The 57,671-nt window shown below is 53.7% G+C and carries 50 protein-coding genes and 1 tRNA gene (1 of these 51 cut by a window edge); 12 read left to right on the top strand and 39 right to left on the bottom strand.

Going from position 1 to position 57,671, the window contains the following annotated elements; all coding sequences use genetic code 11:
* Nucleotides 1–33 precede the first annotated feature (33 nt).
* From BBD41_RS21380 to BBD41_RS21355, 6 genes are all read right to left on the bottom strand, one after another.
* A complete protein-coding gene (locus tag BBD41_RS21380) occupies nt 34–1,737 on the bottom strand; it encodes an ABC transporter substrate-binding protein (RefSeq protein WP_099478664.1) in 1,704 nt (567 codons plus the stop codon).
* A gap of 83 nt (nt 1,738–1,820) precedes the next feature.
* Nucleotides 1,821–2,759, bottom strand: coding sequence for a carbohydrate ABC transporter permease (locus BBD41_RS21375; RefSeq protein ID WP_099478663.1), 939 nt, complete (start codon nt 2,757–2,759; stop codon nt 1,821–1,823).
* 10 nt (nt 2,760–2,769) lie between these two features.
* On the bottom strand, nt 2,770–3,735 hold the full coding sequence (locus BBD41_RS21370) for an ABC transporter permease (protein WP_099478662.1): 966 nt from the start codon (nt 3,733–3,735) through the stop codon (nt 2,770–2,772).
* An 85-nt stretch (nt 3,736–3,820) separates the two neighbouring features.
* A complete protein-coding gene (locus BBD41_RS21365; RefSeq protein ID WP_099478661.1) occupies nt 3,821–5,371 on the bottom strand; it encodes a response regulator transcription factor in 1,551 nt (516 codons plus the stop codon).
* On the bottom strand, nt 5,368–7,149 hold the full coding sequence (locus tag BBD41_RS21360) for a cache domain-containing sensor histidine kinase (protein ID WP_099478660.1): 1,782 nt from the start codon (nt 7,147–7,149) through the stop codon (nt 5,368–5,370). The genes BBD41_RS21365 and BBD41_RS21360 overlap by 4 nt, the downstream gene beginning before the upstream one ends.
* A 105-nt stretch (nt 7,150–7,254) precedes the next feature.
* Complete coding sequence (locus tag BBD41_RS21355) at nt 7,255–9,438, bottom strand: alpha-galactosidase (protein WP_099478659.1); 2,184 nt, start codon at nt 9,436–9,438, stop codon at nt 7,255–7,257.
* A gap of 236 nt (nt 9,439–9,674) precedes the next feature.
* Here BBD41_RS21355 and BBD41_RS21350 point away from each other — a divergent pair, with 236 nt between their 5' ends.
* A complete protein-coding gene (locus tag BBD41_RS21350; RefSeq protein WP_099478658.1) occupies nt 9,675–10,502 on the top strand; it encodes an AraC family transcriptional regulator in 828 nt (275 codons plus the stop codon).
* Nucleotides 10,503–10,669: 167 nt separating this feature from the next.
* Here BBD41_RS21350 and BBD41_RS21345 read toward each other — a convergent pair.
* Nucleotides 10,670–10,742 (bottom strand) — tRNA-Ala (locus BBD41_RS21345).
* A gap of 172 nt (nt 10,743–10,914) precedes the next feature.
* A complete protein-coding gene (gene nrdR / locus BBD41_RS21340; protein ID WP_077567724.1) occupies nt 10,915–11,388 on the bottom strand; it encodes a transcriptional regulator NrdR in 474 nt (157 codons plus the stop codon).
* 138 nt (nt 11,389–11,526) lie between these two features.
* Between nrdR and BBD41_RS21335 the strand changes: the two genes are divergently transcribed.
* Entirely contained in the window at nt 11,527–11,754 is a 228-nt protein-coding gene (locus tag BBD41_RS21335; RefSeq protein WP_007127426.1) for an alpha/beta-type small acid-soluble spore protein, read from the top strand.
* A gap of 77 nt (nt 11,755–11,831) precedes the next feature.
* Here the strand turns inward: BBD41_RS21335 and BBD41_RS21330 are convergent, their stop codons facing one another.
* The 19 genes from BBD41_RS21330 to citZ form a co-directional block, all read right to left on the bottom strand.
* On the bottom strand, nt 11,832–12,398 hold the full coding sequence (locus BBD41_RS21330) for a lytic transglycosylase domain-containing protein (RefSeq protein ID WP_077567725.1): 567 nt from the start codon (nt 12,396–12,398) through the stop codon (nt 11,832–11,834).
* Complete coding sequence (coaE, locus tag BBD41_RS21325; protein ID WP_099478657.1) at nt 12,395–12,994, bottom strand: dephospho-CoA kinase; 600 nt, start codon at nt 12,992–12,994, stop codon at nt 12,395–12,397. The genes BBD41_RS21330 and coaE overlap by 4 nt, the downstream gene beginning before the upstream one ends.
* A gap of 12 nt (nt 12,995–13,006) precedes the next feature.
* Complete coding sequence (locus BBD41_RS21320; RefSeq protein WP_099478656.1) at nt 13,007–13,747, bottom strand: MntP/YtaF family protein; 741 nt, start codon at nt 13,745–13,747, stop codon at nt 13,007–13,009.
* A 133-nt stretch (nt 13,748–13,880) separates the two neighbouring features.
* Entirely contained in the window at nt 13,881–14,714 is an 834-nt protein-coding gene (gene mutM, locus BBD41_RS21315; RefSeq protein WP_099478655.1) for a DNA-formamidopyrimidine glycosylase, read from the bottom strand.
* 327 nt (nt 14,715–15,041) lie between these two features.
* Nucleotides 15,042–17,699, bottom strand: a complete 2,658-nt coding sequence (gene polA / locus BBD41_RS21310; RefSeq protein WP_099478654.1) for a DNA polymerase I — start codon at nt 17,697–17,699, stop codon at nt 15,042–15,044.
* A 223-nt stretch (nt 17,700–17,922) separates the two neighbouring features.
* The gene (gene phoU, locus BBD41_RS21305) at nt 17,923–18,582 is read right to left on the bottom strand and encodes a phosphate signaling complex protein PhoU (protein WP_077567730.1); all 660 of its coding nucleotides are present in this window, start codon (nt 18,580–18,582) and stop codon (nt 17,923–17,925) included.
* Between the two features lie 45 nt (nt 18,583–18,627).
* Nucleotides 18,628–19,383 carry a phosphate ABC transporter ATP-binding protein PstB gene (pstB, locus tag BBD41_RS21300; protein ID WP_077567731.1) on the bottom strand — a complete coding sequence of 252 codons (756 nt, stop codon included), beginning with the start codon at nt 19,381–19,383 and terminating at the stop codon, nt 18,628–18,630.
* Between the two features lie 57 nt (nt 19,384–19,440).
* A complete protein-coding gene (pstA, locus tag BBD41_RS21295) occupies nt 19,441–20,316 on the bottom strand; it encodes a phosphate ABC transporter permease PstA (RefSeq protein ID WP_077567732.1) in 876 nt (291 codons plus the stop codon).
* The gene (gene pstC, locus BBD41_RS21290; protein WP_077567733.1) at nt 20,317–21,249 is read right to left on the bottom strand and encodes a phosphate ABC transporter permease subunit PstC; all 933 of its coding nucleotides are present in this window, start codon (nt 21,247–21,249) and stop codon (nt 20,317–20,319) included.
* Nucleotides 21,250–21,289: 40 nt separating this feature from the next.
* Nucleotides 21,290–22,300, bottom strand: coding sequence for a PstS family phosphate ABC transporter substrate-binding protein (locus BBD41_RS21285; protein WP_099478653.1), 1,011 nt, complete (start codon nt 22,298–22,300; stop codon nt 21,290–21,292).
* 125 nt (nt 22,301–22,425) lie between these two features.
* Nucleotides 22,426–23,793 (bottom strand): methyl-accepting chemotaxis protein, encoded by a 1,368-nt coding sequence (locus BBD41_RS21280; protein WP_099478652.1) that lies wholly within the window; start codon nt 23,791–23,793, stop codon nt 22,426–22,428.
* A gap of 245 nt (nt 23,794–24,038) precedes the next feature.
* Nucleotides 24,039–24,770, bottom strand: coding sequence for a response regulator transcription factor (locus BBD41_RS21275; protein WP_077567736.1), 732 nt, complete (start codon nt 24,768–24,770; stop codon nt 24,039–24,041).
* Between the two features lie 69 nt (nt 24,771–24,839).
* Nucleotides 24,840–26,648 carry a two-component system histidine kinase PnpS gene (gene pnpS / locus BBD41_RS21270; protein ID WP_077567737.1) on the bottom strand — a complete coding sequence of 603 codons (1,809 nt, stop codon included), beginning with the start codon at nt 26,646–26,648 and terminating at the stop codon, nt 24,840–24,842.
* Nucleotides 26,649–26,831: 183 nt separating this feature from the next.
* On the bottom strand, nt 26,832–28,385 hold the full coding sequence (locus tag BBD41_RS21265) for a fumarate hydratase (protein WP_099478651.1): 1,554 nt from the start codon (nt 28,383–28,385) through the stop codon (nt 26,832–26,834).
* A gap of 503 nt (nt 28,386–28,888) precedes the next feature.
* Nucleotides 28,889–29,755, bottom strand: a complete 867-nt coding sequence (locus BBD41_RS21260) for an SDR family oxidoreductase (protein WP_077567740.1) — start codon at nt 29,753–29,755, stop codon at nt 28,889–28,891.
* Between the two features lie 554 nt (nt 29,756–30,309).
* Complete coding sequence (locus BBD41_RS21255; RefSeq protein ID WP_077567741.1) at nt 30,310–30,735, bottom strand: hypothetical protein; 426 nt, start codon at nt 30,733–30,735, stop codon at nt 30,310–30,312.
* A gap of 153 nt (nt 30,736–30,888) precedes the next feature.
* The gene (gene mdh / locus BBD41_RS21250) at nt 30,889–31,830 is read right to left on the bottom strand and encodes a malate dehydrogenase (RefSeq protein WP_077567742.1); all 942 of its coding nucleotides are present in this window, start codon (nt 31,828–31,830) and stop codon (nt 30,889–30,891) included.
* Nucleotides 31,831–31,844: 14 nt separating this feature from the next.
* A complete protein-coding gene (gene icd, locus BBD41_RS21245; protein ID WP_099478650.1) occupies nt 31,845–33,137 on the bottom strand; it encodes an NADP-dependent isocitrate dehydrogenase in 1,293 nt (430 codons plus the stop codon).
* Nucleotides 33,138–33,290: 153 nt separating this feature from the next.
* Nucleotides 33,291–34,403, bottom strand: coding sequence for a citrate synthase (citZ, locus tag BBD41_RS21240; protein ID WP_077567744.1), 1,113 nt, complete (start codon nt 34,401–34,403; stop codon nt 33,291–33,293).
* 416 nt (nt 34,404–34,819) lie between these two features.
* Here citZ and ytvI point away from each other — a divergent pair, with 416 nt between their 5' ends.
* Complete coding sequence (ytvI, locus tag BBD41_RS21230; protein WP_077567746.1) at nt 34,820–35,938, top strand: sporulation integral membrane protein YtvI; 1,119 nt, start codon at nt 34,820–34,822, stop codon at nt 35,936–35,938.
* 216 nt (nt 35,939–36,154) lie between these two features.
* Here ytvI and BBD41_RS21225 read toward each other — a convergent pair whose 3' ends face one another.
* The 8 genes from BBD41_RS21225 to BBD41_RS21190 form a co-directional block, all read right to left on the bottom strand.
* A complete protein-coding gene (locus tag BBD41_RS21225; protein WP_077567747.1) occupies nt 36,155–36,547 on the bottom strand; it encodes an FxsA family protein in 393 nt (130 codons plus the stop codon).
* 4 nt (nt 36,548–36,551) lie between these two features.
* Nucleotides 36,552–37,019 carry an acyl-CoA thioesterase gene (locus BBD41_RS21220; RefSeq protein WP_418304256.1) on the bottom strand — a complete coding sequence of 156 codons (468 nt, stop codon included), beginning with the start codon at nt 37,017–37,019 and terminating at the stop codon, nt 36,552–36,554.
* 196 nt (nt 37,020–37,215) lie between these two features.
* Complete coding sequence (pyk, locus tag BBD41_RS21215) at nt 37,216–38,643, bottom strand: pyruvate kinase (RefSeq protein WP_077567749.1); 1,428 nt, start codon at nt 38,641–38,643, stop codon at nt 37,216–37,218.
* A gap of 114 nt (nt 38,644–38,757) precedes the next feature.
* A complete protein-coding gene (locus BBD41_RS21210) occupies nt 38,758–39,741 on the bottom strand; it encodes an acetyl-CoA carboxylase carboxyltransferase subunit alpha (protein ID WP_099478648.1) in 984 nt (327 codons plus the stop codon).
* Entirely contained in the window at nt 39,741–40,634 is an 894-nt protein-coding gene (gene accD, locus BBD41_RS21205) for an acetyl-CoA carboxylase, carboxyltransferase subunit beta (RefSeq protein WP_099478647.1), read from the bottom strand. The genes BBD41_RS21210 and accD overlap by 1 nt, the downstream gene beginning before the upstream one ends.
* A gap of 88 nt (nt 40,635–40,722) precedes the next feature.
* Nucleotides 40,723–40,911, bottom strand: a complete 189-nt coding sequence (locus BBD41_RS21200; protein WP_007127400.1) for a hypothetical protein — start codon at nt 40,909–40,911, stop codon at nt 40,723–40,725.
* Nucleotides 40,912–41,065: 154 nt separating this feature from the next.
* Nucleotides 41,066–41,563: a phosphatidylglycerophosphatase A family protein gene (locus BBD41_RS21195; RefSeq protein WP_077567752.1), complete on the bottom strand. Its 498-nt coding sequence runs from the start codon at nt 41,561–41,563 to the stop codon at nt 41,066–41,068.
* Between the two features lie 152 nt (nt 41,564–41,715).
* A complete protein-coding gene (locus BBD41_RS21190) occupies nt 41,716–45,453 on the bottom strand; it encodes a DNA polymerase III subunit alpha (RefSeq protein WP_099478646.1) in 3,738 nt (1,245 codons plus the stop codon).
* A gap of 185 nt (nt 45,454–45,638) precedes the next feature.
* Between BBD41_RS21190 and BBD41_RS21185 the strand changes: the two genes are divergently transcribed.
* The 3 genes from BBD41_RS21185 to BBD41_RS21175 all read left to right on the top strand — a co-directional run bounded on the left by BBD41_RS21185 (nt 45,639) and on the right by BBD41_RS21175 (nt 46,863).
* A complete protein-coding gene (locus BBD41_RS21185; protein ID WP_007127397.1) occupies nt 45,639–45,965 on the top strand; it encodes a YtrH family sporulation protein in 327 nt (108 codons plus the stop codon).
* A 3-nt stretch (nt 45,966–45,968) separates the two neighbouring features.
* Entirely contained in the window at nt 45,969–46,472 is a 504-nt protein-coding gene (locus BBD41_RS21180) for a sporulation membrane protein YtrI (protein ID WP_077567754.1), read from the top strand.
* A gap of 79 nt (nt 46,473–46,551) precedes the next feature.
* Entirely contained in the window at nt 46,552–46,863 is a 312-nt protein-coding gene (locus BBD41_RS21175; protein ID WP_077567755.1) for a YtpI family protein, read from the top strand.
* Nucleotides 46,864–47,095: 232 nt separating this feature from the next.
* Here the strand turns inward: BBD41_RS21175 and BBD41_RS21170 are convergent, their stop codons facing one another.
* From BBD41_RS21170 to BBD41_RS21155, 4 genes are all read right to left on the bottom strand, one after another.
* Entirely contained in the window at nt 47,096–48,430 is a 1,335-nt protein-coding gene (locus BBD41_RS21170) for a DRTGG domain-containing protein (RefSeq protein WP_099478645.1), read from the bottom strand.
* A gap of 442 nt (nt 48,431–48,872) precedes the next feature.
* Nucleotides 48,873–49,160 (bottom strand): hypothetical protein, encoded by a 288-nt coding sequence (locus BBD41_RS21165; RefSeq protein WP_007127393.1) that lies wholly within the window; start codon nt 49,158–49,160, stop codon nt 48,873–48,875.
* Nucleotides 49,161–49,275: 115 nt separating this feature from the next.
* On the bottom strand, nt 49,276–49,623 hold the full coding sequence (locus tag BBD41_RS21160) for a YlbF/YmcA family competence regulator (RefSeq protein ID WP_077567757.1): 348 nt from the start codon (nt 49,621–49,623) through the stop codon (nt 49,276–49,278).
* Nucleotides 49,624–49,696: 73 nt separating this feature from the next.
* Nucleotides 49,697–50,863: a DUF445 domain-containing protein gene (locus BBD41_RS21155; protein ID WP_099478644.1), complete on the bottom strand. Its 1,167-nt coding sequence runs from the start codon at nt 50,861–50,863 to the stop codon at nt 49,697–49,699.
* A 137-nt stretch (nt 50,864–51,000) separates the two neighbouring features.
* Between BBD41_RS21155 and BBD41_RS21150 the strand changes: the two genes are divergently transcribed.
* The 6 genes in view from BBD41_RS21150 to BBD41_RS21125 are tightly spaced (at most 47 nt apart) and all read left to right on the top strand, a layout consistent with a single transcriptional unit that may run on beyond the window.
* On the top strand, nt 51,001–52,389 hold the full coding sequence (locus BBD41_RS21150) for a YheC/YheD family endospore coat-associated protein (protein ID WP_099478643.1): 1,389 nt from the start codon (nt 51,001–51,003) through the stop codon (nt 52,387–52,389).
* A gap of 12 nt (nt 52,390–52,401) precedes the next feature.
* Nucleotides 52,402–53,538 carry a YheC/YheD family endospore coat-associated protein gene (locus BBD41_RS21145; protein ID WP_099478642.1) on the top strand — a complete coding sequence of 379 codons (1,137 nt, stop codon included), beginning with the start codon at nt 52,402–52,404 and terminating at the stop codon, nt 53,536–53,538.
* Nucleotides 53,535–54,908 carry a YheC/YheD family endospore coat-associated protein gene (locus BBD41_RS21140; RefSeq protein WP_077567761.1) on the top strand — a complete coding sequence of 458 codons (1,374 nt, stop codon included), beginning with the start codon at nt 53,535–53,537 and terminating at the stop codon, nt 54,906–54,908. The genes BBD41_RS21145 and BBD41_RS21140 overlap by 4 nt, the downstream gene beginning before the upstream one ends.
* A complete protein-coding gene (locus tag BBD41_RS21135; protein WP_077567762.1) occupies nt 54,905–56,017 on the top strand; it encodes a YheC/YheD family endospore coat-associated protein in 1,113 nt (370 codons plus the stop codon). The genes BBD41_RS21140 and BBD41_RS21135 overlap by 4 nt, the downstream gene beginning before the upstream one ends.
* A 47-nt stretch (nt 56,018–56,064) precedes the next feature.
* Complete coding sequence (locus BBD41_RS21130; protein ID WP_099478641.1) at nt 56,065–56,556, top strand: GNAT family N-acetyltransferase; 492 nt, start codon at nt 56,065–56,067, stop codon at nt 56,554–56,556.
* 24 nt (nt 56,557–56,580) lie between these two features.
* Nucleotides 56,581–57,671 carry the 5' portion of a YheC/YheD family endospore coat-associated protein gene (locus tag BBD41_RS21125; RefSeq protein ID WP_099478640.1) on the top strand. Its footprint extends 25 nt past the window's final position, so only the first 1,091 of its 1,116 coding nucleotides appear in the window; it begins with the start codon at nt 56,581–56,583; its stop codon lies off the right edge, out of view.

Here is a 57,671-nt window from a genome sequence, read left to right as displayed (position 1 = left end):
GTTACTCGAATACCGGACAAGCCGCTATTCTAATTATTGGGTAGACCACAGTGCGACCCGATTTTTGATATGCTTGGTATACGCCTCTTCCATTTCTTTAACTCCGGCCTTCTCCAGCTCTGCCATATAGGCATCCCAAATCTTGTCGAAGTCTTCCGGCTTGGACATCACGGCCTCGGGAATTCGTTTCCATGTTATATCCTTCATTTTGGCAGCCAGGATTACAGCAGGATCATCGTTTGGCAGCGACATCGTGTATGCTGCTCCGTATGCTCTCGGTTGGAATTCGTCTTCTTTAGGGAACAGGTCTTTCCAATGCTCGGCCTTATAGGCCTTCAGCGTTTCCTTTTCCGCTTCATTATAATTCGCGGTCAGCAGCTCCGGATAGTTCCGCGTAAAGTAGTTGCCGGTAGAATCCTTGATGCCGTCGCCGTAATGGACCATCAAGTTCCAGTATAGTCCGAGTCCGGACTCTTTTTGGAACGCCGCGGCATCATTGATCGCCCGCTCCTGCACCTCCGGAATAAGCGTCCGCTTCCCGTTTTCAATCGTGTAATGCTTTCCTTCGATACCCCAGTTATTCAGGATTTGTCCTTCCTCCGATGCCAAAAAGTCGAGGAACTTAATGGCTCGTACCGGATCCTTGCATGTGCTGGAGATTGAGATTCCATACCCTCCGTCAAAACCGGCAGACCAGAAGCTCGTGTCCTTGTACTCCTTGCTCATCGTGACCGGATAATGACCGTAAGTCTGGTCGAATTTGCCCGCTGCCTTCAGCGCGTTTTCCCCGTCTCCATATTCCCATTCCGGTGCGGCAAGACCAAGAACCCGTCCCGAAGCCACTTTCGCCTTAAACTGATCGGTCTTCTGCACGAAGCTCTCCGGATCCAGCAGTCCAATGGCGTTCATATGATTCAACCAGCGGAAGAACTCCTTTTCTTCCGGACGGCGGAAATGATACGTCGCTTGGTGCGTTTTCTGGTCAATGTAATATTCGCCGTCATCCGGTCCTCCGGTCGTCTTGAACCCCAAGTTAGTCACTTGGTACATATGCCAATCGTCGGCGTTCAAGGACAGGCCAATATTTTTGTTGCCGTTTTCGTCTGTCGGATGCTTGGCAATATAATCCTGTATCGCTTTTTCAAAGTCCTTTACTGTGCGAATTTCCGGATACCCGGCTTCCTTGACGACACGGTGCTGAAGCTCAAACCCTCCGTCGGCTTTAATTTTCACCTCATCGACGGCCGACCAGGTCGGGATCGCGTAGATCGCTTGGTCGTCCAAACTGTACTTCGTCCGAACAAGCTTGTCTCCAAGCATTTTCTTGATGTTCGGTGCATGCTTGTCGATCAAATCAGTCAGATCGATGATCGCGCCGGCGTCGACAAGCTTACCGACATCAGCCTTGGCTGCGATCAAATCGGGGTAATTGCCGGTTGCCGCAATGAGCGAAATCTTTTGAACCGGATCGCCGACAGCAAACTCCGCGTCCAATGTCACGCCGGTTTTTTCCGTGATTACCTTGCCGACTTCGTCCTTCATGTTATTCCAGTTGGTGCTGGAGTCCTCCGAAAAATAAGTAAATGTGATGGGCTTCAGGTCATTACTATTCGCCCCGGATGAATCGTTATCTGAATGAGCTGCAGACGAGCCATCATTTCCGCCGCATGCCGCGAGCGTTGCAACTAATGTCAGCGACAGCAATGACGCCGCCACCCTTTTGAATTTCGATCTCATGAAGCTTAACCCCCAATGAATAATAAGTATCGACAATAAAGTAAAAGACGGGCGATAGGTCTGGACATACCGGTATCTTCGTTTTAACTCTTTACGGCTCCGAGCGTCATGCCCTTCACAAAATATTTTTGCAGGAAAGGATAGACGACCAGAATCGGCACCGTAACGATAATCGTGATGGCCATTTTAACAGATTCCGGAGAAACCTGCGCCATGCGCTGGGCCATATTGGCAGCATCCTGGGAATTGGTCGCACTTGTTGTTGTGCTTTGCAAAATTTTCATCAGCTCATATTGCAGCGTTGTTAACGATTCGTTTGACCCGTTGAATAGATAGGTATCAAACCAAGAGTTCCATTGCCCTACCGCCAAGAAGAGCGCTACAGTCGCTAACGCCGGCTTGCAAAGAGGCAGGATGACGCGCCAGTAAATCGTAAAATCGTTGGCACCGTCCAGTTTGGCCGATTCTTGCAGCGCATAAGGCAGACCGTCAATGAAGGAACGGATAACGAAAACGTTAAACGCGCTTACGAGGCCCGGCAAAATGTATACGGCAAACGTATTGATGAGATGCAGATCCTTCATCAGGATAAACCCCGGAATCAGGCCGCCCGAAACATACATGGTTATAGCCAGAAAGGTTGAAATAAATTTTCTTGCTTGGAATTCCCTGCGCGCAAGCGTGTAAGCCAGCATGGAACCGCTAATCAAGCCCGCTACGGTGCCAATGACCGTCCGCAGTACGGAAATTTTAAATCCGGTAATCAAGCCGCTGAAAGAAAAAATCATTTCGTAATTTCTCAACGTGAATTGCCTTGGCCAGATCGTAATGCCCCCTCTGACGGTGTCCACCGAATCGTTAAAGGAGATCGCCAGCACGTTTAAAAACGGATAAATCGTCAAAACGGTAACCACGATCATGGATAGATAAACGAACACTTCCAGCATTCGGTCCAGCGGTGATTTTGATTTCAGCTTGCTTTTCATTCGACCGGCCGATGCAGTACTCTTGACAGTCCCCATGTCTTCCTCCTTACATAATGCTTTCGTTGGTAAAGCGCTTAAATATTCCATTAGCCGCAAACAACAGGATCAGGCTTATGACCGAATTGAAAATATTGATCGCCGTCCCGAACGAGTAGCGTCCCATGGCCAATCCATAATTAAGCGCATACAAGTCAAGCACTTCGGAGTAATCGATGACCAGGTGATTGCCTAACAGAAACTGTTTCTCGAAGCCTGTACCGAGTAAATGGCCAATGGACATGATCAGGAGCACGATGATTGTCGGCCGAATCCCTGGCAGCGTGATATGCCACATTTGCCGCAGCCGGCTCGCGCCGTCGACCCGTGCCGCTTCGTACAACTCAGGGCCGATTCCGGAAATAGCCGCCAAGTAGATAATGGCGTTCCATCCGGTTTCCTTCCAAATGTCCGCTCCCGTTACAATCCCCCAGAACCATTGCCCCTGTGCCATAAACTGAATCGGCTGATCGATAATGTTGAGACTCATCAGCAGGCTGTTCACGACGCCTCCGTCCGTCGAGAGCATTTTGGTCACGATGCCCGCCGCTACAACCCACGAAACAAAATGCGGCAAATAAGACACGGTTTGCACAAAACGTTTCATAACCTGTGAACGAACCTCATTGAGCATCAGGGCAAAGGCGACCGGTATGATGAAACCCGCGGCTAGTCCCATAAAGCTCATGGCCAGCGTATTCCGGAGCACCTGGTAGAAATGGTCATCCTGGAACAACGTGCGGAAGTGCTCGAATCCGACCCACTTTTGTTCGAAAAAACTTACGCCGGGTCTATATTTTTGGAAGGCCATTGTCCAGCCCCATAGAGGCAGGTACTGAAAGACAAAGACCCAAAGAACGAACGGGATGGACATGAAGTAAAGATACTTCTGGTTTTTGAACACCTTCCATACAGTCCTCTTTGATTGCTCTGTCTTCTTGTATCCGTTTTCTGTTTTTAATGTTATCGCTTTCATGTTTCCCCCCCTCTCCTAGACTTCATCATAAGTCATAGGAGAGAAGCGGCCCATACCACGGATTTCGGTAAAAATCATCCACAAATTATGGATTTTTAAATTCAGAGGGTGAACGGCCCTCGTATTTTTTGAATTTGCTGTGGAAGTAATTGACGCTTGTGTAACCGACGAGTTCGGCGACCTCATAAACCTTCTTTCCCTGTTCCAGCAGCTCCTTGGCTTTTTGGATCCGGACCCTGTCCAGGTAAGTGTTGAAGTACTCACCTGTCTTATTTTTAAAGAGCTGTCCCAAATATGCCGTGCTGTAGTTCAGCATCCCGGCCAATGTTTCCAGTTTCAGGTTGTCGGCATAATGCCTATGAATGATGTTGATCATGATCTTTAATTCTTTTTCCTTCCCTTCCGGTTCAGCGTCCTCCGCTAATCCGAGCAGAAAACGGCAGGTCTCGTCGATCAGCTCGTCCAAAAACTCGTATTCGAATATCCCTTTCAAAAATCGCGAAACCTCCTCTGTCCCCTTCATTTCCTTACGGGAGCCCGCAGTCAGCTTATGAATGACGGCGTTGGATAGAAAGAAGAACGATTCTTTGACAAAGCTTTCATCCGGCTCCTGCGTAAGGAAAAATGCAGCCGCCTCTTCCAACAATGGACGAATCATGGTCTGGTTGCCTGCATCCAAGCTGTAATACAAGCGGAAGATAAGCTCCTCCGTCGTCTCTTCGACGTTATGGTTCGACGGCCGAGTGGATTCCGGTACAGAATGAAGCGAAGGATTGGGCCCCAGCAGACGTCCCTTCTCGCAGAAGAAGGCTTGCTTGATCAAGTCCTGTGCTTTTAAAAATGAGCGGTTAATCTCTTCGGGCACCGATACCGTTCCCCCGGTTGCAGCGACGAATCGGTAGTCGCCCGAAGCGTTCCGGATCTCCCGGTACAATTCCTCCCGGCGCTGTTTGCTGCGCAGCGGCTCTCGCAGGAGCAGGATGACGTACGGGGGACTAACGGTAACCACCCCCATATCTCTGCCTTCAATGATCGGCTTCAGCGCATGATCAAGCCTCTGCAGCGCATCGGGGCGCTCGACTTCGGAAACCCGCGGAAAAACCGCAACGGTCTCATAGCTGCTCCACAGCAGCCCGGCCTCTTTTGCCATGCTCTTCATAGCGGCGGGGTCTTTGAATTTATCCTGCGGAGCGAAAAGATCGTGCAAAAACCACTCCCGGTTCACAGCCTTCATCTGGTGCTGCCCCTGTTTCAGGCGGTCCTCTTTGATACGCTCGCTTACCCGCTTTAGCGTATTCTTCATTTCACTGATATCCACAGGTTTAAGGAGATACCCGGAAACCCCGTATTTAATCGCTTGCTTGGCATATTCGAAGTCGGCATACCCGCTTAGGATGATAAATTGCATTGGATAACCGGTCGATGTAAGGGACTGGATCAATTGCAAACCGTCCATAAGCGGCATGCGGATATCGACGACGGCAATGTCTGGAGGCTCTTGTTGAATCATTTCCAACGCTTCAATACCATTGGATGCCGTGGCCGTAACGGTTAGTCCCAGGCTTTCCCACGGTATCAAGGTTTGAAGGCCTTGACGAAGCTTCGGTTCATCGTCCACGATCATGACCTTCATCATTCGGAACCACCTCCAGGAATAAAAAATGTGACACAAGTTCCGACCCCAGGTTCGCTTTCGATATGCAGCGCACTGGCTGCCCCGTACAGCAAGGTAAGCCGGTCATTTACGTTTCGTAGCCCGATCCGCTGCTCCTCCTCATCCAGAACGGATGAAGCAAGCTCTTCCCGTATAAGCGCGAGACGATCGGCCGAAAGGCCGGCGCCGTTATCACTCACGTTGACTTGAACTCCCCTTGAAATTTCTTTTACTTCTACTTTAATGAAGACTCCTTCCGCGCGGTTATCCAATCCATGAACGACTGCGTTCTCCACCAGTGGCTGGATCATGAACGGCGGGACCATCATCTCCTGCAGACCCGGGCCCACCGTCAATTGATACCTCAAACGGTCTTCATACCTGAACTTCTGAATATCGAGATAACAGCGCACCCGCTCAAGCTCTTTGCTGAGCGGAATCTTCCCGTTGCCGGTCTCGAGACTGCTGCGCAGGAGCGTACTCAGCAGCCACACCGCATCCGCGATATCGTCTTGCTTGCGAATATGGGCCTCCATCCGGATCGACTCCAGCGAGTTGAACAGAAAATGGGGGTTAATCTGGCTGGTCAGCATCTTGAACTTGATCTCGTTCTGCCTCTGCTCCACCAGGCTTTTCTGGTGATTCGTTTCCTGGACCTCATGGACCAAATCGTTCACGTCTCTGACCAGCGCATTAAATTGCCTGGACAGCATGCCAATTTCGTCATTTCCATCGATATGCAGAAAGGCTTCCCAGGATCCGGACCGGACTTTGGACATATGCTTGCTCAACCGGAGGAGCCTTCCGGATAATAACGAAGCGGAAGCATAAACAAGCAGGGCGGCAAATAGCAGACTGGCTGTGATCACGGCCACGCCGAGACGGATCACTTGATTAGCATCACGGGTAATTTCGGCAACGGAGAAAATGGAAATAATGCGAAGTCCGTTCCAGCTATCCTGTGGATGTAAGCTGGCGATAACCACCTTGGACGCTTTGCCGTTGACGGACATGTCGTAGCTTCCTTCCTGAAGGGATCGTATATTTTCACTGGTGTGCATATCCGATAATTCCTTTCCCGATCCTCCAGCTTGATTGGACGCGACGATCCGATGCTGATTATCCACGATAAAGGTAGGAAACGACTCTTGGTCCAGAATGGAACTTAAATGCTGCTTGTCCACATTGATGACCAGAACCCCTTTTCGCCCAGAGGAGTCAAGCGGAAAGGAACGAAACAAGCTTAGATACTCGGCAGCCTTCCGTTCATCTTCGATTAAATTCCAGCCAACCAGCCCTTTCTGCTTAATGGCCTCCTTATACCAGTTTTGGGTGGTGATGCTTTCGTCCGGCTGGATAAATTCCCAATTGTTGAGCGCCCCCTTATTTTCTGCATAGACGCGGATACCCGATATCTCCTTGTACTGCTGGAGGTAGTCGCGAATATCCGTGTACGCCCGGTATGCCTGAATGACTTCGACATAGCTGTCGTACTTTTGGCCGGCTACTCTCTTCATCATGTTGTCATTCATCAGCCGGTTTGAAATATCGAGCGGCACCTTGATCAGCTCTTCCGTACGTTTTCGGACGCGTTCAACATTGTTGGATACTTGCGTAAAGGCGTCTCTAATGACAAGCTCGCGGAGCTTCCCGGTCAGAAACAGGCCGGATAGCAGCAAGGGAAGAACGGCCACCGATATGAACGTAATCGCCAGCTTCTTCTTCATTTTCATGTCATTCATGATTCGGATAAAAAACATGTCTACAACCTCCCGAGTCTGTCTTGCTGCGTGCAAAAGCCCCTTTTCACTTAGAAAGGGGCTTAGCTTCATCGATGATTTCTCAATCGGGCATGGGACTTGATATTACGCCTTGCCAGGCTTCACTGCCTTCAGCCTGAACCACATGCTTTGATAGTCCTTCTGTTCGTATTTAAGGGGCAGGCCAAGCTGCATCAGTCTGTCTCCCCCATAGATCGATTTCTCCCCGCTGATCGAGGACTCCACTTCGTATTCCAGTTCCGGGTCAAGTCCGCTAAGGCGCACGGTCCGCAGAGGGGCGTTCGGCATGGCCATCACTTGAAAAGCGTAAACGAGGGCTTCCTCTTTATCTTCCGAAACGAACATCCAGGCGGACTCATTTCCTTCAAAAGGACTCTTCAGGCGGTATAAGTCGCCTTGCTGAACCAGACCGCGAATCTGCTTGTAGGTCGCGACTTGGCGTTTGACCGTCTCCTTTTCTTCATCGGTGAATTTCGTAAGATCCAGCTCATATCCGAAGTTTCCGGACATGGCGACATCTCCTCGAAATTGGAGAGGCGTGATTCGTCCAACCTGATGGTTCGGAACCGCCGACACATGTGCTCCGATCGCGCTAACGGGATACACAAGGCTGGTGCCGTATTGAATCTTCAGTCGTTCGACCGCATCGGTATTATCGCTTGTCCAGGTTTGGGGCATGTAATACAGCATGCCCGGATCGAAGCGTCCGCCGCCGCTGGAGCAGCTTTCGAACAAAATATGCGGAAAATCGGCAGTGATGCGCTCGAGCAGCTCGTACAATCCAAGGACATAGCGGTGAGCGGTCTCGGCCTGATGCTCCGGCTGCAGGGCGGCGGATCCGATCTCCGTCAGGCAGCGGTTCATGTCCCATTTTACGTAAGAGACCGGCACGCTGGTGAATATCGCAGACAGCGAATCGTAGATGTAGTCGCGCACTTCCTGGCGAGTGTAATCCAGCACCAACTGCCATCTGGCTTCGGTCCGCCTCCGCCCCGGAACGTGAAGACACCAATCCGGATGCTTGCGATACAGTTCGCTGTCCGGGGAGATCATCTCGGGCTCGAACCAGAGCCCGAACTTCAAGCCAAGCCGATTGACGCGTTCCGCAACATCCGCGAGCCCGCCAGGCAGCTTCCGGCGGTCCTCGAACCAATCGCCCAACGACGAATTGTCGGAATCCCGTTTCCCGAACCAACCGTCATCCAACACAAACAGTTCGATGCCTAACTTGGCCCCCTCTTCTGCGATCGATACCAACTTGTCCGCATCGAAGTTAAAATAGGTGGCCTCCCAGTTATTGACCAGAATCGGCCGTTCTTCGTCCCGATACTTCCCTCGGCAAAGCCGGGTACGGTACAAACGATGGTACGTCCGCGACATCTCTCCAAGTCCATGTCCGGAGTACACCATCACCGCTTCCGGCGTCTGAAAGCTTTCCCCCGGATTCAGCTGCCAGGCAAAGTCAAAAGAGTTCACGCCGATGCTAAACCGCGTAGCGCCGAATGAATCCACTTCCGCTCCAGCTTCAAAACTGCCGCTATACACAAGGCTGAAGCCGAAAGCCTCCCCGTGATCTTCCGTCGTTTCCTTGCTGACCAACGCGGCGAATGGGTTGAATTGATGGCTGCTCATGCCTCTTTTGCTATCGATGTGGGTTTCGCCCTGCACTAGCGGTCTTCGTCTGATATTTCCCTCCCTCGCCCAGGCTCCGGAAAGATACATGATTTCCAAATCGCCTTTGCCGGTCAAATCGACGCTTGCACTTAGGGCACGGCGAAGCCGAAGCTTCTTGTCCCCCTCGTTGGTGAGCAGCGTTGAACGAACGATCACGTTGCGATCCGCAAAGATGGTATAGAGAAGGACAACTTTAAGTCCCGAGTATGTGTCCTTTAATATCAGCTCGAGTGAATCCGCTTCGGATTCGTCCTCCGTATAAACAGCCGGAAGTCCAATTAAATGCGGCTTTCCCTTCAGGATCCGATAGCCGTCGTACTTGAGCTCGGTAATCCGTGTTCCATCCTCAAGTTCGACTTGGTAAGCCGGATTACGGAAGTCTCCGCTGCCGTACTGCGGATATTCTTGCGGCAACCGGTCCAATCCAGCCCCCGCGGGAGTATGGATCAGCAGATCGTTCATCTTCTCCCGCTGCCTCAGTTTGCCTCCCCAATATACATGTACAGGATAGCCGTCCACGATCTGAATCAAATAGCTCATGTCGGATGACTGTAGATGAAACAACCCTGTTTGCTCTTGCACCGTTACGCCCATTGGTTACATCCTCTCTTTCTCTTCCATTGAAGCTTTCATGCATGATATAGCTGCCTTAGTAGACCTGCCTATGACATGTCCTGAATTAAAAAAACATGGTTTAAGGATTGATCATGTTATTGCAGAAATGCGGCAGACACATAAAAATGATATAGCACAACAGTTATTTCGTACATGGCACGGTGCTCGCTTGTTATGTTATTATGATAGGTATTATATCATGAGGGGTTTTGATTGTGATTGAGTATTTGCCGAGAAGTAAACAGCACACCGAACTGCATCTCACTCAATTTGGCATGGAGGATTGTATCCCCGGCCATGGCTTCGGGCCCGCGATAAGGACACACTATTTGCTCCATTATATTTTCAATGGGGAAGGAATCTTCGAGGTAGGGGGAAGCAGGTATCGCCTCCGGAAGGGGCAGGGGTTCCTGATTTGCCCCAATGTCGTAACCTATTATCAGGCCGATGAAGTGAACCCTTGGTCATATGGGTGGTTCGGTTTTAACGGCACGCTGGCCGAATCGCTCCTTAAGCAGGCAGGGCTAACCCCTTCATCACCGATCCTCTATTATGATAGAGACGATAGGATCTATCAGTATTTGCAATTCATGGCCCAATCGAGTGAAAGCCATAAAGCCCGCGAAACCAGACTAACGGGGCTGCTCTATCTGATGCTATCCTTGTTGGTGGAATCCGGACCGGAAACGCCCCCGGTTCAGAAGGATAGCCGGGCGGAAATTTACGTTGAGCAGGTGAAGGATTTTATCGAAATGAACTTTTCCCAAAAAATCACGATCGAGGACATTGCACATTTTATAGGATTAAATCGAAGCTATTTATGCTCATTATTCAAGCGACAAATGAACGTAAGCATTCAGGATTATTTGATTCGCTACAGGATCGATATGGCATGCAAAATGATGGGAAACGCTGAGCTGGCGATCGGTGATATCGCTCGTTCTGTAGGCTATAACGACCCTCTGCTGTTTTCCAAAATATTTAAAAAGATCATGGGTACCTCCCCCAAACATTATCGGAGCCTGACCGTGAACAGAGGATGACAGAGCTCAAGCGTATCCATGAATAATCTATTAAGCTGCGGATGGGATGAAGGACCTGCCCAATGTTCCGTCCCATTTCATCCCCAAACCGATTTCTATATGCATTATAAATTCGATCCCAGAAAAACAAAAAAGCCCTTGGAAATCCAAGGACTTTCTTTAAAGTATGGAGCCTAGGGGGATCGAACCCCTGACCTCATCGCTGCCAGCGATGCGCTCTCCCAGCTGAGCTAAGGCCCCGTAAGCGACTTCTATATCATATAAAATTTCTGCAGGCCTGTCAACATCTTTTTTAGATTTTTGTTCGAAGAACAGATGCAGCATTTTGCTTCATAATATAACGTCACTTAACAACGAATCCAGATACCAGGGGCCTCGAGCGCCCAAGGCTGCACATGGGCTGCAGGCGCTCTTAGAGGTTCTGTTCGTCCGTATCTTTGGAGAGGAGACTTTTCAGCTCCTTCATGAACATATTGATATCTTTAAACTGGCGGTATACCGAAGCGAACCTCACATACGCCACCTCGTCGACAGGATACAGCCGTTCCATCAGCAGCTCCCCGATCTGACGGCTCTCCACCTCGGCAGCGGCCGTATTCCGGAGCGCCTTCTCCACATCCGATACGATCATGTCCAACTGATCCACCGAGACAGGGCGCTTCTCGCAGGCCCGAATCAGACCGCGCAGCACCTTCTCCCTGCTGAATTCCTCCCGGCTGCCATCCTTCTTCACGACGATCAGCGGCGTTTCTTCCACCATCTCAAACGTGGTAAAACGGCGGCTGCACTGCTCGCATTCCCTCCTGCGCCGGATGGATTTATTCTCGTTGGCCGGACGCGAGTCAAGCACCTTCGTACCGGCAAAGCCGCAATATGGGCATTTCATAAAATCATGTCACATCCTTTAATCCAACTCTTCATAATTGAACTGCAAAAATTACCAAAAAATGTTCTGTCTTTGTTGTTATGAAAATGCGAAACCGGAGACATAATACTTTTACCAACTCAAGGAGGTGAACTACAAATGCCACAAAGCAACAACAACTCCAACAACCTGGTTGTGCCTCGCGCAAACGCTGCTCTTGAGCAGTTGAAGTATGAGGTAGCTCAAGAGCTTGGTATCTCCATCCCACAAGACGGATACCAAGGTAACATGACTTCCTACGAGAACGGTTCGATCGGGGGTTACATCACGAAGCGCCTGGTAACCCTGGCCGAGCAACAATTGGCTGGTCAATTCTCCGGTCAATAATTGATTCTTACTCAAAAAGGAGTGTTGGCGGCTTGATAAGAGCTGTCAACGCTCTTTTCTTCATCTGGGCCTGGAACCTAGAACTGATCATTATACACGCTCGTGTATTGATTATAATAATAAATGACACGCTGTACATAATGCCGCGTCTCTCCGACCGGAATCCGCTTTACGTTCTCGTACGTGCCGTCCCACATGCCCTTTTTGATCCAGTTCTTGACGTTTCCCGGGCCGGCGTTGTACGCAGCGATTGCCGCAATCGGATTGCCGTCCATTTCCTGATGCAGGTTCTGAATATACCAGGTTCCGAGCTGAATGTTCGTATCCACTTCATTCTTGACGCTGGACAGCGTCACTGAAGGAAGCTTGGCCATTTCCATGGCCCAGTTGGCCGTATCCGGCATCAGCTGCATAATCCCGAGCGCACCCTTTTTGGATTCCTTGCCGGGCTTGAAGTTCGTCTCTACACGGATAATGGAGGCAACGAGAAACGGATCGACGTCATAATAGTCCGCATGCTTCCGAATCTCATCCCTGTACTCGATCGGATACAACAAGGTCATCCAATTCGAGCTCAGAAACAGCACCCCGACAAAAGATACGAACAGCAGAAGCAGCACTCTTTTTTTGCGAAGCCACTTCATACCCGGACCATCCTGTTCCACAGCTTGTCCACCTGCTGCCTCGTCTCGTCCGGCGTTCCGCTATTGTCGATAACGATATCCGCAAGCCTTTTCTTGACTTCAATATCCATCTGACTCCCGAGACGGGCCGCTGCTTGTCCTTCGGTCAGCGCATCGCGCTGCATCAGACGCCGGATTTGCAGCTCTCTGGGAACATAGACGACGACAATTTGTTCCAGAAACGAATATTGCTCACGCGACTCAAGCAGCAGCGGAATATCCGCCACGACGAGACGGTCCGGATAGTCGCGTTCATAGGCGGCCGTCCGGTCCCGGATTTCCTGCCGAATGGCCGGGTGGGTCATCCGGTTCAACGCTTCCCGCTGCTCGGGGTCCCGAAAGATGATCTCCCCCAGCTTTTTTCGATTGAGCGTTCCGTCTTCCAGCAAAATATGTTGTCCGAAATGAGCGGTCACCTCAGCCAGCACCGGATGACCCGGGAGCATGACTTCCCGGGCGATGACATCCGCATCGACGAGAAGCGCCCCCTTCTTGGTCAGCATGGAGGACACGGTGCTTTTGCCTGTTGCGATTCCTCCGGTTAAACCGATATTCATGACTTCACCTCATTACAGCTTCATTATACCCATGATGATTAACAATAACGCGGGAAGGTACGAGATCAGGCGCATGCCGTTTTTTGACGCAAACCGCAGTCCGACCTTCATCCCCAGCATAAGAAATATCCCGCTAAAGAGTGCGACTACCGAAGCCGTGCCGAGCGGAGAAAAACCGAGCATGGCCGCGCCAAGACCCGCTCCGAATGCATCGAGCGACAGCGCAATGCCCAGCCACATCGCTTCCCATGAAGAGATGCTCCCGGAATTGTCCATATCCGCTTGGACAGGGCTCCGCAAAATTTGGATGACGAGGCCAAGCTTGCGGATTTCAAACGAGAATACCGCCTTTTGCAGGGCTTCGCCGCCGCCTTCATGTTCTTCCCGGTTCACACCGGACTGTTCGTCAGCCCGCGATCCATCTGATCCGTAGTGTGCAATCCCTTGATCGATTCCATGCGCCCTTACCTTGCGATCCCTGGTTCCCCATACCTGTTGATATAACGACCATAAGCCGAGCAGAATCAGAATGGCCGCCCCGATCACCGATGCCGCTGACGGGGACAAAAACCGCTGCAGCAGCGCCCCCGCCTGCATGGAGACGCCAAGCACCAGTCCCGAACACAGCGAGATAATCAGAACGGACAGCAGCGGAATTTTGGTTTTGCGCAGACCGTATGTAACCCCTGCTCCAAACCCGTCCAAGCTTAGCGCCATGGCCAGCAGTATGGGCGAGAAAAAATGACTGAGCACCCTCTTCCCTCCTTCGCAGAACCCATCAAGCCTTCGATTAGCCATCACCACATGGCAGCTAATAGCCTGATCAGCTTCCCAATTGTCTCCTCATTATATGAGTGGGGAAAAGAAGGGGTGCACGCCCAGTTCCTTACTTCCTGTCCGGCTGGCATGAAGGGCAGTAATGCGTGCCTCTTCCGCCGACAACCGTCTTGAAGACCGGTCCGCCGCAGCCGTAGCAGGGCTCGTCCTTCCGGCCGTAAATTTTGAGACTGTGCTGAAACATGCCCATCTCGCCTTGACCGTTGACATAGGACTTGATGGAGGACCCGCCCGCTTCTACCGCCTCGGACAGGGTGGCCACAATCGCATGGTACAGCCGGGACAGCTCATCGTCCCCGAGCTTATTGGCCGGGATCTCCGGATGAATGCCGGCTCGGAATAAGGCTTCATCGACATATATATTTCCGATGCCGACAACATATGCCTGATTCAGCAGCACTGCTTTGATTTTCGTCTTCTTGCTGCCGATCACTTCCTTGAAGGTATCCATATTCAGCGTATCGTCCAGGGGCTCATAGCCAAGCTTCGATAACGGCGGATGGTTAAACTCCTCGCCCGGCGCAAACAGATGCATCGTTCCAAATTGGCGCACATCCTTGTATCTCAGTTCCGTACCGTCCGAAAAATGAAAAATGACGTGGGTATGCTTCTCTACGGGCTCATCCTTCCGGTAGAGCCCGTAGCGGCCTTCCATCCGAAGGTGCGAGACAAGCACAAGCCCGTCCAGCAAGATGCGCAGAAACTTTCCCCTGCGCTCGACACCTTCAATGGTATGGTCTTTCAGCATAAATGCAAAAGCATCCACATCGTCAGGCCGCTGAATGATTCGCGGCAGATTTACGGTCACATGATCTATATATTTGCCTTTAATCAATTGATTAAGGGTTCGTTTGACGGTTTCAACTTCCGGCAATTCCGGCATAATAACTTCACCTCTACCTCATTATACCGGATGATGGGATGGAGCGGCACCCACCTGGGGTGGAAACCTGTGGCATTTTATGCATGCATGGCTTTTGCCCCGTCGGCCTGCAGCCGCCGAATTCACGACAGGCGCCGACAATGGTGCCGCCAAAGTAAATCCACGGACCGACCGGCACTTTCGTTCGCGTAGCTGCGCAACGCTAAAACCATCGTACCCGCGTGCCTCGCCGCGTTACTCCACATCGCCCTCGACGAATGCAGCTGTATCGCTTTCTGCAGCTCCTAACGGCACCACCTTGCCTTGCCCCATCGGCCAGCAGAGACTCTACTTCGCCTCGTACCAGTTCGTGCCGTAGCTGACCTCCGATTTCAGCGGAACCGACAGCGCTAGCGCATGGCTCATCACTTCAGGCACAAGCTCCTTCATGATTTCAAGCTCATCCTCCGGCACCTCGAATACCAATTCATCGTGTACCTGCAGCAGCATGCGGCTCTTCAGCTTGCGCTCCTGCAAGGCGGCATCCATATGAACCATCGCCAGCTTGATAATATCGGCGGCCGTCCCCTGAATCGGCGTATTCATCGCCGTCCGTTCGGCAAAGGAACGAAGGTTGAAGTTGCTTGCATTGATCTCGGGAAGGTACCGTCTGCGTTCGAGCAGCGTCTTCACGTAGCCGTTCTGCTTGGCTTCCTTGACGATTTCATCCATATAGCGGCGGACGCCCTGGAACACCTCGAAATACTGGTCGATGAAAGCCGCCGCTTCCTTCCGGGTGATGTTCAGGTTCTGCGACAGACCGTAATCGCTGATGCCGTACACAATCCCGAAATTGACCGCCTTGGCGGACCGGCGCATGTTGGCATCGACCTCGTCCACGCCGACGCCGAATACATCCATGGCCGTCTTCGTATGAATGTCCATATCATGCAGGAACGCTTCCTTCAGCCGCTCGTCGTCCGAAATATGGGCAAGCACGCGCAGCTCGATCTGCGAATAGTCGGCGGCCAAAATGCTCCAGCCCGGCTCGGAAGGCACAAACACTTTGCGCAGCTTGCGTCCTTCCTCCAGCCTGATCGGAATATTCTGCAGGTTCGGATATTGACTGCTCAGCCGTCCCGTAGCGGCAATGGTCTGACGATAATACGTATGCACCTTGCCCGTCTTCCCGGAAATCTCCTTCAACAGACCTTCAACATACGTCGATTGAAGCTTGGCAAGCGTCCGGTATTGGAGAATCAGCCGGACGATATCGTGATAAGGCGCCAGCTTCTCCAGCACTTCGGCGTCCGTCGAATATCCGGTCTTGGTCTTCTTGATGACAGGCAGCTCCAGCTTAACGAACAGTATTTCGCCGAGCTGTTTCGGAGAATTCAAATTGAATTCCGTTCCTGCAATCTCGTAGATTTCCTGGACGAGCCGATCGATTTGCGCCTCGAATTCGCGCCCGAGCTCCTTCAGATCCTCCACGTTGACGGCAATGCCCTGCTTCTCCATATCGGCCAGAATCCGGGACAGCGGCATTTCCAGATCATAAAAGAGCGGAAGCATTTCATTATCGGCCAATTCCTTCTCCTGGAGCGGAATCAGCTGGGCAGCAGCCAGACATTTGCGGGCCATATGCTCGCTGAGCTTGTCCGTGTCCGGTACCTTGTATTTTGCCCCTTTCCCGAACACATCTTCATCCGCCTGCAGGTACGACAGGCCATACTTCGCAGCCAATCCGCTAAGACTCTGGTTCGCCTCTGTCGGATCAAGCAAATACCCGGCCAGATGAACGTCGAACGCCGCGCCGGCAAACGGGATGTCCTGCCAATGAAGCGCCAGGTCGATCCGGTGAAGATCATACCCGCGTTTTGGAATGTCGCTGCTGGCCAGCCACGTCCGGATCGGCTCCGCCGCCTCCGACTCCAGCACGTCGAACGGAATATAGAACTGGCGGTCCTCCGTGGCCAGCGCCATGCCGATCACCTCCGCATGATGCGGGTTATCGCCATGGGTTTCCACATGCAGGATGCTGACCTGTTCCAGAACGCCTGCAAGCTCCTCAAGCTTTCCTTCATCCACGATCGTCACGTCGATCTGGGCCTCCGGCTCCGACTCGGCCTCCGAAGCGCCTCCGCTCGTGCGGAGATCAAGCCGTTCAATCAACGATTTGAACTCCAGCTTCGCCAGCGCCGGGCCTGCCGTCTCCTCGTTCAGCCCGTTAAACACCATATCGTCCAACGTCTGCTCCAGCGGTACTTCGCGGAAGATCGTCGCCAGCTTTTTGCTTAGAATCGCGGACTCGGCATGCTCCTCGATCTTTTCCTTCATCTTGCCCTTCAGCTCGCCTGACCGGGCGACAACCTCTTCTACCGAACCGAATTCATGCAGCAGCTTAAGCGCCGTTTTCTCGCCGACGCCAGGAACGCCAGGAATGTTGTCCGAGGCATCGCCCATCAGCCCTTTCAGGTCAATGATCTGCTCAGGGGTGAGATCATACCGCTCCTTGATCTGCTCCGGTCCGTAGTACTCGATTTCCGTGACGCCCTTGCGGACCATCGCAATCGTCGTATTCTCGGACGCCAGCTGCAGCATATCCTTGTCCCCGGACACGACCATCACCTTGCGGCCGGCTTCATCGGCCTGGCGCGTAATCGTTCCGATGATATCGTCGGCTTCATATCCGCCGATCTCGAATTGGGACACGCCCAGTCCTTTAAGCAGCTCCTTCAGCAGCGGAAATTGACCGGACAGCTCCGGCGGCGTCTTCTGGCGGCCGCCCTTGTAATCCTGATAGTCCGCATGCCGGAACGTTTCCTTGCCGGCATCGAAGGCCACCATCATATGTGTCGGTTTATGCTCTTCGATCAGGCGAAGCAGCATGGTTGTAAAGCCGTAAACGGCGTTCGTCTGCTGGCCGCTCGCATTGGTCAGCGGCGGCATGGCAAAGAACGCCCTGTAAATAATATTGTTACCGTCAATCAGGATCAGCTTGTCCATAGAACACCTCGCACCCATAATTCTTCCTTTCCTCATGATAACATAGGTTACCGCTAAATTCCGAATGATCCTCCCGTCTTACTTAAAAAATGAAGAAAGCTTCCGGCAGACGCTCGGAAAATCCGGGGGATCTGCTTTAAAGCAGCGGTTGCTGCTTGAATGGGCACGCCGCCGCACAAAAAAACGCCGGCATATAGCCGGCGTTCTCGTTCTGTAAAGCATCTTATTGATTCAGGTCCGGACGGTGTCCCGTCACCAGATAAACCGTGCTTTCCCCGATATTGGTCGCATGGTCGGCAATCCGTTCGATGTACCGGCCAACCATGACCAGCAGCATCGCTTGATTCGCCGTATCCGGATCCGAGGTCAGGTGAGCGAATAGGTCCTGCAAAATAATGCTGTACAAATGATCCACTTGGTCATCGTCCTGCGCCATTTTATAAGCCAGGTCCGTATTCTCCGTCAGATAGGATTCGATGGATTCCGATACCATCGCCCGCACTTGATCCGACATGCGCGGCAGATCTACCAGCGGCTTGATCAGCTTCTGGCCTTGGAGGCGAAGCGTGACTTTGGCCACATCGCGTGCCAGGTCCCCCATCCGCTCCAGATCGCTCGCGATCCGGAAGGCGACCAAAATGCGCCGCAAATCTTTAGCCACCGGCTGCTGGGTGACGATCAGGCGCGAGCCGATGTCCATGATCTGCTCTTCCATCGCGTTCAGCTGGACGTCGTTATCAACGACACGCTGGGCTTTGTCCGCATCGAGGGTCTGCAGAGACTGCACGGCCAAGGCCAGTGCCTCCTCCATATGCTTGCCCATATCGCGCAGTAATGTTTTCAGCTCGTCGAGCTGCTGGTCAAACTCAATTCTCCGGATCATGTGGTGCTCCTCCTATCTATGCTTAAGAAGATGATAATTGAACAATTAACCGAAACGGCCGGAAATATAATCCTCGGTGCGGGCATCCGAAGGCGTGGAGAAGAGAACGTCGGTGCTAGCCGACTCCACCACCTCACCGTTCAGGAAAAACACCGTCTGGCCAGATACCCGGGCGGCCTGGTGCATATTGTGGGTAACCATGACGATCGTATAGCTGCTCTTCAGCTCCTGTACGAGCTCTTCAATCTTCAGGGTCGAAATCGGATCGAGCGCGGATGTCGCTTCATCCATAAGAAGGATATCCGGCTGAACCGCCAGCGCACGCGCAATGCACAGACGCTGCTGCTGTCCGCCCGACAGGCTCAGCGCCGAACGCTTCAAGTAGTCCTTGACCTCATCCCACAGCGCGGCCTGCTTCAAGCTCTGCTCGACGATGCCGTCCAGATCGGATTTGCTCTTAATGCCATGCAGGCGCGGTCCGTAAGCGATGTTGTCATAGATCGATTTCGGGAACGGATTCGGTTGCTGGAACACCATGCCGACCTGCTTGCGAAGAGCCTCGACATGAACGTCCTCGCCGTAAATTTCAGTGCCGCCAATTCGCACGCTGCCCTCAATGCGGGTAGCCGGAATCATGTCATTCATGCGGTTCAAGGTCCGAAGCAGCGTCGATTTACCGCAGCCGGAAGGTCCGATGAATGCGGTGACTGTTTTTTCGGGTATGTCCAGATCGACATTTTTGAGCGCATGATACGTGTCGTAGTATAGGTTCAGTTTCTCAATCTGTATGATGGCTTCCATATTTTATTCATGTCTCCTTTTTTACGATTCGATCTGCCTTATCGTCTCTTGCGCGTCTTAAATGTTCTTCGAATACTTATTCCGGATCCATACCGCTGCAATGTTCATAATGAACAGCATGATGAGAAGCAGAATAATACCCGACGCCGCCAGCTCGTGGAATGCTTCACTTGGTCTGGATATCCAGTTGAAGATCTGGATCGGCATGACGGTGAAGGAATCCAGCAGATTTTCCGGCAAAAAGGCTACGTACGTTAAGGCACCGATCATAATGAGCGGTGCGGTTTCCCCGATCGCCCGCGACAAAGCCAGAATGACCCCCGTCATAATGCCGGGCATCGCCGACGGCAGGACCGACCTGGATACCGTCTGCCATTTCGTCGCGCCGAGCGCATACGAGGCGTCCCGCCGATTTTTCGGAACGGCGCGGAGCGCTTCCTGTGCCGCTACGATAATAATCGGAAGAACAAGCAGCGTCATCGTCAGGACCCCGGACAGCAAGCTGCGTCCAAGATTCATGCCGCGGACGAAGATCGCCAAGCCCAGAATACCGTAAATAATAGAAGGAACGCCGGCAAGCGTACTGATATTCAGCTGAATGAGCCGAACCCAGCGGCTGCGTCCCGCATATTCTTCAAGAAAGATCGCTGCCCCGACGCCCAGGATGAAGGATAGTGGAGCCATCAGGAGCAGCAAATAAATCGTGCCGACAATCGGCGACTTCAGACCAGCTCGGTCGGCAATCCGGGAAGGATAATTCGTGAATAAGTCCGGCGACAGTCTTTGAATTCCGTCCATTACGATCGTGCCGATAAGCGCCATCAGGACAAGAATCCCGATGCTGGTGCAGGCGAGAAAAATCATATGCAGGGTTTGGTCACTAATGCGTCTTCGGTTGATTCTCTTGCTGTCTCCCAGATTCAAACGTTCCATCTAGTATTCCTCCCTGAAGCGGCGAGCGACCCACTGCGCCAAAATATTAAGCAAGAAGGTGATGACGAACAGCGTCAAACCAACCGCAAAAATAGTACCGTACTCGATCGTACCGCGCGGCACGTCACCCATGCTGACCTGAACGATGTAAGAAGTCATCGTCTGGATGCTCTCCAGCGGGTTCAGCGTCAGCTGCGGCGTTGCCCCGGCGGCTACGGTAACGATCATCGTCTCGCCGATCGCCCGCGAGAATGCCAGGACGAACGAAGACACGACCCCGGACAAGGCTGCAGGCAGCACGATTTTCAGCGCTACCTCAAAGCGGGTAGCTCCGAGCGCATAAGCGCCGTGGCGCAACGTTTTCGGCACCGCCCGCATGGCGTCCTCACTCAGGGAGGAAATCATCGGCAGCACCATGACGCCGACAACGATACCTGCGCTAAGCGCATTGAATATGCCCATATCGGGAAAAATCTTTTGAAGGAATGGCGTGACGGCTTCCAATGCAAAATAACCATAAACAATCGTCGGTACTCCGGCCAACACCTCAAGTACCGGTTTGACTACCCCCCGAACCCGGGCAGGAGCGTATTCATTTAAATAAATAGCGCATGCCAAGCCGATAGGCACTGCGAATAAAATCGCAATGCCTGTAATCAGCAATGTGCCGCCCAGAAGGGGCAGCACGCCGAATTCTTTTGGAGGGAGAATCGGACTCCATGTTGTTCCTGTCAGGAAGGACCACACCGGCACTTCCTTAAAGAAGATGATGGATTCCTGCAACAGTGTATATACAATCCCGATGGTGGTGACGACCGATAGCAGTGCGCACATGCCGAGCAGAATCGGAATGATTTTATCGGAGACGCGCGTTTTGCTGCGACGGAACGTCATTTGCTTAGGTGCACCCGCCACGGATGATGTTTTGTTCATTCTCCTCTTCCCTTTCTATTTACCTGGAATAACCGTTCAATTATTGGGCCAGCTTGCCTTTTTCCTCTTCATATTGCTCATCTTGCAGAGGAACGAAGCCAACTTCGCCCGCCAAGCTTCCGGCATTCTCAAGGTAGAAGTCTACGAAAGCCTTCACTTCAGGACGTTCCATTTCCTTCTTGCTTACGTAGATGTAAAGCGGACGGGACAATGGAGCATAGCTGTTGTCTTTAATGGTTTCCATGCTTGGCGATACCGTTGCAGTACCGTTGTCGATCGGAATCAGCTTCAATTTGTCCTGATTCTCTTCGTAGAAGGAAAATCCGAAATATCCGATAGAGTTCTTATCGCCGGCTACACCCTGTACAACGGCATTGGTGTCGGCACTGAACGTAATCTGGCTGTCGTTACGGCTGGATTGAGCTTCGCCGTTAATGGCTTCGGTGAAGTAGTCGAATGTACCGTGGTCTGTACCAGGGGAGTAGATTTTGATCTCCTCGGCAGGCCAGCCTTCACGTACGTCCGCCCATGTTTTTACTTTGCTGTTTGGCTCATAGATTTTCTTCAACTCGTCAACTGTGAGCTTATCTACAAAATCATTCTCCGGATTGACAACGACGGACAGTCCGTCATAAGCAACCAGAACTTCGTTGTATTCAACATTGTTCTTCTTGAGCTCTTCCGCTTCTGTATCTTTAATTGGACGGGATGCATTCGCAATTGCGATTTCGCCGGTTGCAAAGCGCTTGAAGCCTGCGCCCGTACCGCCGGTTCCGATTGGAACGCGTACGTCCGGATTTGCTGCTCCGAATTCCTCAGCGATCGCTTCCGTCAACGGATGCACCGTGCTGGAGCCATCGATTTCAATCGTACCGGACAAAGCATCCGTCGTTTTGCTTTCTTCTTGTTGAGCAGAGCTGCCGTTACTGTTCGTTTCTCCCGACGCGCTGCCCGTTGTACTGTTTCCGCCTCCGCAAGCTGCGAGAATGGCGCTCAGCATCAGCACCAGAACGAGAATGCCTGCTGGTTTACGACCCCTTTTTCTAAACAAACGAATCCACTCCTTCAAAATGGTTGTTGTCTTTACTTACCGTCTTACACTATTGATCTTAATCCCGTAATGTAATTGCAGTTTTTCAGAAATGTAAACGCAGTGTAAAATTTATTAATAGAATGCTAGACTTGCAGATTTCCCTCTTCTTGCTCAGCCCTCGGTTCGAACGCAGCGTTCATACCGGCCAGTTCTTCCTTGATCTGGTGTACTCGCTGTACCGTATGTACCGCAAGCTCATAAACCTGGCTCCCGGACAACTCCACTTCATGAACGGCCTCCTTCATTTCATAAAAGAGACGGGTTCCCTCTTCGACATCGCCTTCGCAGGATTGAAGCTCCTTCAGGGCCGATCCCGCAGCGGCTGCCGTATCCGCGGCAAGCTGCTGGATATGCTCAAGCAGCTCGGAGATATCGCCCGCCAGCTTCCGTGTCTGCTTCGCCAAGGATTGAACCTCGCCGGCGACCACCTGAAAGCCCCGGCCATGCTCTCCGGCATGGGCCGCCTCGATCGACGCGTTCATCGCCAGCAGACTGCTCTGATTGGCAAGCTCGGTAATCGCCCCCGTAATGGAGGAGATGCGGCTTGCGTGGCGCACAAGCTCTTCGGCTTGATCCCCGCGCCGGGTCATATCCCCGATCAGCCCCGCATAGGACGAGGATACCCGCGCCAGCTTGTCCGCCCCGGTCTCGGAAAATTCGCGCATTCGGACACATTCCGTCCTCGTTTTATCCGCCGCTGCCTTTACATCATCGAGCGAAGCCTCGATATTGCTCGTGTGGCGGTAGCTTCCGGTCAGAATCAGCTCTCTCTTCCGCTCCGCATCCAGCTGCAGCCTGCCGGACAAGTTCATAAGGTCCCGAACGGTAAGGACGCCGGCCAGCACCTCCTGCTGTTTTACAATGATGCAATCGTAAAATTTCTCATCCGGACGGTGCAGGGCCCGGTGTAACACTTCGGAAACGGCCTCATCCGCTTCGACCATGGTGGGACTCAGATCCGCGAACTGGAATGCCGGCTTCGGATAATATAAATCGACAGCGAACCTGCCCATCATCCGCTGAAAGAAGGCGTCTCGCATAATCAGCCCGGACGGGTTCCCCGGGGGGTTGCAGTAGATTACGCACGGGATGCCCGGGTTGCCCATCAACAGCTCCAGCACATCAAGGCATGTTTCGGTCTCGCCGATTTCAGGCACCGTTCGGGTGTATTCCATCATGGACGGCTCCTTCAGCCCGGTAGATGCCCGTGCGTCCTCGGCTTCCGGACCCCGCATCCGATCCTCCGGTCGGCCCGTTTGATTCATTTGATTCTTTCGATCCGTTAGAACCTTACGAGCTTCCGCCTTCTCATAAACTGCTTGCTGCGCCCTGTCTGCTTGAACCGTTCGTTGATTCTGACCTGCTTGATTTCCTTGATCCACCCGGTTCCCTTGAACCGCTTGATCCCCTTGAATAACCTGTCGTCCCGGTGTTTTCCGAAGCAGCGTCATCGGCTCCATCCTCTCTTAATGGTTCTTTAGACGCATCATATCGAAGGATTGTTATCGCTATATATCCGGTATGTTAACGCAGTGTAAATCACCCGCCATGGCTAAGACGGATCTGTAACCAAAGTCTCAAAAATATCATCCCCTGGAACTAAATAACCCCGCAGCAAGCGGGGGTGGCACTCGAAGAGCAGAGAGCGGCTTTAGTTTCAATGAAACAGCAGGCATGAAAAAAGCCTCCGCATCATTTACAGCGAATGATGGGAAGCTTTATTCGTATTAACAACCAATTTATAACCGACACCACGAATCGAATCGATATGCACGGATTCCGGATCGAGCTCCAGCTTTTTGCGGAGGGAGCTGACATGGACGTCAACGGTGCGCTGGCCGCCGATATAATCGAACCCCCAGACGACGTTCATCAAATCGTCCCGCGTCAAGACAACGCCCGGCTTCTTCGCCAGATAGAGCAGCACCTCGAATTCCTTCGGACGGAGATTAATGCTCTGCCCGCCAAGCCGCACCTCATATTTCTCGGGGAAGATTTCGAGCTGTCCGAGCGAGATCACGTTCGCCTGCTGCTCCGCAACCTTCGCTTCCTCGCTTTGTCCTGACGTTCTGCGCATGACGGCCGAAACTCTGGCCAGCAGCTCCGATACGCCGAACGGCTTCGTAATATAATCGTCCGCCCCCATCTTGAGGCCTTGCACGACTTCCTCCTCTGCGTTCTTGGCCGTCAGAATAATGATCGGCGTCTTAATGCCTTTGCCTCTAAGCTTCTCTAAAATTTGAAAGCCGTTCATGCCCGGCAGCATGACATCCAGCAAAATCAGGTCGAACTCCTCCTGCGACGCTCTTTCGTAACCTGACGTGCCATGCTCTTCAACGGTGACGTCAAAGCCTTCCTGCGTCAAATTGTACGATAACAGACGAGACAGTGTAGGCTCATCTTCAATAACAAGTAAACGTTGAGTCAATATTAACCCCGCCTTGTGTAATGGAATGGATTACTTGTTTTAGTATATAAACTGAATGTTAACGCTGTGTTAAATCCCTGCCTCCTCCTGTTCTTGAAGAACGGGAAGCTCGATGATGAAGGAGCTCCCGACGCCCAGCTCGCTCTCGACATGGATCCGGCCATGATGCATATCCACCAGATGCTTTACGATCGATAAGCCAAGACCCGTACCGCCTGATCCCCGGGATCTGGCTTTATCCACCCGGTAAAATCGCTCGAAGATACGCGGAAGATCCTTTTTCGGTATGCCGATCCCCGAATCCTTGACAATGAACTGAACGATATCCTCGGACTGGCCGTTATGCAATTTTTCGCGCGCCGTCAATTTGACCCTGCCGCCCTCCTGCGTGTAATTAATCGCATTGGATAACAGGTTCATAAAGATTTGGCGCAGCTTGTCCTCATCGCCTTCCATGAACAGCTCTTCAGGCACGTCGAGCTCCAGGCTGATCCGCTTCTTCTCCGCAACCGTGCGCATCATCTCCGAGATCGTCTCGAAGAATGCCTGCAAATGGATCGGCGAATAGTCCATCTGAACGCGCTTGGACTCAATGGAAGACAGCTCCAGAATGTCGCCGATCAGCCGGTTGAGCCGCTCGGATTCATCATAGATGATCTGGAGAAACGATCTGGCGGTCTTCTCATCCGACACCCCGCCGCCAAGAAGCGTCTCGGCAAACCCCTTTACGGCCGCAAGCGGTGTCTTGAGCTCATGCGATACATTCGCCACGAATTCGCTTCGCATTCTCTCCAGTCTGCGGATGTCGCTTACATCCTGGAGCAGAAAGAGCATGCCCCGGTACGCCCCGTCCTCCTGAACCATCGGGACGCCGTCCAGTCGGATAATCGATTCGACCGGATAATACAGATTCCGTTCTTCATGGAAGCTGATGCGGTTATCAAGCCCTTCCTTCATCAGCTTCGTAAGCTCGTAATGCTGCTTCAGCTCCCGATAAGATTTGCCGGTAATGACTTCGGCGTCAATGCCCAGCATTCTCTCGGCCGCCCGGTTGACGAGCATGATCCGACCCGATCCGTTCACCATGACGATCCCGCCGGTCATATTGTTCAGGACGCTCTGGAGCAAATCTTCATTGTCCCGGATCGTCCGAACTTGGGTCTGAAGACTGTCGGCCATTCCATTAATCGCTTTCGCCAGCTGGCCGATCTCGTCCTTACGGTTAATATTTACCCTCGCATCATACTCCAAACGGGCAATGCGCCTCGCGACTCTCGTTATTTTCTCGAGCGGCGATGTCAGCCCCTTCGCCACGCGAATGCTCAGAAGACTCGCTGCGAGGAACAGGATCGCAAGACCAATACCCATCACCGTCCAGCCTTGCCGGACGCCATTGTCCACTTGACTCAGGCTGAGGGACAGTCGCACGAAGCCATCGAACGAATCGCCGACCTTCACGGGCAGCGCAACGTACAGCATGTCCTGCCCCAGCGTGCTGCTGCGGCGGATCGTGCTCCCTTTCCCGGTCTTCCCTGCCTCCAATACTTCCTCGCGGTAAGCATGATTATCCATGGTCACCGGGTTGCTCTCGGAATCTCCGATCACCCGCCCATCCTTCGTTATAAACGTAACCCTTGCATCAGACAGCTCTTCAAGCTGAAGAGAACGGTTCGTATAATACTCGACGGCATCCGGGCTGTCGGTATCCGGAAAATCCATCATCGTTTGCAGCAGCCGGATCTCCCGGATCATATTATCCTCCAGCAGCTGAATGTGGGATTGCTTGAATACCTTTACCATGGCCAGACCGGCGCCAAGCATGGATAAACCGATCAATGTCAGCATGATCAGGGTCAGACGGTTGCGAAACTGCTTCATGCTCTCTCCCTTTCCTCCTGTGCCTTGCATCGATGTATTTGATTCCCATCATAAACCTTGTTCCAGTCATCCTGCAACGTTAAATCCGTAAGATGCGAAGGGAATGGCTTACGCCAGCAATCCCTAAATGTGAAAAAAGCACCGATCGGCGTAAGGCCAATCGATGCTGCTTCATCTTAAAAATCATGAAAAGACCGGATCCTTAAACATGGCCAGCTTGGCGGCGGAATCCTTGCTTACATCCGCATGCAGGCTGTTTCCGTGCGAATCCATTGTAACGATTGCGGCAAATCCGTCGACCTCCAGATGCCACATCGCTTCCGGTATGCCGAACTCCATGAAATCCACGCCGTTCACTTTTTTAATGCACTCGGCATAATATTGGGCCGCGCCGCCGATGGCGTTCAAATAAACGCCGCCGTGCTCCTGCAAGGCTTGAAGCGTCTTCGGTCCCATTCCGCCTTTTCCGATAACCGCCCGGATGCCGAATTTCTTGAGGATTTCGCCTTGATAAGGCTCCTCGCGGATGCTTGTCGTCGGTCCGGCCGCCTTCACATGCCAGCCTTCCTCATCCTTCAGCATTACCGGCCCGCAGTGGTAAATGACTGCTCCGTTCAGGTCGATCGGCGCATCATGATCCATCAGATACTTATGAAGCGCATCCCGCCCGGTATGCATCTCCCCGCGAATGACCACGACGTCGCCGACGCGGAGGCTGCGGATCTGCTCCTCGCTGATCGGCGTCTGCAGAACGATCTCCCGTCCTTGCCCCTGGACCCCGGCAGAGCCTGCTGCTGCAGCGGCGGTGGTTTCACTCGCCGCATTCATCCGTACCTCGTTGCCCGCTTCGTACAGCCATTCGGCAATTTCACCGGTTGCCGGCTCAATCATGACACCCTGGCGGCGGAACGCCCAGCAGTTGTACGCAACCGAGACAAAGAAGCTCGCCGGAAGGCGGTTCATGACGCCGATTTTACAGCCCAGCAGCGTAACTTCACCGCCGAAGCCCATGGTGCCTATCCCCAGCTTGTTGGCATTTTCGAGAATGTAGTCCTCCAGCTTCGCCAAATCCTCGTTCGGATTTACATCGTCAAGATGACGGAAAAGCTGCTGCTTGGCAAGCTCATAGCCTGTTGTCCGGTCCCCGCCGATGCCAACCCCGATAAAGCCTGCGCTGCAGCCTTGTCCCTGGGCCTGGTAGATCGAATGAAGAATGCATTTGCGGATGCCGTCCAAATCGCGGCCTGCTTTCCCCAGTCCCTCCAGCTCTGTTGGGAGACTGTATTGAATATTTTTGTTCTCGCAGCCGCCGCCCTTCAGAATGAGGCGGACATCGATCTTGTCCTGCTCCCACTGCTCGAAATGAATGACCGGCGTTCCCGGTCCGAGGTTATCCCCGCTGTTGGCTCCGGTCAAGGAATCCACCGAGTTCGGACGGAGCTTGCCATCCTTGGTTGCGCGGACTACGGCCTGGTAAATGGCCTTCTTCATTTCGATTTGGTTGGCTCCTACAGGAGTATGTACGATAAAAGTCGGCATTCCCGTATCCTGGCAGATCGGCGATACCTCCTGCTCGGCCATTTCAATATTCTGAGCGATCGTTGCCAAGGCGAGTCCCGCGCGCGTAGCCGAATCCTCTGCAGCGCGTCCGCGGTTTACCGCCCGGCGGACATCTCCCGGAAGATTCGTGGACGTCTCCACAATCAGTTTGTACATGCTTTCTTCAAAATGCTTCATCACTTGATTTCAACCTCTCTTTCGATGACCAGCTTGCCGCTAAGGATCCTGGTTAGTTCCAAGGTATATCATATCACAACAAACCGGCCATGAAAGGGTTTACTTTGAATTTGAAGGCATGGCTGAAAATGTGCCGTTTACATCCATTGAATAACCATACCAATCTATGAACCTCGCATATGTTAATAGAGAAGGAGGTGATCCCATACGGAAGTATAGCCGGTGACATTGAGCCAGAACCCGGCGTCAATTCCAACGCTCGGCTGAGCGCTGGCTTCGGATTCGCGCCATCCGCGGCTCGGGCGTTCTTCCATCCGGATTCCGGTTCATCCTAAAGCCATGGAATCGAGCGTCGAACGTATCCATTGCGTTAACGTCAGCTTCACCGTAACCGCCGTTTAACCGTGTTCCGCGCACCTTTAGCAAAAAACAGCGGATGATCGCCCCGGCTTACGCCCGATCATCCGCTGATGCTCAAAGATTAGGGTTCGGTATCCTCCAGCCTAACCGTTAATCACTTCGCCGCCGTTCACGTGAATGACTTGCCCGCTAACGTATGAAGAGTCCGAAGAGGCGAGATAGACGTAAGCAGGCGCCAGCTCTTCCGGCTGCCCCGGTCTCTTCATCGGCTGGGTCGAGCCGAACTCGCTGACCTGATCCGCAGGGAAGGTTGACGGGATGAGCGGCGTCCAGATCGGCCCCGGTGCTACCGCGTTGACCCGGATCCCTTGTCCGACGACGTTCATGGAGAGGGACCGCGTAAAGGCAACGATCGCTCCCTTCGTCGAAGCATAATCCAACAGCTGCGGGCTTCCCCGGTAAGCTGTAATGGATGTGGTATTTATAATCGTACTGCCCTTAGACAGATGCGGCATGGCTGCCTGGGTCATATAGAACATGCCGAATATGTTCGTACGGAACGTGCGCTCCAGCTGCTCCTTCGTTATATCTTCAATTTTCTTCTGCGGATGCTGCTCAGCGGCATTGTTCACGAGAATGTCCAGTTTTCCCAGCTTCTCTACCGTCTCCTTCACCGCATCACGGCAAAAAGCATCATCTCCGACATCACCTGCAATCAGGATGCACTTCCTTCCCTCCTGCTCCACCTGCCGTTTGGTCTCCTCGGCATCCTGGTGCTCGTTTAAATAGACGATGGATACGTCGGCGCCCTCCTTGGCATAGTGAACCGCTACCGCCCGGCCAATCCCGCTGTCACCGCCGGTAATCAGCGCCACCTTGCCCTCCAGCTTGCCGGCCGCTTTATACGCATTGCTTTCGAATTCCGGCTGCGGGTGCATCTCCGTCTCGGAACCCGGCCGATGATTCTGATGCTGGGCAGGCATTGTCTGCTTTTGTTGATCTTGTGTCATGTTCACATGTCTCCTTTCAGGTTAGCTGTAGAGGTTGTTCAAAAAGTCGTCTTTTGATCACGAAGTGAGTCAAGGAGTAACTCGGCATCGAATCTTGAATTCAGCCGGGCCTAAGTAGATGCTTCCGAAGCATGTTTCCTGCGGAAACATTTCAAGTGCTCACGTACCCAAAACAGCTGATGCTTTCGAAGGCGTTTTCTGCGAAAACGTTTAGCTCCGCTCCTCAGTCCCCAGCTTCATTTAACCTAAAGCGTTTTGAAAAAACGCACTTCGGAAGCATAAGCCTCGGTGCTGAAAATCCGACTTTTTGGACACGGACTGTAAGACAACCTTTCATAGGATGTGTACGACTCGGCTCTTTATACGAGTGAAAGCCTTCGATATGATATTTACCCGAATGTAGGCTGATCAAACGTTTCATGACAAAACAAAAAGGTGAAGAACAGCCGCTCGTTTCGAGCTGTTCTTCACCTTTTTCCCTTTAAATGGCAGGGAGCCGTCTCTGCAAAAAATCAGCGCAGAAGACAGCTCCTTCTTGGTTCTATGTAGCGACATTAGATGATATGGCTGTACACCATGAAGAAGATCATAACAAGCAGGAGCAGGGCAAGCAGCGCGCTCAGCGTTCCAAGCTTGCTTGTCTCTTCCTTCACTTCTTTCTTCTCGCGAATACCGGCCAGTGCGCTCTTCAGCGGCTTGCTCATAATTCCACCGATGGCGAACATAGCAAGAAGAAGAAGGGTTACGATAATCATCCATGGTACGGAATAGTCGCCTTGTGACATCATGTATCCGCCTGTAAGAAGTTGAAGCACGAGTCCATACTGGGCAAAGCGGTTTGCTACCCGAACCGTATTCACGGCGCCTTCTTGAGCAGCGAGAGACAGCTTCTGAATGCCGCCGACAACAAACGGCAGAATCAAATAGAACCCGAGCGCTGCTGTTCCAACCATATGCAGGAAAAATGTTACCGTCAACATAATCAAATTCCTCCATCGTCCATAGTGTGATATATGTCATTTACGAATCATCGTCCTTATTATACTGGACAGACCATCCAATGAAAAGCAATCCCGCCCCGAATATCGGGACGGGATTGGATTTAGAGGCAAATTTGTGAACCCTTGCCGGATTTAAAGGGAAATGACCGATGTAACGCTGCGCACGGATTCGGCCGACTTGTCGAGCGCCGCCTTCTCCTCCGGCGTCAGCTCGAGCTCGAACACCTTCTCTATGCCGTCGCCGCCAAGAATGGCCGGAACGCCCATGAACAGGTTATCGTACCCGTACTCGCCTTCCAGGAGCGCGATGACAGGAAGGATCCGCTTCTTGTCCTTGAGGATCGCTTCCGTCATTTGCACCAGGGAAGCAGCCGGCGCATAGTATGCACTTCCGTTGCCGAGCAGGTTGACGATTTCGCCGCCGCCCACGCGGGTGCGCTGCACGATGGCTTCGATCCGGTCAGCCGGAATCAGCGTGTCGATCGGAATGCCGCCGACGCTGGAGTAGCGAACGAGCGGAACCATGTCGTCACCGTGACCGCCGAGCACGAAGCCGCGGACGTCCTCAACGGATACGTTCAGCTCCTGCGCAATGAATGTGCAGTAGCGCGCGGTATCGAGCACGCCGGATTGACCGATGACGCGGTTCTTAGGGAAGCCGAGCGTATGGTACGCTACATAGGTCATCGCGTCCACCGGATTACTCAATATGATGACGGTCGCATTCGGAGCATGGGTCTTTACGTTCTCGCATACGGACTTGACGATGCCCGCATTCGTATTCACGAGATCATCACGGCTCATGCCAGGCTTGCGCGCAACGCCGGCCGTGATGATGACGATATCGGAATCGGCCGCATCCTCATAGCTGGACGTGCCGACGATGTTGCTGTCGAAGCCTTGGACCGGACTGGCCTCAAGCATGTCGAGCGCCTTGCCTTTGGTCGGGTTTTCAAGCTGCGGGATATCGAGCAGAACGACGTCACCAAGTTCTTTTTGAGCAAGCATTAGTGCGGTAGTCGCACCAGTAAAGCCAGCACCTACAACCGTAATCTTTTTACGAGTAATCGCCACGATGGCTCTCCCCCTTACAGGTTTTTAATGATTTCGTCCGCAAACTCGGAGCATTTCACTTCCGTTGCGCCTTCCATCAGACGTGCAAAGTCATAGGTTACGGTTTTGTTGTTGATCGCGGTTTCCATGCCTTTGTAAATCAGATCCGCAGCTTCCTGCCATCCGAGATGCTCAAGCAGCATAACGCCGGACAGAATAACGGAACCAGGGTTTACAACGTCCTTGTCCGCATATTTCGGAGCCGTGCCGTGAGTCGCTTCGAAGATCGCGTGACCTGTCACGTAGTTGATGTTCGCTCCCGGAGCGATACCGATGCCGCCTACTTGCGCTGCAAGCGCGTCGGACAAGTAGTCGCCGTTCAGGTTCAGCGTTGCGATGACATCGAAATCGGTTGGACGCGTAAGCACTTGCTGGAGCGCGATGTCGGCAATCGCATCCTTGATGATGATTTTGCCGGCTTCCTCAGCGGCCTTCTGTGCTGCGTTCGCTGCATCTACGCCGTCTTTTTCCTTGATGATGTCATATTGTGCCCAAGTGAACACTTTATCGCCGAACTCGGCTTCAGCCACTTCGTAGCCCCAGTTTTTGAAGGCGCCTTCGGTGAACTTCATGATGTTGCCTTTATGCACCAGCGTTACGGATTTGCGGCCATGCTTGATCGCGTATTCCACAGCTGCGCGCACAAGACGCTTGGAGCCTTCGGAGGATACAGGCTTGATGCCGATGCCGGATGTTTCCGGGAAGCGGATCTTGTGAACGCCCATTTCCTCTTGGAGGAACTTGATAACCTTCTTCACTTCCTCGGAGCCTTCCTTGTACTCAATGCCGGCATAAATGTCCTCGGTGTTCTCACGGAAAATAACCATGTCCACGAGGTCCGGACGTTTAACCGGGGACGGGACGCCGTTGAAGTAGCGAACCGGGCGCAAGCAAGTGTACAGATCCAGCTCTTGGCGCAGAGCAACGTTCAGGGAACGGATGCCGCCGCCGATTGGCGTCGTCAAAGGTCCCTTGATGGCAACGATGTATTCACGGATTGCTTCGAGCGTATCGTTAGGAAGCCATTCTCCGTATGTATTATAAGCTTTCTCACCTGCGAACACTTCATACCAGGCAAGCTTCTTGGATCCGTTGTATGCCTTTTCTACAGCGGCGTCAAGCACGCGCTTGGAAGCTTTCCAGATGTCGCGTCCTGTTCCGTCACCTTCAATAAAAGGGATGATCGGATGGTTTGGAACCTGCAGCTTGCCGTTGTCGATGGTGATTTTTTCGCCTTCGGTTGGTAGTGCGAATTTTTCCAATTTCATGAGTATGAGTTCCTCCTTCAAATTTGGTTCTTGTCTCTAGTCCGGAGCTTCGGATACGAATACCGGACGAATAGGCAAAGAGAACTCCGCCTCAAGGCGATCAACTCGCGTTTAAGCGGTTCTCTATGCCTATTGTACATGATTTCCTGCAAGTTAGCGAAGCTCTACCGGCACATATTTCTGATCGGTAAGGCCGGTGTACTCTGCGCGCGGACGGATGATCCGGTTGCCTTCGTACTGCTCAAGGATATGCGCTGTCCATCCCGACACGCGGCTGATGGCAAAGATCGGCGTGAACAGCTCCTGTTCGATGCCGAGCTGGGTATAAACCGATGCGGAGTAGAAATCGACGTTCGGCTTCAATCCCTTCTGGCTCGTTACCGTTTCGTCGATCACGACGGACATGTCGTACAGGGACGTGTCGCCCTTCATTTCTCCAAGCTCGCGCGACATCTTCTGAAGATGCTTCGCACGAGGGTCTCCGTTCTTGTAAACGCGGTGACCGAAGCCCATGATCTTCTCACGGTTGTCCAGCTTCTCCTGGATATAAGCCTTCGCCCGGTCGATGGAGCCGACTTCATTCAGCATCTTGGCAACGGCTTCATTCGCGCCGCCATGCAGAGGACCCTTCAAAGCGCCAATCGCGGAGGTAACGCCAGAATAAATGTCCGACAGCGTGGCTACGGTTACACGGGCCGCAAAGGTTGAAGCGTTAAGCTCATGGTCGGCATGGAGCACGAGCGCTTGATCCAGAGCCTTGATCGACGTCTCGTCAGGCTGCTCGCCTCTGAGCATATACAGGAAGTTCTCGGCTACGGATACGCCGGCTTTCGGAGCTACCGGTTCCTTGCCCTGACGGATTCGCGCAATGGCAGCGACGATCGTCGGAAGCTGCGCCTGCAGTTTAACCGCTTTCTTCTCGTTCGCTTCACGGCTCATATCGTCGCCGGCCTCGTCGTACAGCGCAAGCGCGGAAACCGCCGAGCGGAGCGATGCCATCGTGTTGGCGTCCTTCGGATACAACTTGATCTGCTGGATGAGCTCATCCGGAATTGCGGCATAATCGCTGAGGTCTTGCTTCAGCGCTTTCAGCTCCTCCGCATTCGGGAGCTTGCCGAACCAGAGCAGATAAGCCACTTCTTCAAAGCTTGCATGCTCTGCGAGATCGTCAATATTATATCCCCGATAAGTCAGAACGCCGTCGACGATCGAACTAATCGAAGAAGTGGTAGCTACAATGCCTTCCAAACCCTTAGTAGCTGTCATGCATCATCTCTCCTTTATGATCGGGATAAACGGTACTATTTTGACAATCATGAAAACATTTTCATGAAGTCGGATAAAAAAGAACGCGCAAAAAAAATGCTATGGTCCTTGTCATAAAACCTTCTCATATCATACTGGATTTTGTCTGATATGTGAACAAGAGCGGAGACATTCGCCGCATCAAAATGTTTTATCGACACCATAAACTTTTTTTTGAAATCACTTACAATTCCATTATAACTGTGAAATTTGTCATTGTCGAATTTTGAAAAGAACCGGGGTAAAAAACGGCTCTCTGCCTGGGGTTCATTGAATTCGAAACTTCCTAGCCTAAAACCTTCTCCCCCCTGCATACCTATAAAAGTGTACGGGTCCGCTTTGTCTTCCTGACAAGCCTGGAAAGGAGGTTTATATCCTTGGAACGAATACTGCTCAAACGGATCGGCCGGGGAGTGTGGGTGTTGTCCACCCTCTTCATCACTATCTATCTGATTTATGTGCTGCTGCCCCTTCTCTATCCCTTCCTGCTGGCCTGGATCATCGCATACGCTATGAACCCGCTTGTTCATGTCCTCCAGCGCAAGGTGAAGCTCCCGCGCTTCATTGCGGTCACGCTGTCTATCATCGTTTATTTCGGAGCGGCGATGCTGATCCTGACGGCTGCAGTTACCCGACTGGTGAAAGAGCTGATCACGCTGTCCCAATCGTTCGATCTGCATATCGACTCGTGGATGGAGTGGATTACCGGCTGGACGCGCAGCGACAGCTTTCAAAATATCGTGAATGAAATCAGCTTGTTCTACCAGAACAACCCGAATTATCACGACACCATTAACCAAAATATAAGCAGAACGACCGAGACGATCGGAAACGCCGTGACGGGCTTGATCACCGGCATTTTCAACGGAATCCTGCAGATCATATATTCGCTGCCGAATATGGGAACGATCCTGATCGTGGTCCTCATGTCCACCTTCTTCCTCAGCAATAGCTGGGAGCGCCATAACCGGGCCATCCTTCGATTCGTTCCTGACGTGATCCGCAAGCCCATGGCCTACATTTTCTCGGATCTGAAAAAAGCGCTGTTCGGGTTTGCGAGAGCCCAGCTCATTCTCATCTCCATCACCGCCTGCATCGTGATCATCACGCTGTATGCGCTCGGCGTAAAGTCCGCGTTCACCATCGGGCTGCTGATCGGCTTCGTTGACCTCCTGCCTTACCTTGGCGTCGGCATCGTCCTGATTCCCTGGTCGCTGTATGCCTTTATGTCCGACGATCTTACGCTCGGCATCGGACTCACAGTGCTGTACAGCGTCATCCTCGTGGTGCGCCAAATCCTGGAGCCGAAGGTGCTCGCCAGCAGTGTCGGCCTCGACCCGCTCGCGGCGCTGCTCGGGATGTTTATCGGGCTCAAGCTGTTCGGCATTCTAGGGCTGATTATCGGCCCGATTGCCCTTGTGATCCTGGATGCATTCCATCGAGCCCATGTCTTCAGAGACTTGCGAAATTATATTATCGGGGGACGTTTCCGATGAAGCGGCTGGGCAGGCAGAAGCATGAATCATAGCGGTTGTGATGTGTTGAAGCGGCGGTTGCGGTAACGGTGCCCGGGCCGCTAGTACAATAGCGATCAGCCCAGTAACAGACCTATCCAAAGCACTCGCAGCAGCTGCCGTTTAGAATATAAGCACAACAGGGGCTGGTCCCCCGGTAGAGCAGCAGCATCTACGGAAGGGATCAACCCTGTTCATTTATCTGCGAAAAATCGTGATTTTGCCGTTCTTCATATTTTTCTTCATCCACAATAGGAGCAAAAACCTGTATAGCGGACGGGTTAAAGGAAACACGAGGGTAAAGCCGATGATATCCGTCACGAATCCCGGAAGGATCAGCAGCAGACCGCCGAGGAAAATGCACAGGCCATCCGCCATGGTTGAACCGGGAACCATCCCCGCATTCATCCTCTGCCTTGCGTCCTCCATCGCCTTCCGTCCCTCAAACCTCATCATGGCGACGCCAATGGCCGAGGTCAGCAGTGTCAGCAGCAGGGTGTTCATTCCTCCGACCCGCTCCGCTACGAATGAGAAGCCGAATATTTCGATCGCCGGTACGAAAATGACCGCTGCCAGAACCCATTTCATCATGATGCTACTCCTTCCTCCCCAAAAGGGTGTCCTTCAATGCATCATACAGCTTTGGCACGTTTTTATCCAGTCTGGACGGCTTCCATTCGCGATTCACCCATACGTGGCGGGTGGTGCCCGAGGTCAACAGCTCGCCGGGCAGCGCCTCCCCGATCATCGTGGCGGCATCCGGATCGGACAGCGCCCTTCCGGTCATCGTGCCGGCATCCCGATCGGACGGCACCTTGCCGGACATTCTCCGAACCTCATACGCATAATGTATTCGAAGAGGCGAGAAATCAATCATCCGGGTAAATACCGTTATCTGATCATCATAGCGGGCAGGCTGATGGTATTTTACGTCCAGATCGACAACCGGCAGCAATGCGCCGGCCTCCTCCATCTCCCGGTAGGAAAATCCCAGCTCCCGGATCATTTCGGTACGGCCGATCTCGAACCAGTTCAAGTAATTCGCGTGATAGACTACACCCATTTGGTCGGTTTCCTGATAGCGCACCCGGAAGGATGTGTGAAACCAGCGGCTGAGCTTGGATATAGAGCCTTTCGTCAATATGCACACCCCCTCTCTATGCAAAAGAAGCAATGGCTCGAAAATCGGCCCATTGCTTCTAGCGCTGCTATCGTTAGACTCCCCTGAGGGATTCTGAATATGAATATGCTGAACAGAACTATTTCTGCGCAGGAATGGTATCTACTTTGAGCAGGTTGGTCGAGCCGGAACGGCCAAGCGGTACCCCTGCCGTAATCACAACCAGATCGCCTTCCTTCACCAGGCCGGATTTCACTCCGCCCTGCAAAGCGTAATCAAACATTTCGTCTGTCGACGTAGCCAGCTCGCCTTTAACCGGCGTTACGCCCCAAGTCAGTGCCAAGCGTCTCAGCGTTCTGTCCTGTGTCGTTACGGCAATGATCGGCGCTTGCGGACGGTATTTGGATACCATGCGCGCCGTTTGGCCGGATTCCGTGGACGAAATGATCGCCTTGGCGTTCAGATCCAGCGCGGAGATGGCAACCGATTGGCTGATTGCTTCCGTTACGCTGGTTTCTTGCGCGATGCGCTGCTTCAAGAACATTTCGCGATAGTTCAGCGCGGATTCCGCCTTCTCGGCAATGCGGGACATCGTCAGAACGGATTCGACCGGATATTTACCGGCAGCCGTTTCACCGGAGAGCATGATGGCATCCGTGCCGTCGAAGATCGCATTCGCCACGTCACTTGCTTCCGCACGCGTAGGACGCGGGTTGCGCTGCATGGAATCCAGCATTTGCGTGGCTGTAATGACCGGCTTGCCGGCAAGATTACACTTCTCGATCATGCGCTTCTGCACGAGCGGTACTTCTTCGGCCGGAATTTCGACACCGAGGTCGCCGCGGGCAACCATCAAGCCGTCGGATACTTCCAGAATCTCGTCCAGATTGTCAACACCTTGCTGGTTCTCGATCTTCGAGATGATCTGAATGTGCTCGGCGTTATGCTTCTTGAGCAGCTCGCGGATTTCAAGCACGTCGCTTGCTTTGCGAACGAAGGAAGCCGCAATAAAATCGATGCCCTGTTCGATCCCGAATACAATGTCGCTCGCGTCCTTTTCCGTAATGCCTGGAAGGGAGATCGCGACTCCAGGTACGTTTACACCTTTTTTGCTCTTAATGGTTCCGCCGTTTACGACGCGGCAGCGGATCTCCGTGCCCTGAATTTCTACAACAGTCAGACCGATCAGACCGTCGTCGATGAGGATCGTGGATCCAACCTGAACGTCATTCGGCAGCTCTTTATACGTAATGGAAATCCGATTCTTGTCGCCGAGAATGTCCTCGGTCGTAAGGGTGATGTACTCATCCTGGACAAGCTCGATCGGCTCCACTTCAAGCTTACCGGTACGGATTTCCGGTCCTTTGGTATCAAGCAGGATCGCTACCGTTTTGTTCAGTTCTTCGCAAGCCTGGCGGATGTTTTTAATCCGGTTGCCGTGCTCCTCGAAGTCACCGTGGGAGAAGTTCAGGCGAGCCACGTTCATGCCGGCCATAATGAGCTTCTTGGTGTTTTCCAACGATTCACTGGAAGGACCGATGGTACATACAATTTTAGTTTTGCGCATTTGGGTTTCCTCCGTTTTTCAAGGTTCTCTATATCTCTTTTTCCAACAACTAAATTTACTACAAAAAGCTTCGTTTGTATAGGAACTTTGTCATATCGTCAAACTTGCAAACATTTACATGATGGCGTCCTGCTGCTCCGCTTTTGCAAATTCGAATTCGCCGATTTTACGGAACTTCCGGTACCGGTCTTCTTTCAATTCGCAAGCATCCATCGCGGACAGCTCGGTCAAATGCCGGATCAGGGCGCTTTGGATCGCGCTGGCCGTCTCCTCGTAATTGCGGTGGGCACCGCCCCTAGGCTCCGGAATGATCTCTTCAATCACTTCCATCTCCAGCAGGTCCTGTGCCGTAATCTTCATCGCCTCGGCCGCCTGGTCCGCCTTGGAAGCGTCCTTCCACAGGATCGAAGCGGCGCCGTTCGGCGAGATTACGGAGTAGATCGCATGCTCGAGCATGAGGACACGGTTGCCTACGGCCATCGCAAGAGCACCGCCGCTTCCACCTTCGCCGATGACCACACAAACAATAGGCACGCCGAATGTCGACATTTCCCGCAGATTGCGGGCAATCGCCTCGGACTGGCCTCTCTCTTCAGCTGTATTACCCGGATATGCACCTTTCGTATCAATGAAAGTGATAATCGGACGATTGAACTTGTTCGCCTGCTGCATGAGCCGCAGCGCTTTGCGGAAGCCTTCCGGATGCGGACTTCCGAAGAAGCGGGCGATATTGTCCTTCGTATCCTTGCCCCGCTGCTGGCCGAGCACCGTAACCGGCACGCCGTTCAGCTTCGCCAGTCCGCCCACGACCGCCAGATCGTCTCCGTACAGCCGATCGCCGTGCAGCTCGATGAAATCCGTAAAGATCAGCTGGATCAAATCAAGCGATGTCGGCCGCTGCTGATGGCGGGCCAGATGCATTTTTTGTGACGGGGAAATCGAGGAATAAATTTCTTCCTCCAATTGGCTATATCGTTCTTCAAGACGGGCGATTTCATCCGTGAAATCGATCCCTTTTTCCTGACCGAATTGTTTCAATTCTTCGATCTTCTTGCGCATTTCTGCAAGAGGCGTTTCAAAAGGCAGTGCGCCTGACATTAGAATCCCCCTTTCACAGCATGCATCTCCAGCAGCTTACCCAGCATGGAACGCATGTCTTTCCGATGAATAACCATGTCAAGCTGACCATGCGCCAAATTGAATTCGGCCGTCTGGAAATCATCCGGCAGCTTCTGGCGAATGGTCTGTTCGATAACGATCCGGCCGGCAAAGCCGAATACGGCTCCCGGTTCAGCGATATTGATATCGCCAAGGGTTGCAAAGCTTGCGGAGACGCCGCCGGTGGTCGGATCCGTAATGACGGAAATATACAGTCCGCCCTGCTCATTGAATCTGGCAAGCGCTGCACTCGTCTTGGCCATCTGCATTAAGCTCAGAATGCTCTCCTGCATCCGGGCTCCGCCGGACGTGGAGAAGATGATCAGAGGCAGACGCTTGTCCGCTGCGATCTCGATCGCGCGGGTAATCTTCTCCCCTACGACCGATCCCATGCTGCCCGTGAAAAAATCAAAGCTCATCACGGCCACCACGACTGGCTGTCCCAGAATGGTTCCCTGGCCGGTAACGACGGCGTCACGAAGACCGGATTTCATCTTCTGCTGCTCCAGCTTGGCCGCATATCCCGGAAATTTCAGCGGGTCCACGGATATCATATCGGCGTCGAATTCCTCGAAGCCTGTCTCATCCAGCGTCATGCTGATCCGCTCAAACGCATTCAGACGCATATGATGGCCGCATTCCTGACACACCTTCAAATTCTTCTCAAGCTCTTTACTGTATTGAATCGTGCCGCACTTGGCACATTTGTTCATCAAGCCTTCCGGAATTTCACGTTTCGGGCGTTCGCCTTCCTGAGGCTGCCCTGCCGTCCCAAGTCGCTCCGATGGGATCGTTGCGTATTTCCTTTTTTTCTGAAATAAGTCTTTGAACACAACTACACCTCTTCAGCCCTAAATTTGAATGGCCGCCGTAGATACTTCGCCGATCCGTACACTTGCTTCGCTATGTAGCCCATATTTCCTACGGGTGCAATATCGAATTCAACACTTCCTGTACTTCCTCAAGCTCTCCGGAGGGTACCAATATTTCAAACTGCTGTTTGGATAAATTCACAGGACGGCTTTTAACCAAAAAACCTTCTTCCGTCAGCCTGGTTTGGATCATTTCCGCCACCTTCGCAGTTGGCGCAATATAGATAACCGTCCACATGCCTTTCAGATCCCCCTAATCTCGTTCCACAGGCATATCCTGAGCCGATATAATGGATAATGATAACATACTTCAGTTTTTACCTCAACAAAGAGAGCAGGGGGCTGAAAAGCGGCCTGACCGGTCGCCGGCCCTTAAACGACAGGGCTCGCGGTCATTCGTCAGAACCCGCGGAATAGCTTGCCGCATCCGGATTGTTATGGGCGATCCGCGAAGACGCCGCGGCAGCGATGCCTGCCACCAAATCGTCGAGAAATACATGAATTCCATCCATTTTTTCATTCAATATTTCAATAACGCCAATTTTTTCTTTATCCAAATATCCGAAACTTGTCAAGCCGATCATTCCATAAATGCTGGTCACTCCGAGCGCCATCGTTTCGTCGACCCCGTACAGCGGCTCGTCGTTCTCCATGATCGATTGCAGAGGCTGCGGCAGCAGCTTTCTCTCCGCCAATTCATCGAGTGCAATCCCCGTAAACAGCGTATACTGCACTTCTCTCTTGCCAAGAACGGCGCGGACGCTGTCCTCGCACTGTTCCAGCGTTAATCCCGGATGATACCGCTGCTGCAGCTGAAATACGATATCCGCAATGGCGGTAATGCTGACGCCCCTGCGGCTGAGCATGCTCTCTGCCAAGTCCACTGACATAATAATCCCTCCCGCTTACGATCAGCCGATAGTTCCTTAGACGGATGAGCAAATTCCGTGCCCGGATCCACTGTTTGAAAGTACTCGGCCACTTTGCTGTAGTGTCCTAATTGTATGCGGGAGGGATATGAAACGTTCATATTTTTTCAGGCTCACCGAACCTTTACGGTATCTTCGCCCAGCATGCTTACCATTTGGGTATGCAGCTCATCGGAGAGGTTAATCCGGTACGCGTCGCTCAGGGCGAGCACCTTCTGGCTCCGCTCGTAGAACAGCACGGTCGGCATGTCCCCCGGATGCCGCTGCAGCAGCTCCTTCAGCTTCACCAGCAGCTCCGGCTTCTCGGCCTCCCGGCTGATCTTGATGAAGACCCGCTGCTCGGGTCTTGGAGGATTCAGCCGGTCCGGGCGGGCAGCTCGCTCCGCGGCAGCGCGGGATTTCGCCTGCGCCGGTGATGCGCCAGCCCCCTGCTGCGGAGCTCGCCCGGCGGCAGCGTCGCCTGGCCGGCGGCTCGGCGCTTCCGCTGCAGGCGGCTCGGCGGCGGCTTCCCGCCGGGGCATGCCGCCGCCGGAGGCCGGCTGCGGACGGCTCCGCCCGCCGCCTGCCGCGCGGACCTTGCTGCGCTGCACCAGCTGCTGTAGCGTCCCGGCTTCAAGCGGCGCCACCTCTTCGGCAAGCAGCTTGAAGCCCTCGTCCTGCAGCTGCACCTTGGCGCGGATGGCCAGCAGGGCCCCCTTCTCGATCAGGTGCGCGCTTCGCTTCCACACTTCCGGGAACAGCACCACTTCGCAGCGCTCGATCTGATCCTCGCACTCCATGAAGGCCATCGCCTTCCCTTGCTTCGTCGTGATGGTCTTCAGGGAGACCACCATGCCGGCTACGGCTGCTATCGATTCATCCTGCGCTTCGTGCAGCTCCATCAGCCGGTCCGCTCCGGTCTCCTCCAGAATCTCGTCGAATCCGTCGAGCGGATGCCCCGACAGATACATCCCGAGAAGCTCCCGCTCGAATTCAAGCTGCTGGCCTTGAGAATATGGAGCGATGTCGGGATATTCGATCTCCCAGTTCGGCGTCTCGACGAAGTCGAACAGCTGAATCTGCAGGTCATCGCGTTCCTTGCGCCACTTGACGGCCGCTTCCACGGTTTCGTCAAGCATCGCGACGAGCTGGGAGCGGTGGCCCGGCAGGGAATCGAACGCTCCGGCTTGAATAAGCGATTCGATCACGCGCTTATTGCATACGCGCAGATCGACGCGGCGGCAGAAATCCAGCAGGCTCTCGAACGGCTTGTCTTTGCGGATGGCCGCAATATTCTCCACCGCCTGGGTGCCGACGTTCTTAATCGCGGCCAGCCCGAAGCGGATGCTGCCTGCGGATGGCTCCGCCGATTCCGGCCCGAGCTCTGCACCCGCCGATTCTGCGGGAACCGGCACCGGCACCGGCGTGAAATAGGTCCCGCTCTCATTGACATCCGGCGGCAGAACCTCGATGCCCATCCGCCGCGCTTCGAGCACGTATTCGGCTACCTTCCGGTGGCTGCCCATGACGGCCGTCAGCATCGAAGCCATGAATTGAACCGGGTAGTGCGCCTTCAGATAGGCCGTCTGAAAAGCGAGCACGCCGTACGCCGCCGCATGCGCGCGAGGAAAGCCGTAATCCGCGAAGCGCACGATCATGTCGTACACGCGGTTGGCGTCCTCCTCGCCATATCCCATCTTGAGGCTGCCTGCGACGAAATGGCTCCGCTCCCGGTCCAGCACCTCGCGTTTCTTCTTCGATACGGCCCGGCGTAGCAAATCCGCTTCCCCGAGCGTAAAGCCCGCCATGCTTGAGGCAATCTGCATGATCTGTTCCTGATAGACGATAATCCCGTACGTATCGCCGAGGATCGGAATCAGATCCGGATGCGGATACTCCACCTCGATGCGGCCGTGCTTGGCCTGGATGTATTTCGGAATGAACTCCATCGGACCCGGACGGTACAAGGCGTTTACGGACACGATATCCTCGAAGACCGAAGGCTTCAGCTCCTTCAAGACCCGGCGCATGCCGGCTGACTCCAGCTGGAACACGCCCGTTGTCTCGCCTTTGCCGAGCATCTCGTACGTAAGCGGATCGTCGTCCGGCACCTGCGTCAGGTCCAGCGCCTCCTCCTGATGCTCCCGGATCCACTTCAGCGTCCGTTCTATAATGGAGAGGGTGCGCAGGCCGAGAAAATCCATCTTGAGCAGGCCGACGCTTTCCAGATGCTCCATGGAATACTGCGTCAGCGCGGTCCGCTCGCTGCCCTCCTGAAGCGGAACGGCATCGGTGAGCGGATCGCGGGAAATGACGACGCCGGCCGCATGCGTAGAGGCATGGCGCGGCATTCCCTCGACCTTCATCGCCATGTCGATCAGCTCGCGCACCTTCGGTCTCGTCTCGTATTGCTCCTTCAGCTGCGGACTCTGCTCCATCGCTTTGGCGATGCTGATGCCCAGATGATTCGGGATCAGCTTGGCCGCTTTATCCACGTCGCCGAACGGCACATTGAGTGCGCGCCCCACATCGCGTACAGCCGCACGCGCGGCCATCGTCCCGAACGTAATGATCTGGGCGACATGCTCCCGGCCGTATTTGTTCACCACATAATCGATGACTTCATCCCGGCGCTCGTCGCTGAAGTCGATATCGATATCCGGCATCGTGACCCGCTCGGGATTGAGAAACCGTTCGAACAACAGCTTATACTTTATCGGATCGACGTTCGTGATCCGGAGCGTATAAGCGACAAGGCTGCCCGCGGAGGAGCCCCTTCCGGGTCCGACCGCGATGCCTTGGCGATGCGCATACGCGATGAAATCCCACACGATCAGGAAATAATCGCTGAAGCCCATTCTTTCGATCACGTCCAGCTCATAGCTGAGGCGCTGCTCCAGCTGCTCCTTAAGCTCCGGGGAGTGCCAGCGTTCGGTGTTCTCGTACCGGTCCCGGAGTCCGTTCTCGCACAGCTGCTTTAAATATTCGGCCGAGCTTGTCCCTTCGGGAAGGGAACGGTATTCCGGCAAAATGGATTTTCCGAATTCCAGCTCAAGGCTGCATTGATCCGCAATCCGGGCCGTATTGGCAATCGCTTCGGGCACATGCGGGAACAGCCGCTCCATTTCGCTGCCGTCCTTCAAATACAGCTGGCTTGTCGGAATCCGCAGCCGGTCCTCATCCTCCACCGTCTTGCCTGTGCCGATGCAGATCAGCACATCCTGTACCTCGGCATCGGCCTGCGTCAGATAGTGAACATCGTTTGTCGCCGCAAGCGGAATGCCCGTTTCGCGGCTGAGCGCGATCAGCTGCGGATTGACGCGCTTCTGCTCCGGCAGCCCGTGGTCTTGGAGCTCCAGATAGAAATCGTCTCCGAAAATGGCCTGGTAGCGCAGCGCGGCCGCCCTGGCCTCCGCTTCCCGCCCGTGCAGCAAATGCTGCGGCACTTCTCCGCCCAGGCAAGCGCTCAGACAGATGATGCCTTCATGATGGGCCGCCAGCGCTTCCATATCGATCCGCGGTCTGTAATGATAGCCCTCCAGATGGCCGATCGAGCACAGCTTCATCAGATTGCGGTACCCGGTATCGTTCTTGGCCAGCAGAATCAGGTGATAGATCGGCTGATCCTTCCGGCTTCCCCGCTCTTTGCGGGAGCCTGCCGTGATGTATGCCTCGCAGCCGATGATCGGCTTGATGCCGTGGGCCAGACAAGCTTTATAGAACGGAATCGCGCCGTACATGACGCCATGATCCGTCAGCGCCAGCGATTTCATGCCGAGCGCCGCAGCTTCCCGCACCAGGTCGCCGATACGTGCCGCTCCATCGAGCAAACTGTATTCACTATGCACGTGCAAATGCACGAAAGAGCTCATCGTAACGCCTTCCTTTCGCCGGTTCATTTATATCAATCGAACACCAGTCATGTTTATTAAAAAAAGTCCTTATATCATTTTATCATAATCCCACAAGGCCCGCCCATATAATGAAACTAGAGCGCCTGCGGACAGGCAGTCGCAAGTCAGGCAGCACCGCCATGAGAAGAAAGGGGATAGCGAGTATGGGCGTGTTTTTATCCAAGGCGATTCTTGACTTTTTCATAGCCTTCGGCATCGTGCTGGGAGGAGCCATGGTAGGAGGCATAGGTGCCGTCCTGTCCCTACAGCCCCCGACCCATACGATGATGGAGATCGCCGACCGGATCAAAATATGGGCGTTGGCCGCGGCCATCGGGGGCACCATCGATCCGATGCGGGTTATTGAGAGCAACATGCTCGGAGGCAATCTTTCGCCTGCGATCAAGCAGATTCTATATCTTTGCTTTGCATTTCTCGGAGCACATATGGGCAGCGAGCTGGTCAAATGGGTGTGCTCGAACAAGGGTTAGCCTATGCGAGTGCCTCCTCCCCACCGATTCCGCCCTTTCTATCAGGCCGCTTCCATCTTCGTGCTGGGGATGATCGTCGGCAGCATCGTCTACAACTCCCTGTATCATGCAGCCTACAATAAGCTGTGGGAGACGAATCTGGCCCAGCAGCTTCAGATCACCCAATACGAGGATGACATCGCGACGTTAAAAAAGTACAACAAGCAGACCACCGTCGTTCGGGAAATTAAAATCCGAAGCGAAGAGAATATCAGCGCGCCGCTCGATCCCCTCATTTCGAAAGAGATCGTCAAGCTGATGTCAGAGGATCTCGCGGTGCTTCGCGGACGCAGCGTCTTCGATATCGACACGGACAGCAAGCTTACCCGCTCCCTGCTCAATGACAAGATTTACACCGTCAGGGAGAAGGACTACAAGGTTCAGATCCGAACGATGCTCGTCGTGGATGGCGTGCTTCAGATCTGGTTTACCGTCACCCCCGTGGATGCAAAGTCGACCGGATCATGATACAATATCGTTACCAAGATTGAATCGGATCGACATGCTGCTTCCAGGCGGACATGTTGTGAACCAAAGGAGCTTTTCCATGATAACCGTAATCCGTTATGCCTTGTTCATCATCCTGGTGCTGTCCGTTATCGCCGCCGCGCTGTACAGCATCCGGGCCCGGCGCGTTGCCGATCCGGCCGACCGCGGCTTCCATATGGCCATGATGAATCTGTATATGGGCATTATGCTCGTCTCGCTGTCGCTCGTGTGCATGTTTCTGTTCAGGGGATCGACGCCTGCCGTCATCGTCGAAGCGGCATTTATGGTGCTCGGCGCCTTTAATCTTTTTGCCGGTATTCGAAGCCGGTCCTATTACAGCAGATTGAAGAAAGCACGCGCCGAAGGCTGATGGCCGGAGTGGCCCGGCAAATTTCAATGCAGCCCGGGCATAGAGTTCATCTAGGGCCTGCCTGTACAGCAATAAGGGCATCCGCAAGGTTGATATAACCTGTGAGATGCCCTTTTTGCTGCTTCCGATCTTCCGAATGTTCCGTTTCTGTACGCAGCCGGATTATTAGCCTTTCCTGCCCCGCGATCCTATAGCTTTCTTATCCGTGCTTTCCTATCCATGATCCAATATCCTATCCGTGATCGATCGCCTGCATCGTCATGACCGCCTTGGCAATCGTGCTGGACTGGTGCTGGATTTCAACCTCCATCTTGCACGTTTTGCGGCTGATCTCCAGCAGCTTCGGCATAATCAGAATCGGATCCTCGATCTGGACCGGCCGGAGGAAATACGTGGACAGATGATCCAGGACGTAATCCCAGCCGCTGATATCTTTAGCTGCCTTGACGGCAGCCTGGCTCATTACCGTCGTCAACACCCCTTGCGAAATCGTACCCAAGTCCGTCGCCATCTGGGGCGTAATGAAACCGTGGAAGAACAGACGTCCTTCCTCGTCCCGGTCCTCCGCAATGCCGTTCCAGATCAGCTGATCGAACGTCTCGCCAAGCTGGGGCTGGTTGCGCGCATCACGGAGCGCGCCGAGCACCTCCTTGCGGGTGACCGTGGCGATCAGCTTGCGGTTTTTGTCCACGATCGGCAGAAAATCGATGCCTTCCCACATCATGATCTGCGCTGCCGATGCAAGCGATGTTTTCATGCCCGCGGTTACCGGATTCCGCGTCATTGCCTTCTCAATCGGATGCGTGTCCGCCATGCCTTCGACGTCCCGAACGCCCACGATGCCGATGACCCGGTTCCACTCATCCGTAACCGGAAAGCGGTTTTGGCCCGTTTCCTGCGTGATCCGTTTAAACTCCTGCACGGTCACCGAGTTTTTCAGCTGATGGTTTCTCGGCTTCTCCAGGGCGATGTCTTCAACCAGCATGATTTTTTTCTTGATTAACCGGTCGAAAATGGCGCGATTGATCATTGAGGCAACGGTAAACGTATCATGCCGGGAGGAAATAATCGGCAGGTCCAGCTGATCGGCGAGCTGCTTGACCTCACGGCTCGTTCCGAACCCGCCGGTAATCAGCACCCCTGCCCCCTGCTCCAGTGCAAGGGAGTGTGCATCCTCCCGGTTGCCGACAATCATCAGGCTCCCGGCATCGATATACCGGATCATCGCCTCTACCTTCATGGCGCCGATCACGTATTTATGCAGACTTTTGTTCAGGCCCTCTGCGCCGCCGAGGACGTGCCCTTCCACGATTTCCACCACATCGGCGAAGGTCAGCTGTTCGGAAATGTTCCGGGGCTTGCGCTCGACGCGCACGGTGCCGATTCTCTCCTTCGTGACCACGATCCCAAGGCTTTCCGCCTCTTTCACCGCCCGATAGGCGGTCCCTTCGCTCACGCCCATCTCTTTGGCCAGCCGCCGAACGGAAATTTTACTTCCGATCTTCAGGCTTTCAATATGTTGAACCAGCTGCTCATGCTTGGTAATCGTATCATCACGTGTGTTCAACTGTTATACCCCCTAGTCCCTACCTGTACCATACTGTATCTATTATATCACGGGAGCAGCCCAAACATAACTAGGTGGAATTAACCTGTCGCAAGGCTTGCCGCGCGATTTCCGGCCCAGGTTTTCATGCAGCCGGGAACGATGCCCTCCATTTTTTCGCGGCATTCCGAACCGGGACGGCCTCCTTGTCAATGCAGAGGGGGACGTTAACAAGACGACAGCCTCGTTGCGTGTGTGGCGTTTTGACATGTTCGCATGTGTTGAGGATACATATCATCTCGGCGAACGCTTCGCAATACACAAAAAAACTCCCCCGCTAAAGTTAAGCATGCAAAATGCATCGCAAACCGTGCTGGGGAGTTTTTCCATATTTTGTACAATGGCCGTCTTCGGCAGCCCTCAAAGACCGGTAAGTCCTCGCCAGCCTGCCCGCGGCTGCAGCTTAATTCGCTTCCTGGCCCTTTTGCTCCTCCGGCCATTTCAGCTCCCACTGCCGCATCTTTTCCTTGCGGATCTCGTCGAGCGCCTTCTGCTTCGCTTCATCTACCCCGATCAGATAATACAAATGCGAGGCGATGACAAGCAGGGCGAACCCGGCCCAAACCGCGCCGAACAGAGATACCCATGAGAACCCTCCGGAGAACGAAATGCTGGGAAGGGCGTATACAAGCATGCCGAGTGCTATCAGCAGGTACGCCGTGTGCTTGAATTTGTTTCTCTTCTTTTTCATGGACGATTCGCAGCTCCTCTACTCTTGAAATCTATATTTCTACTCTATGAGGAGAAGCTGCGAATTATGAGACAAGTTTTCCGTTTTTTTCGGGGATTCGCAAAAATAGATCGGCTCAGGCTTGACCCGGTGCGTACAAATGCGCCAGGCTGTCCGAAATGATCTTGTTAACATCCTCGATGATGATGCTCAGGCGCCGCTCCGCATCGAAAAGGCGGCGGATGTTCAGATTCAAGCTCAGCACCTCGAACGACTTCTCCATCTTCTCCATTTCCTCCTGTGACGGCATATCACCGGACATCATGCGCTGCTGAATCTCCATCTGCCGCTGGCGGAAATCATCCAGCATCCGCTTGCTGTCAGGGTCGGCCTCGACCAGCTTCATCGCTGCCGTAATCTCCTGGACCTCCTGGCTTTCCTTCATCGCTTTTGCCAGATCATGCGCTTTATCATAAATATTCATGTTCGATTCCCTCCAAATATATATGGCGGTTATTCACCGCCCTAAGATTTCGCATTGCTTACTTGCCGATTCCTTACCTCCAGAGCATCGTCAGCAGCGATTGAAACAACCCGATGAACCCGCCAAGGAGGACCCCCAGCCAAGTGATGGCCCGGAATTCCCGCCCGGATACGCTGAGTATGACCTGCTCCAGCCGTTCGACGGGAAATTTCTGCACCTGCTCTTGAACGAGCTGCGGCAGATTCACCGCCTTCATCGCGACCGGTATGCTCCGTTCGAGCAAGCGGAGAACTTTATCCAACAAGCCCGGCAGCACTGCTTCAATCGCCGGCATTTGCGGGCCGATGATCGCAGCCACGCGCAGCTGCCCCAGTCGCTCGAGCCATTCGGACCAAGGCAGGCTTTCATCCAGTCTTCGGCTGATCAAAGCTAAGCCGGGCTCGCCTGCTGCCTGTTCGATCAGCTCGCCAAGCGGCATTTCACCGTATTCCGCCAGCTTCCTTGCGATCATGTCCGCCACCGCTCCGCGGACCTGCTCGCTCTCCAGCTGTTGAATGAGCATGGGCGTTAGCTTCTGAACCATCTTCTCCTCATCCACGAAGATCGCCGCCATGGTGCCGAGGAACCCGCCGGCTTTATCCATTAAGGTTGATGCCATTTTTGTCAGCATGCGCTGGCCTTCGGCTGACATCAGCGTGCTCCCGAGCTCCTTCAGCACGATATCCGCCGCCTTCTCGCCCCAGCCTTCCAATGTTTCCTGCGACCAGCCGGGAATCAGCGCCTTGAGCGGCTTCTCATGCAGCCTGTACTCCTGCCAGATCGCAGCCGCTCCCCTGGCCGTCAGTCGGCGCGCTGCCTCCTCCGCCCGAAGCTTGAGCCGCTCCCATTCCTCGGCGCTCCATACCTTCAGCGCCAATTCCTGAATGCTGTCCTCCGAGCCGCTCCATTCCTGAAGCTTACGGTTGATCGCCCCCTCAACCTTGCCGCGGAACGCCGGCTTGCGGATAAATTCCTGCAAGCCTTCGCTGGTCACGAGATAATCCGAGACCACATATCCTAGCGATTCGGCGATTTCCTCCTTCCGCTTCGGAATCAGTCCCGGGGTGAAGGGCAGGCGGCGGCCCAGGAAGGTGACCTCTTTGCGCGGGTGGAACAGCATTTTGATCGCAAAGTGGTTCGTGATGCCGCCGACGAAAGCAGCGACCCCCACATTCACCAAAATAAACAGCCAGTTCGGCATTTCCTACACTCCTTTTTCACGAGCAGTACAATCACCAAGGGATATATGTCCTCATATGATGCATTACATGCAACGATCAGATGAAGTCTTCGTCTGTTCACCTAGACATCCAGTTGTTTGTCGGAAGGAGATCCAAGATGTCCAAATCGAAATCCATGTCCCGCAAAAGAACCACGATATCGCTGATCCATTCAGCCGGGCTGCCGGAGAACGATATCAAGCTGGGGGACCGGCTTATTAGACAGCTCCGAATTCCAACAGATGCACCGATACAGCTTGCTTTCGGCTCCTTCAAGCAGGAAATACGCGTCAGTCCGGGAGGAAAATCCAAATCGCTTCGCCTGAACCCATCGTTATTCAGCAAATCCGGACTTCTTCCAAGCTCCTTCATGAGTGTCAAGTACTTCCCCACGGAAAGAATCCTGAGACTCGGTCCGCTTATCGGCGTCATGGTCAGCCGCTATCAGCCGGATGATCCCGCCAAGCCGTTCGGATCGATCTCTTCCTTCTGCCTGGAGATGGTAAACGCCTGCAAAAAGCTGGGCGCTTATGTGTACTTTTTCACCCCTGACATGATCGGTACCAACCCTTCCACGCTCGAAGCCATTTCTTATCATGAAGGCTGGAAAAAGGTAACCGTTCCGGCTCCTGACGTCATCAATAACCGGCTGTCTACCCGCAAACTGGAGAACAGTCCTAGCGTACAGCATTTTATGAGAGAAGTAAAATCGCGATTCGGGACCCATATCTTCAATGAAAAGTTTCTGGATAAATCGGATGTCTTCGAGGCGCTTGGACCTGATCCGAAGCTGCAAAAATATTTGCCTGAATCCTATTTGCTTAACGGCTACTCCACGCTCAAAAAAATGTGCGGCGCTTATCACACTGTCTTCCTCAAACCGGTTCGGGGAAGCCTTGGCAAAGGAATTATTCGGATCACGCGCTTAGGGAACGGTACCTATCAGACGATGACCACCTCCCTTGACGGGATCAGTAAGCACTCCTACCCCTCGCTCTCCAAGCTGTTCGGCAGCTTATCCGGGAAAATTAAAAAAACGCGTTACCAGATCCAGCAGGGGCTGGATTTGATCCGAATCAATCGCCGCAACGTCGATTTCCGGGCACTCGTCCACAAAAACAAAAACGGGAAATGGGCGGTCACTTCCGTCGTCGCACGCATAGCGGGCGGCAATCATTTTGTCTCCAACCTGGCGCGGGGCGGCACTTTATCCCCCGTTAAGGATGCCCTCGCGATGAGCGGCATTCCACAATCATTGAAGCAGACCGCACCGGCGAGGATGAACCAGGCGGCGCTTGACATCGCCAACGGATTAGAGTCGGCGCTCTCCTATCACTTCGGAGAGCTGGGCATCGATCTGGCGATCGATACGAAAGGGCATATTTGGCTGCTGGAGGTCAATTCCAAGCCATCCAAAAGCGAGAACGCTCCGTTGAGCGCCACTTCCAAGGTAAGGCCATCGGCCGTCCGCCTTGTTCAATACTGTCAATATTTGATGGGCTTTTAAAAGGAGAAACCTATGTCTTCTAGCATAAACGGCACCATCGGTGTCATGGCATGCCGCAGACCGGGCTCGCCTCCCTTTGCCGAGAAGCACTATTTACGGGAACTCAGCTTGGCAGCGGAGAAGCTCGGAATGAAGGTATTTGTTTTTTGTCCGGATGAGGACGCAGGCCTTCCTGCCGCCGGCAACCGGGCAGCCAGCATCAAGGGATATCGTTTCGATCCGGGCGACGGCTGGATCAGCGGGAGCTTCCCGCTGCCTGACGTCATTTATGACCGCTGCCTGCACGGCAGCCCCCATGAATCGGCAGCCGCCGGCGAATGGATCAGCCGCTTGTCGCAGCAGGGATCCAAGCTATGGTCGCGCGGATTGCCGGGCAAGGCGAAGGTGCATCAGCTGCTCAAGCGATCCCCGCTGCTGAGACCTCACTTGCCGGCAACGATACGTTATGCCGGAGCCGATTCACTAAGCAGGGCGCTGCTTGCGCTGAACGGCAGCATCTTCATGAAGCCCAGTGGAGGCTCCCATGGGCGCCATTCAATATATATCTCCTTGAAAGATAACCATACCGCCTTGCTGCAAGGAAGAGATCGAAGCAATACGATATTCCGGCAGGCCGTTCCGGTACAGGAGCTGAACAACTGGGTCAGAAGCTTTACCGGAAGGCGCAGGTTTATCATACAGCCTTACCTGCGGCTTCATAACCAAGACGGGAACCCCTATGACGTCCGTTCACTCGTACAGAAAAATGACCGGGGCATCTGGTCCATAACGGGCATTGCGGTTCGCCAAGGCGCCGAGCAAGGTATGACCTCCAACCTTCACGGAGGCGGCACAGCCTATCCGGCCCTTCCTTATTTAATATCCGAATTCGGGGAAGAGAAGGCGCTGGCGATTATGGACACCATCCGGAAATTGTCCGCCCGGATTCCGCCTCTTCTTGAAGAAGGCTTCGGCCGGCTTGGGGAGCTCGGGATCGATTTCGGGGTGGATACCCGGGGGAGGGTGTGGATCCTTGAGGCTAATTCCAAGCCGGGCCGGCGCGCATTCGTGCTGACAGGAGATTCCAAGGCTGCACGGCTGTCCGTCGAACATCCGGTTCAATATGCCCGTTATTTATTGCTTCGACAACTTAGGAGGGTAAATACATGAGTTTGAATTTCGGTAATATTCATTTCTCGCAGCAGCCCGAAAAAGTCGTCTTTTTGTCCGGTTCCTTAATGAAAAGCTTGGGGCTCTCGAGCAGGAAAACGATCAGGCTCCGCATCGGCACCGATTCGGTGAACGCCGTGGTGAAGCCGATTGACCGATCGGGAAAGCATATTTATGTGAGTGCCGGCACGCGAAACCATCTCCATGTCCCCAGATCCGGGCCGGTCTATATCCATTCCCCGCGCGACGGCGAAGTCGAGCTCGGTCCGGTGGTCGGCGTGCTGTCCGACGGACCTCACAATCCTTCCAGTCCCTTCGGCGCCCGCACCTCGTATATCCGGCAGCTTCTGCGGGAGGGCAACAAGAAGGTGTTCGTATATGCGTTCACGCCGCGGGACATCAATTGGCAGCGAAATACCGTGCAGGGCTATATGCTGGGCACGGGCGGCGGCTTTGTCCGTAAGACGGTGCCGCTGCCGGATGTAGTCTATAACCGGCTTCCAAGCCGAAAAACCGACTTCTCGCCCTTTACCAATCAATTAAGAGATCGGTTCCTCAAGCGGAATATCAAATTCTTCAATTGGTGCTTCTTTAATAAATCCGATATCTATTCAAAGCTGGACGGCGACGTGCAGGCCGGCAAATATTTGCCGGAAACCTATAACAATCCGAGCCCGGAGCGGATCAAGGATATGATGGAGCGCCATCATTTCGTTTACTACAAGCCGTCCGCCGGCAGCCTGGGCCTCGGCATTTACCGGTTAACCTATCTCCCGAAAAAGGGATATTACGCTCGGTACCACGGCAACGGCGGCAATACGCTGCTCAAGTTTCCGAGCTTCGGCAGCCTGATGCGGATGCTTCAATCCAAGCACGGATCCAAGCTGAAGAGCTACGTGATCCAGCAGGGAATCCGGCTGATCGAAATCGACGGCTGCCCGATCGACTTCCGCTTTCATATGCACAAAAATGGCAGAAACCGCTGGACCCCTGTCGGGATTGGAGCCAAAAAAGCGGGAAGGGGCAGCGTGACAACGCATATCAAAAACGGCGGCTCCCTGCTGACCCCGGAGCAAGCGCTCTCCCGCGCCTTCGGTTCAAGAGCGAATGAAGTGCTTGAACGGGCCAAGGAAGCATCGATTGCCATGTCGGAGGCTATCGAAAACCACCACGCTCATCTTCTGGGTGAAATCGGATTTGACATCGGGATTGACGACAGCGGGAAAATATGGATGTTTGAAGCGAATTCCAAGCCGGGCAGATCGATCTTCAATCATCCTGCGCTCAAGGGAGAAGGCAGAGCGTCGGTTGATCATGTGATGGAGTACAGCACGTATCTGGCCGGATTTCACAGGGGGAATGACTCGTGACCAGTCGACTTGAAGGAGATGGGAAACCGGTCGTAGCGATATTGACCATGCATGATCCGCAGAGCAACCTGTTCAGGGGCAACCGTCAGAACTTTCAAGAAATCATCAAGACCGGCAAAGACATGGGCTTTCTGGTCTATGTCGTAACCGTGCGTGATCTTAAGCTCCAGTCCCCGACAGTTAGAGGCTATATGTTCAACAGCGGTGATCAATCCTGGGAGCAGAAGCTGTGTCCTCTGCCCCAGGTCATCTATAACCGGATTCCCAACCGCGATGATGAGGCTCTTCCATGGGTACGGCGAAAAATCAAGGAGATCCAGAAGCATCCGCGGATCGACATCTACAACCCGTACTTCTTCAATAAGTGGCGGCTGTTCTCATGGCTGAACAAATCGCGCCTGACCAAGCAGTGGACGCCGCTCACCAAGCGTCTCAAAGGATTCCCCACGCTGCATGAGATGATCCGGAGAAAGCCCTATCTGTACCTGAAGCCGGAGGACGGTAAAGCCGGGCAAGGCATCATGAGCATACGGTTCCAGAAAAACCGCCCGCTCCCTTACCGCATCCAGATTCAGAACCACAAGAACAGCACGACCTACAAAGCGGCCTCCATCGAGCGGCTGTGGAACCGGATCTATCAAGAAACGAAGGGAAGCTCGTATCTGATCCAGCAGGGCATTGAGCTTGCACAGGTGCACGGCCGGGCATTTGATCTGCGCATTCTCGTCCAGAAGACGGATTCCGGCAATTGGGCCGTAACCGGAATCGGCGCCCGCATGGCCGGGGCCAAGAGCATTACCACGCACGTTCCGCGCGGGGGAACGATCGAGGACCCCGAGAAGCTGCTGCCGCTTGTATTCGGCCAGGATCAGGCCGAAACGATTCTGGGCGAAGTCCGAAAAGCCGCCCTGCATATCGCTAGGCAAATCGAGAAATGCTCCGGCTATGCGCACGGCGAAATGTCCATGGATCTGGGCATCGACAGCGACGGCATCCTTTGGTTCTTCGAAGCCAACTCAAGACCGATGAAGTTTGATGAGCCTGCCATTCGCAAAAAATCGCTGGAGCGGATATTCCAGTACTCCAGCTATCTGATCAATCAACGATAGGTCCGGTCCGCCGGACCAATCGGCGATTCCACGAAAGGAGGGATCATGTGGAAATCACGCAGCTCTCACTCTCGCATCCGGATGAATGGCCGTATGTCCGGCAGCAGTGCCGGGACTTTTTCCGGCGTTACGGCAGCAAGCGACTGACCCTCGACGGCGTCCAGCGCCTCGGCTCGCTGACCTATGAGCAATTGAAGGAGCCCGGCACCTCCATCATCGCTGCCACCGTTCGCGGCGATGTGGGCAGCATTCCGATCGGGATGTGCTATGCAGAGGATTACGGGGAAAGCGCATGCCTGATTGCCGTTCATCCGCTCTACCGAAGCAGAGGAATCGGTTCATCCCTGATCCGCTCTCAGCTGAGCCGGCTCGGGCGGCTTCGCTGCAAGGTGGCCGCCGACCATATCGCAAGCCTTAAAATATGCTTTCAGGCAGGTCTGCAAGCGACTGAAATCGAACTCGGCCCCACCGGCAAGCCTACGCTGGTTTTGAACGGAGTCATGGGCGCTCCCTCAAGCTCCTTTCGCTGTGATGTCTGAATCTATTCAAGAAGGTGAATTTTTGTGTCCAAACCTGTCTTAGGAATCATGACGCTTTACCTCGATGACCGAAAAAGACTGGAAGAGCGGCATATCTACGAGCATATGATCAAGGAAGGGAAAGCGCTCGGGCTCGATCTATTTGTGTTCACCCCCGCGGACGTCAATTCGGCGCAAGGCTTGATCAACGCGATGGAATATGATCCGGCATCCCGCAGGTGGAGCCGCAGATGGCGGCCGTTTCCGCATATGATCTTCGACCGGTGCCGCATTCAAAAAAGCGCCCGCTTCCAGCAGCTGCTGCGGTTCCGGGCGCGATACCGGCACCTGCTGTTCCTCAACCGGCCCCTCCGGAACAAATGGACGATTCATCAGATTTTATATACGAAAAAGCGTTTCCGCCCGCACTTGCCGGATACGCGGATCGTACAAAGTGTGAATGACGTCCACCGCATGCTGAAGGACCATGAGACGGTCTATTTTAAACCGATCAACGGCACCGGCGGACGCGGCATATTAAGAATTTCCCGCATTCCCGGTGTTCCCGGCACTTATGAAGTTCGTGGCCGCAACGCCAACCGCACCATCATCAAGCCGAAGCGGATGCCCTCAGGGTTCCTTGGCCAGTATTTGTCAGGCTGGGGCTTGAAGGACCGATACCTGGTTCAGGAGGGAATCCAGCTGGAGCTCCCGGACGGCCGGGTGCATGACTATCGGATGCTCGTTCAGAAAAACGGTTCCGGCCAGTGGGAAGTGACCGGCTGCGTCGGGCGCATCGGGCCGCCGAAGAGCGTAACCTCCAATCTGCACGGCGGCGGCCGTGCCGCCATGATGGAGGAGCTGCTGGAAAAGTGGATCTCGGATCCGGCCAAACGGCTCAAGGTCCGGGAGGATGCCGGCCAGCTGGGCGTCGACATCGCGCAATTCCTGGACGGTCAGTACGGGGGGCTGTGCGAGATCGCCCTCGATTTGGCGGTCGATAAATCGGGCAGAGTCCTTCTGATCGAGGTCAATCCGAAGCCTTCCCGGGAAGTGTTCTCACAGGTCGGAGATCTGGAAGCTTACCGCGTATCCATCGTGAGACCGCTTGAATACGCGCTGTATGTCTACAACCA

Source organism: Paenibacillus ihbetae (assembly GCF_002741055.1).
Taxonomy (GTDB): Bacteria; Bacillota; Bacilli; order Paenibacillales; family Paenibacillaceae; genus Paenibacillus_AQ; species Paenibacillus_AQ ihbetae.
This window is presented reverse-complemented; position numbering and strand designations above follow the sequence as displayed.

Excerpts from the sequence above, each read along its gene's own strand:
- pnpS (WP_077567737.1), bottom strand. The coding sequence starts at position 26,648 with ATGAAGCAGTTTCGCAACCGTCTGACCCTGATCATGCTGACATTGATC.
- BBD41_RS21370 (WP_099478662.1), bottom strand. The coding sequence starts at position 3,735 with ATGAAAGCGATAACATTAAAAACAGAAAACGGATACAAGAAGACAGAG.
- pyk (WP_077567749.1), bottom strand. The coding sequence starts at position 38,643 with ATGCGCAAAACTAAAATTGTATGTACCATCGGTCCTTCCAGTGAATCG.
- nrdR (WP_077567724.1), bottom strand. The coding sequence starts at position 11,388 with ATGAAATGCCCATATTGCGGCTTTGCCGGTACGAAGGTGCTTGACTCG.
- BBD41_RS21200 (WP_007127400.1), bottom strand. The coding sequence starts at position 40,911 with ATGTGGACGGTTATCTATATTGCGCCAACTGCGAAGGTGGCGGAAATG.
- BBD41_RS21190 (WP_099478646.1), bottom strand. The coding sequence starts at position 45,453 with ATGAGCTCTTTCGTGCATTTGCACGTGCATAGTGAATACAGTTTGCTC.
- icd (WP_099478650.1), bottom strand. The coding sequence starts at position 33,137 with ATGAAATTGGAAAAATTCGCACTACCAACCGAAGGCGAAAAAATCACC.
- BBD41_RS21225 (WP_077567747.1), bottom strand. The coding sequence starts at position 36,547 with ATGATGAAATGGGTTCTGGCAGCGGTCATTTTCGTACCGGCGATCGAA.
- BBD41_RS21260 (WP_077567740.1), bottom strand. The coding sequence starts at position 29,755 with ATGACACAAGATCAACAAAAGCAGACAATGCCTGCCCAGCATCAGAAT.
- BBD41_RS21150 (WP_099478643.1), top strand. The coding sequence starts at position 51,001 with ATGTCCAAATCGAAATCCATGTCCCGCAAAAGAACCACGATATCGCTG.
- pstB (WP_077567731.1), bottom strand. The coding sequence starts at position 19,383 with ATGGAAGCCATCATACAGATTGAGAAACTGAACCTATACTACGACACG.
- BBD41_RS21140 (WP_077567761.1), top strand. The coding sequence starts at position 53,535 with ATGAGTTTGAATTTCGGTAATATTCATTTCTCGCAGCAGCCCGAAAAA.
- pstA (WP_077567732.1), bottom strand. The coding sequence starts at position 20,316 with ATGGAACGTTTGAATCTGGGAGACAGCAAGAGAATCAACCGAAGACGC.
- BBD41_RS21280 (WP_099478652.1), bottom strand. The coding sequence starts at position 23,793 with ATGACGCTGCTTCGGAAAACACCGGGACGACAGGTTATTCAAGGGGAT.
- BBD41_RS21165 (WP_007127393.1), bottom strand. The coding sequence starts at position 49,160 with ATGAAAAAGAAGAGAAACAAATTCAAGCACACGGCGTACCTGCTGATA.
- phoU (WP_077567730.1), bottom strand. The coding sequence starts at position 18,582 with ATGATCCGGAGAATTGAGTTTGACCAGCAGCTCGACGAGCTGAAAACA.
- BBD41_RS21180 (WP_077567754.1), top strand. The coding sequence starts at position 45,969 with ATGCGAGTGCCTCCTCCCCACCGATTCCGCCCTTTCTATCAGGCCGCT.
- BBD41_RS21155 (WP_099478644.1), bottom strand. The coding sequence starts at position 50,863 with ATGCCGAACTGGCTGTTTATTTTGGTGAATGTGGGGGTCGCTGCTTTC.
- BBD41_RS21355 (WP_099478659.1), bottom strand. The coding sequence starts at position 9,438 with ATGGGCGTAACGGTGCAAGAGCAAACAGGGTTGTTTCATCTACAGTCA.
- BBD41_RS21265 (WP_099478651.1), bottom strand. The coding sequence starts at position 28,385 with ATGAAGCATTTTGAAGAAAGCATGTACAAACTGATTGTGGAGACGTCC.
- BBD41_RS21175 (WP_077567755.1), top strand. The coding sequence starts at position 46,552 with ATGATAACCGTAATCCGTTATGCCTTGTTCATCATCCTGGTGCTGTCC.
- BBD41_RS21335 (WP_007127426.1), top strand. The coding sequence starts at position 11,527 with ATGCCACAAAGCAACAACAACTCCAACAACCTGGTTGTGCCTCGCGCA.
- BBD41_RS21210 (WP_099478648.1), bottom strand. The coding sequence starts at position 39,741 with ATGTCAGGCGCACTGCCTTTTGAAACGCCTCTTGCAGAAATGCGCAAG.
- BBD41_RS21365 (WP_099478661.1), bottom strand. The coding sequence starts at position 5,371 with ATGATGAAGGTCATGATCGTGGACGATGAACCGAAGCTTCGTCAAGGC.
- BBD41_RS21330 (WP_077567725.1), bottom strand. The coding sequence starts at position 12,398 with ATGAAGTGGCTTCGCAAAAAAAGAGTGCTGCTTCTGCTGTTCGTATCT.
- mutM (WP_099478655.1), bottom strand. The coding sequence starts at position 14,714 with ATGCCGGAATTGCCGGAAGTTGAAACCGTCAAACGAACCCTTAATCAA.
- BBD41_RS21380 (WP_099478664.1), bottom strand. The coding sequence starts at position 1,737 with ATGAGATCGAAATTCAAAAGGGTGGCGGCGTCATTGCTGTCGCTGACA.
- citZ (WP_077567744.1), bottom strand. The coding sequence starts at position 34,403 with ATGACAGCTACTAAGGGTTTGGAAGGCATTGTAGCTACCACTTCTTCG.
- BBD41_RS21195 (WP_077567752.1), bottom strand. The coding sequence starts at position 41,563 with ATGTCAGTGGACTTGGCAGAGAGCATGCTCAGCCGCAGGGGCGTCAGC.
- BBD41_RS21255 (WP_077567741.1), bottom strand. The coding sequence starts at position 30,735 with ATGTTGACGGTAACATTTTTCCTGCATATGGTTGGAACAGCAGCGCTC.
- BBD41_RS21145 (WP_099478642.1), top strand. The coding sequence starts at position 52,402 with ATGTCTTCTAGCATAAACGGCACCATCGGTGTCATGGCATGCCGCAGA.
- BBD41_RS21160 (WP_077567757.1), bottom strand. The coding sequence starts at position 49,623 with ATGAATATTTATGATAAAGCGCATGATCTGGCAAAAGCGATGAAGGAA.
- BBD41_RS21360 (WP_099478660.1), bottom strand. The coding sequence starts at position 7,149 with ATGTTTTTTATCCGAATCATGAATGACATGAAAATGAAGAAGAAGCTG.
- BBD41_RS21185 (WP_007127397.1), top strand. The coding sequence starts at position 45,639 with ATGGGCGTGTTTTTATCCAAGGCGATTCTTGACTTTTTCATAGCCTTC.
- polA (WP_099478654.1), bottom strand. The coding sequence starts at position 17,699 with ATGGACAAGCTGATCCTGATTGACGGTAACAATATTATTTACAGGGCG.
- coaE (WP_099478657.1), bottom strand. The coding sequence starts at position 12,994 with ATGAATATCGGTTTAACCGGAGGAATCGCAACAGGCAAAAGCACCGTG.
- BBD41_RS21220 (WP_418304256.1), bottom strand. The coding sequence starts at position 37,019 with ATGGGTGTAGTCTATCACGCGAATTACTTGAACTGGTTCGAGATCGGC.
- pstC (WP_077567733.1), bottom strand. The coding sequence starts at position 21,249 with ATGAACAAAACATCATCCGTGGCGGGTGCACCTAAGCAAATGACGTTC.
- BBD41_RS21375 (WP_099478663.1), bottom strand. The coding sequence starts at position 2,759 with ATGGGGACTGTCAAGAGTACTGCATCGGCCGGTCGAATGAAAAGCAAG.